We start from the raw sequence: 57,181 nt of genomic DNA on the forward strand, positions 1-57,181 counted from the left end.
CAACGGCCGCGAGGTCGAGCACGAGCACTACGCATACAAGCTGCGCTGGCTGGAGGCCCTGCGGAAGGCCGTGGCGGCGGACGCGGCGGGGAGCCTGCCGTTCGCGGTCCTGGGCGACTTCAACGTGGCCCCGACCGACGAGGACGTCTGGGACCCGGCGCTCTTCGCGGGCGCCACGCATGTGACGCCCGCCGAGCGCGCCGCCCTCGCGGCCCTGGAGGCGGAGGGCCTGAGTGAGGTCCACCCCCGCCCCCTCAAGTACGACCGCGCCTACACCTTCTGGGACTACCGCGAGCTGCGGTTCCCCAAGAACAAGGGCATGCGGATCGACCTCACCTTCGGCAATGCCCCGTTCACCGCCGCCGTCAAGGACAGCTACGTCGACCGCGAGGAGCGCAAGGGCAAGGGCGCGTCCGACCACGCCCCGGTGGTCGTCGACCTCGATCTCTGAGCCGGGACCCGGGAGGGAGGGGCCGCGCCGGCCTGACAACCCAAGGTTGACACTCGATGGGTGTCAACTTAGGGTTGACGCATGACGCAGCCACTTCCTGTCACCCCTTCCGTGCGCCTCGACGACCTGATCGAGGCCATCAAGAAGTCCAACGCCGACGCCCTGGAGCAGCTCTCCGGCGCGGTCGTCGCCGCCGACCATCTCGGTGATGTGGCCGACCATCTGATCGGCCACTTCGTGGACCAGGCCCGGCGCTCCGGCGCCTCCTGGACGGACATCGGCCGGAGCATGGGGGTCACCCGCCAGGCGGCCCAGAAGCGCTTCGTCACCAAGAAGGCCGAGGGGACGTCCGACCTGGACCCGAGCCAGGGCTTCGGCCGCTTCACCCAGCGCGCCCGCAATGTCGTCGCGGCCGCCCACAACGAGGCCAAGGCCGCCGGGCACGCCGAGATCCTCCCGGCCCACCTGGTGCTCGGCCTCCTCGCCGAGCCCGACGGCATCGCCGCCCGGGTCGTCACCGGCCAGGGGGCGACGCCGGACGCCGTCCGCGCAGCGGCGACCGCCGCACTGCCCGCCGCCGCCGACGAGCTGCCCGAGCTGATCCCGTACGACCCGGACTCCCGCAAGGTCCTGGAGCTGACGTTCCGCGAGGCCCTGCGGCTCGGCCACAACTACGTCGGCACCGAGCACGTCCTGCTGGCCCTGCTGGAGTTCGAGGACGGCTCCGGCGTACTGACCGGCCTGGGCATCGACAAGGACGCCGCCTCGGCCGCCGTGGACACCGCCGTGACCGAAGCGGCGGCCGCCCTCTGGCAGCAGAACTCCTGACCGGACGGCCCCGGGCGTGGACGGCGAGGCCTCCGTACGGGGCCACGCCCCAGGGGGTGTCCGGTAGGGATCAGGGCCGGACACCCCCTAATGCACCGAGAATCCGCCGTCCACGAACACCGACTGCCCGGTGACGTACGCCGATGAGCGCCCCGCGAGGAACACCGCGGCCCCCGCGAAGTCCTCCGCGAGACCGTTGCGGCCGACCAGGGTCCGCGCGGCGAGCGACGCCACCTTCTCCGGGTCCGAGGCGAGGCGCTCGTTCAGCGGCGTCAGCACGAACCCGGGCACCAGGGTGTTCACTGTGACGCCGTACGGCGACCACGCCTCGGCCTGGGAGCGGGCCAGGGACTCCAGGCCGCCCTTGGACACCCCGTACGCACCGCTGTTCACGAAGGCCCGGTGCGCCTGCTGCGAGGTGACGTGGATGATCCGCCCGTAACCCCGCTCGGCCATGCCGGGCCCGAAGCGCTGCCCCAGCAGGAACGGCGCCTTCAGGTTCACCGCCATCGTGGTGTCCCACACGTCCTCGCCGAGCTCGGTCATCGGCGGACGCAGATTGATCCCGGCGCAGTTCACCAGGATGTCCGGCTCGCCGAACGCCGCCACGGCCCCCTCCGCCCCCGCGCGGACCCCCTCCGGGGTGCTCAGGTCCGCGCTCGCCCAGGCCGCCCGGCAGCCCTCGGCGGTCAGCTCGTCCACGGTGGCCCTCAGCTCCGTCTCCCGGCGGGCCACGACCACGACGCCCGCGCCGGCCCGGGCCAGCGCGCCGGTGATCGCCCGGCCGATGCCGGAGCTGCCGCCGGTGACCACCGCCACCCGGCCTTCCAGCGAGAACAGTTCCGAGACATACGCCTGTGCGCTCATGTGCGTACCTTAGATATCCGCCCGGTTGCCGGGGTGGGTCGGGTGGGGGAACGGTGAACGCCGCGCGCCCTGTGGTGCGGAACCTGGCCGGGATGGGACCCTAGTGGTATGAACATCCCTTTCTTGGACAACTGGCGTAAGCGTCAGGGTGGTACGCATGCGGGCGCACTCGCCGCCGCCGTCGAGACGGACCCCGACGGTGTGGCCGAGCTGCTCGCCGAATGCGAACTGCTGCGCGTCCGGGCGGGGCAGCAAGGACTCGAACTCGACGACACACCCGCCTCGTTGGCCGCGCTCGACCAGCTGCCGCCCCGCTGGCGCGACGACCCCGAGGAACTTCCCTGGCTCGGCAACGACGCCGGTCTCTATCTCGGCACGGTCATTGTGCGGACCGTCCCGGGCGCCGCGTGGGACATCTGGCCGAGCGGTCAGCCCGTGGTGCGGCTGGAGTCCGGGCGGGAGATCGACGTCGTCGCGGCCGGTCTCGACTGGGCGATGTCGGGCAGCCCGGAGCTCTCCCAGGTGTACGCGGAGTCCGCGGAGAACTGAGCCGGGAGCCGGCCGGGGCCCCCTCTCCTCACCTAATCCAGTTAAAAAGCCTTTTGCGCCATTTACGCGTGTCGGGTGCGAAGTCCCTTTTTGCGATGGATAGTTTGCGCTGACCTCGATACAGCGACAAGTGGGTAGGGCAGCGCATGGCCGTCGATCCGTTGATCGAACTGAGGGACGTCAACAAACACTTCGGAGAGTTGCACGTACTTCAGGACATCAATCTCACCGTCGGCCGCGGGGAGGTGGTGGTGGTCATCGGCCCCTCCGGCTCAGGGAAATCCACCCTGTGCCGGGCGATCAACCGGCTGGAGACGATCGAGTCCGGCAGCATCACGATCGACGGCAGACCCCTTCCCGCGGAGGGCAAGGGCCTGGCCCAGCTCCGTGCCGAAGTCGGCATGGTCTTCCAGTCGTTCAACCTCTTCGCCCACAAGACCGTGCTGGACAACGTCTCCCTGGCGCAGCTCAAGGTCCGCAGGCGCAAGAAGGACGAGGCCCACGCGCGCTCCCGTGAGCTGCTGGAGCGGGTCGGCCTGGCCGCCCACGCCGACAAGTTCCCCGCCCAGCTCTCCGGCGGCCAGCAGCAGCGCGTGGCCATCGCCCGCGCCCTGGCCATGGACCCCAAGGCGCTCCTCTTCGACGAGCCCACCTCGGCGCTCGACCCGGAGATGATCAACGAGGTGCTCGAAGTCATGCAGCAGCTCGCCCGGGACGGCATGACCATGGTCGTCGTCACCCACGAGATGGGCTTCGCCCGCTCCGCGGCCAACCGCGTCGTGTTCATGTCCGAAGGCTGCGTCGTCGAGGACCGCACCCCGGAGGACTTCTTCACGAACCCTTCGAGCGACCGCGCCAAGGACTTCCTGTCCAAGATCCTCAAGCACTGAGGGAGGCTTCCATGTTGCGTACGAGGAACACGCGTACGGGCAGGGCCGCCGCCCTCGTGGCCGGTCTCCTGCTCGCCGCACTCGCCGCGGGCTGCGGCAAGGACGGCAGCCCGCCGGTCAAGGGGCCCAAGGCCGAGGCCCTGCCGGAGTACCGGGTCGACACCGGCTTCGAACTGCCCGACTCCCGCACCTGGACCAAGGCGAAGAAGCGCGGCTACCTGGTGGTCGGCGCCAAGGAGGACCAGCCGTACCTGGGGGAGAAGGACCCGGCGACCGGGATCTACTCCGGATTCGACATCGAGATCGCCCGGATGGTGGCGGCCTCCCTCGGCTTCGAACCGCGGACGATCCGCTTCCGCACGATCGCCTCCGCCAACCGCGAAACGGCCCTGCAGAACGGCCAGATCGACTACTACGTCGGCACCTACACCATCAACGACATGCGCAAGAAGCTCGTCGGCTTCGCCGGCCCGTACTACATGGCGGGTCAGGGGCTGCTGGTGCGCACCGACGAGGACGACATCAACGGACCGCAGGACCTGGCGGGCAAGACCGTCTGTTCGGCGGCCGGCTCCACGCCCTACCAGCGCATCGCCGCCGACTACCCCAAGGCGACGCTCGTCGCGTACGACACGTACTCGATCTGCGTCGACAACCTCCTCACCTTCCAGGTCGACGCCGTCACCACCGACGACGCGATCCTGCTCGGCTTCGCGGCCAAGGCGCCCGACGAGATGAAGGTCGTCGGCAAGCCCTTCTCCGAGGAGCCCTACGGCATCGGCGTACCGCGCAGCGACAACGAACTGCGCAACGCCATCAACGACGCGCTGGAGGCCAACGAGAAGAACGGCAACTGGAAGAAGGCGTACGAAGCGACGCTGGGGCTCTCCGGATCTCCCGCGCCGACCCCGCCGCCCATCGACCGCTACCCGGCGACCTGAGGGGACGGCCCCACCCATGGATGTACTGACAGAGAACTTCTCCCTCTACGGCAAGGGCTTCCTCGGCACCGTCGAGCTGACCGTCTACGCCTCAGCGCTGGCGCTCGTCCTCGGCTTCCTGATGGCGTCCTTCCGGGTCGCGCCCGTCGGCTCCTTCCGGGTGCTGGGCACGGTCTGGGTCACCGTGCTCCGCAACACCCCGCTGACCCTGCTGTTCTTCGCGGTCCTGCTGGGCCTGCCCCGCTTCGGGCTCGTCCTGCCGTTCCAGGTCTTCGCGGTGCTGGCGCTCGGCTGTTACACCTCCGCGTTCATCTGCGAGGTGCTGCGCTCCGGCATCAACACGGTGCCCAAGGGCCAGGGCGAGGCCGCCCGCAGCCTCGGGATGAACTTCGGCCAGACCCTGAGCACCGTGGTGCTGCCGCAGGCGTTCCGGTCGGTGATCCCGCCGGTCGGCTCGACCCTGATCGCGCTGGCGAAGAACTCCGCGATCGCCGGGGCGTTCAGCGTCACCGAGCTCCTCGGCACCTACAAGACGCTCAACGAACTGGGCTACAGCATCATCTGGTCCTTCATCTGGATCGCCGTCGGCTACCTGATCATCACCCTGACCATCAGCGCGGTGTTCAACGTGATGGAGAAGCGCTGGGGAGTGGCACGATGACCAAGACCCTCACCCGCAGGCCGTCACGGCCCGAGGCCACCGCGCTCTACGACATCCCCGGACCGCTGACCCGCAAGCGGCACCTGATGTACGGGATCGCCTCGACGATCGTGATCCTGGCGCTGTTCGGCTGGATCGTCTATCTGCTCTTCGACACCGACCAGTTCACCGCCGAGAAGTGGACGCCCTTCGAGTACAAGGGCATCCAGGAACTGCTGCTGCGCGGGCTCGGCAACACCCTCAAGGCGTTCGCGTACGCCGCGGTCCTCTCCCTCGCACTGGGCGCGGTCCTCGCGGTCGGCCGGCTCTCCGAACACCGCGTGCTGCGCTGGATCTCCACGCTGCTGGTCGAGTTCTTCCGGGCCATGCCGGTGCTGGTGATGATCTTCTTCATCTTCGTGGCGCTGAAGGTCCAGCCGCTGCCCGCCCTGGTCGCCGGACTGACGCTCTACAACGGCTCCGTCCTCGCGGAGGTGTTCCGCACCGGGATCAACTCCGTGGACCGGGGCCAGCGCGAGGCCGCGTACGCGCTCGGCATGCGCAAGACACAGGTCACCACGTTCGTCCTGGCTCCCCAGGCCGTACGCGCGATGCTGCCGACCATCATCAGTCAACTGGTGGTCGCGCTCAAGGACACCTCACTGGGCTATCTGATCACCTACGAGGAATTCCTCCACGCCGGAAAGCTGATCGCGTCGAATCTCGACTACGATCTTCCCTTCATCCCCGTCGTGATGGTGATCTCTCCGATCTACATCGGGATGTGCATGCTGCTCTCGTGGTTCGCCACCTGGGTGGCCCGTCGTCAGCGGCGCAATCCGAAGACGAAGGCGGTGGGGGTGGCCCCGGCCGAACCGGGGAGGCTGCTGCCGGGAGGGCAGTAGCAGGGCCCTGCCCGCCCGGCAGCAGTCGGTGATCACTTCTCGCGCAGCGGGACCGAGAGATGACTCGGGTCCGTGCCGGGCGAGGAGAAGGTCAGCTGCGCGCCGGTCGGGTTGTGCTCGATGTACAGCGGATCGACGGTGTCGATCACCAGGGCGAGCCGGTGACCGGCCGGGACGTCGTAGGCCGTGGAGAACAGCTCCAGGTCGACGGGGAACGGCCGGCCCGGCGTCTGCCCGTGGAAGGTGTACGGAGCATTGCTGACCAGCTTGCCGACGCCGAGCGGCCCCACGTCGTAGAGATACGCGACGAGGGTGCCGCTCGGCTTCGTGCTGGTGACCGTGGTGTGCAGCTCGGACGTGCCCCTGATGTGCTGCTCGGTGGCGTACCGCTCCGACTGCCACACGCTCGCGAAGGTGCGCGGCAGCAGGGGTACGGAGACCATCGGCGGCAGCTTCAGGAACTGGTCCAGCGCGTTGGACAGGATCGCGATGCCGCCGTTGGCGCCCGAATCGACGTTGGCCCACACCTTCTTGGTGCCGTCCAGCGGGATCCGGTTCTTCACCGCGCCGACCGACTTCCAGTCCGGGTAGCCCTCGTAGCCCTTGTCCGTACGGGACTTGAGCTGGACGGGCTGCTCGGTGTCGATGCCGTTGCGCTCGTCCTTGAGATAGCGGTCGAACCAGCGGCGGGTGCTCGTCCAGGTGTCGTTGGGCAGTCCGAGCAGACCGGTGGCCTCGGCGGTGGCGTGGTCGCCGGGGCGGAACTCCAGCCGCTTGGGGCCGGTGAGCTTGTCGTAGAACGAGGCGTACTGGTTGGGCGGGAAGAGCGTGTCGCCCCAGGCGTTGCCCATCATGATCGCCGCGCCGTTGGCGTTGATCCGGTCCAGATACGTCACGGGGGAGCGCTTCTTCCCCCAGGCGATCATCTCCGGTTCCTTCTCCAGGTTGGAGCCGAGGAAGTCCTTCAGCGTCTGCGTCAGTTCGTCGCCGGGGCGGCCGGTGATCCGGCCCAGGCCGCCGAGCAGGGCGGCGGCCTGGAGGTGCTGGGTGCGCCCGCTGTAGATCGAGTCGATGAGATCGGCCCAGCCGCTGAGCGCGGCGACCGCCTTGATGCGCGGGTCGTGCCCGGCCGCGAGCAGGCTGATGCCCGCGCCGTAGGAGACGCCGCCCATGCCGATGCGGTCCGGGTCGGCGGAGGTGTGCTCCAGCGCCCAGTCGATGACGGCGGAGGCGTCCGCGATGTCCGGCGCTCCCGCCACCTCGATCTTCCCGCCGGAGAGCCAGAAGCCGCGCGAGGTGTAACTCACCACGACATAACCGGAGTCGGCGAGCTTCTGCGCCTGCGCCAGATACTCGATCTGCGGCATGGCCCAGCTCGTCGGGAAGACGATCAGCGGATGCTTCGCCCCGGCCGCCGCCCCGGCGGGCGTGAAGACGTTGCCCTTGAGCGTGATGCCGCCCGAGCCGGGGATGTCGTGGAACGTCAGGCCCTGGGCCGTCGTGCCCGAGGGCGCGGCGACGGGGGCGGGGGCGGCGGTCGCCGCCGGGGCGGCGACCAGCGCGCCCCCGGCCAGCAGGGCGACGGCGGTGGTGATCGAAGCGGTGGTGCGCAGTGCCGGTTTCGGACGTGCCACAGGGTCACTCCTCACGCGTGTCAGTGCAAAGTGACCCGACGGTAACCCCGGTTGTTTACCGCTGGTAACTACTCGTCGTGTTGCGTGAGGGTAACGATTGTTGGACGTGGCGTCAGTAGGGGTCCGAGGCCGGAACGGGAGCTATCGGGTCACTTCAGGGCGCTCTTGGCCTGCCAGTCGGCCCACGAGAGGTTCCACGCGCCGTACCCGTTGCCCTCGGCGACCGTGCCCTTGGCCTGTGCGCCGGTCATCTCGAACGGGTCGCCCACCCGCACCTGTCCGTACAGAGCGGCGGCGTCGGCGTCGCTCATCCCGACGCAGCCCGAACTCCGGTTGGCCTGGCCGAAATAGCCCGCGTTCCACGGGGCCGCGTGCACATACATCCCCGACCAGGTCAGCCGCATCGAGTAGTCGACCATCTTGTCGTAGGCGTCGCCGAGGCCCACCGTCTCGGAGCGCATGTTGATCGTGCCCTCCTTCGACATCAGGACCGCCGTGCCCCGCCAGGAGGCCTTCTCGCCACCCGGGGTGCCCGCCGACATCGGGATGTCCAGGACCTGCTTCCCGTCCCGGTTCAGGGAGAGACGGGACCGGTCGAGGTCGACCTCGACCACCTGGGCGGCACCGATCGTGAACGTCGTCGAGTAGTCGCGGACGAACCAGCCGCCGTCCGCCCCCGTGTCGACGCCGTTCAGCTGCGCGTCCAGGGTGACCTTCGTGCCGGGCTTCCAGTACTCCTCGGGCCGCCAGTCGACGCGGTCCTTGCCCGAGTAGTCCTGGAGCCAGCCCCAGGAGCCCTCGGTGCCGTTGGACGTCGAGACCTTCAGCGCCTTCTCGACGGCCGCCTTGTCCTTCACGGGGTGGTCGAAGACGACGGACAGCGGCTGCGCGATGCCCACGGTCGTGTTCTTCCCCGGAGCGAGCGAGAGCTTGTTGACCTTCTCGGCCTCGGCGGTGGCGAACGTGGCCCTGCCGCTGCCGCCGTCCGCGTCCTTCGCCTCGACCGTGTACGCGGTGCCCGGCGCGGCGACCCGCTCGGATATCCAGGCCCGGCCGTCGGCGGATATCTTCCCGGCCAGTGCGCCGCCCTCGCCGGCCGTCACCGTGACCGCCTTCAGCTTCCCCCGCGCCAGCGTCACCTTCACCGGCTCGCCGGGCGTCGCCGCCTTGCCCGTGAGGTTCACCGAGATGCTGGTGCCGGGCGCCTTGCCGTCCCCGCCCACCTCCGCGGAGCCCGAAGCGCCGCCCGAGCACGCGGTGAGCGCGGCGGCGAGCAGGGCCGCGGGCCCGGTCAGGGCGAGCCGGGTCCTCCGGCCGGCCGGGGCGGAGCGACGGATACGCGGACGTGCGGAATACAACGGAAAAACCTCCAGGGCAGGGGCACTCAGCAAGGGAGAGGCATTTCCCTCATGTCGGGTTCCGTCCCGTCCCGGAAAACCCTGACGCCGAGGCGCTCGCCCGGTCCGGAGTACGCTCCACCGTCGGCCAGAACCTCGGAACACGGGAGACCACCAGTGAGCGCGACCGTCGACAGCACCACCGAGCCCCCGGCCAAGCCCGCCTCGGTGCTGCGCAGCGGGGCCGTGATGGCGGCCGGCTCCGTCGTCTCACGCGCCACCGGCTTCGTCCGCTCGGCCGTCGTCGTCGCCGCACTCGGCACCGGACTGACCGCCGACGGCTACGCGGTTGCCAACACCGTGCCCAACATCCTGTACATCCTCCTCATCGGCGGCGCGCTCAACGCGGTCTTCGTCCCCGAACTGGTCCGGGCCGCCAAGGAGCACGCCGACGGGGGAGCTGCGTACACCGACCGGCTGCTCACCCTGTGCACCGTCGGCCTCCTCGCGCTCACCGCGCTCGCCGTGGCGGCGGCGCCCCTCATCGTCGGCGTCTACACCGACTACGACGGCCGCCAGGCCGAACTGACCGTCGCACTGGCCCGCTACTGCCTGCCGCAGATCCTCTTCTACGGGCTGTTCACCCTGCTCGGCCAGGTCCTCAACGCCCGCGGCCGGTTCGGCGCGATGATGTGGACCCCGGTCCTCAACAACGTCGTGATCATCGGGGTGTTCGGGCTGTACATGGCCGTCGCCGCCAACTCCGACGGCACCCTCTCCGACGCGCACGCCCACCTCCTCGGCTGGGGCACCACCGCCGGGATAGCCGTGCAGACCCTCGCCCTGATCCCCGCGCTGCGCGCCGCGAAGTTCCGCTGGCGGCCCCGGTTCGACTGGCGCGGCAGCGGACTGACCCGGCCCATGCGCGCGGCCGGCTGGCTGGTGCTCCTGGTCCTCACCAACCAGCTCGCGTACTGGGTCGTCACCCGGCTCTCCACCGCCACCGGGCAGCTCGCGGAGGAGCAGGGCGTGGCGGGCGGCGCGGGCTACACCGCGTACAGCTACGCCTATCAGCTCTGGGTCGTCCCGCAGGGCATCATCACGGTCTCGCTGGTCACCGCGCTGATGCCCCGGATGAGCCGGGCCGCGGCCGACGGCGACCTCGCGGGGCTGCGGCGCGACGTCGCGTACGCCCTGCGCACCAGCGCCGCCGTCGTGGTGCCCGCCGCCACCGCCCTGCTGGTGCTCGCGCCGTGGGTGATCGGCTCCGTCTTCGGTTACGGGCGCGCCACCGACGCCGACGTCCTGGTGATGGCCGGGATGATGGCGGCGTTCGCCCCCGGGCTGATCGCCTTCTCCGGGCAGTACGTCCTCTCCCGCGGCTTCTACGCGATGAGCGACACCCGCACCCCCTTTCTCCTCAACCTGGTGATCGCCGCCGTCCAGGCGGGCCTCTCGGTCGCCGCGTACCTGCTGCTGCCGGCGCGCTGGGCGGTGACCGGGATGGCCGGGGCGAGCACCGTGGCCTTCTTCGCCGGGTTCGCCGTCACCGGGTACGTCCTGTCCCGCCGGCTCTCGGGGCCCGGCGCCGGGCCCCTGCTGCGCTCGCCGACCCTCGGCGCGCACGCCCGTCTGATCGCCGCCTGCGTGCCCGCCGGTGCGCTGGCGTACGGTGCGGCCCGTGCGGCGGAGGGCGCCGGGGACGTGGCGGCCGCCGGCGCCGGGACCCTCGCGCTGCTGCTCGGAGTGGTGCTGCTGGCCCGGCCGTTCGGGATCGGCGAGATCACATCGATGATGGCGGCCGGCCGGGCAAGGCTGCGCCGTTGAGGGCAGGTCCGGTCAGCTGCCCGCCCGGTGCGATGGGGGTGTGCTGGGCACGGGAGTCTGGGCCTCGCGCGTCACATCGCCGACGAGCTCGACGACATCGGGGCCGTACGCCTGGGAGTTGACGACCTTCAGCAGCAGGCAGAACGACTTGTTGCCGTGCTTGCGGCGCAGCTTCTCGTGATTGCGGGCGACATAACGGGTGGCCGCCTGGTTGGTGATGGCCCGCTGTCCGCAGAACAGGAAGACCGGGCGGGCGTCCTGACCACCTGTCAGGCGCGCCAGCAGGACGTACTCCGAGGTCCCCGGCTCCAGCCGGTAGCGCTCCGAGCCGACCTGGAACGCCACCCGGTCCGGCCCCGGGTCCTGCTCGACGTTGATCCGTACGCCGGGCAGCAGCGTCCGCAGATGCGCGGCCATCCGCTGATTCGACGTCGGACCGCCGACGCAGAACTCCGTACGCTCCCCGAACCCCTGCTGGGCCGTGTCGTGCGTGACGATCTGCGCGTGTGCCGCGCAGTCCTTGATGAGCGCGGAGAGTTCGAGCAGGGCGAAGGCGTCATGGCGGTGCACCGACCCTTCGGCGCCCGCGTAGCGGTTCACGACCAGCAGGCATTCGGAGTTCGCCGGCAGCCCGAAGAAGGCCTGTTTGCGGCGGAGTCCCCGCCGCCAGAGATAGGTCCGGGCCAGCCAGCCCAGCGAGGCACTGACCCCGGCGGCTATCACGCCCAGCACGATGTTGCGCACGTCATCCGTCATGGGCGCGCATGGTATCGGTCATTCGGGTAACCGTTCGAGGCGGTCCTGACGATCAGGGTTCCCCGGGACTACCCTGCGGGCGAGATCCGTTGACTGGAGGTACGTATGCGCCGTTCCGTCGGCCGGAACACGTCGCTGTTGGCCGTGCTCGCCGTGGTCGCCTCGGTGGGAGCCGCCGCCCCGGCGACCTCGGCACCGTCCACCGCCCCGCACCCCGCGCCACCCAAGTCCCCGGTGGCGGTGGGCCACGGGGGAGCGGTGGCGAGCGTCGACCCGGACGCGTCGGCCGCCGGGATCGAAGTGCTGCGCAAGGGCGGCAACGCGGTGGACGCGGCCGTGGCCACCGCGGCGGCGCTCGGCGTGACGGAGCCGTATTCGGCGGGCATCGGCGGCGGTGGCTACTTCGTCCACTACGACGCCAAGAAGCGCACCGTGCGGACCATCGACGGCCGCGAGACCGCGCCCCGCAGCGCGGACGCCTCCCTGTTCCTGGAGAACGGCACGCCGATCCCCTTCGAGGAAGGGGTGACCAGCGGCCTCGGCGTCGGCACGCCCGGCACCCCGGCCACCTGGCAGCGGGCACTGGACGCATGGGGCTCCACGTCCCTGCGTACGCTGCTGAAACCGGCCGAACGCCTGGCGCGGGACGGCTTCGTCGTGGACGACACCTTCCGCTCGCAGACGGCCGCCAACCAGGCCCGGTTCGCCGACTTCCCGGCCTCCGCGAAGCTGTTCCTGCCGGGCGGCGAACTGCCCGTCGTCGGCTCGGTGTTCAAGAACCCCGACCTGGCCCGTACGTACGAGAAGCTCGGCCGCAAGGGCGTCGGCGAGTTGTACCGGGGCGAGTTGGCCGACGACATCGTGCGCACCGTACGCAAGCCGCCCGTCGACCCGGACGCCACCCGGGTGGTGCGCCCCGGCGACCTGACCCGCAAGGATCTCGCCGCCTACCGCACGCTCACGCAGAAGCCGACGAAGGCCGGCTACCGGGGCCTGGACGTGTACGGCATGGCGCCCTCCTCGTCCGGCGGTACGACCGTGGCCCAGGCCCTCAACATGCTGGAGTCCACCGACCTCTCGCGGGCGAGCGAGACCCGCTACCTCCACCGGCTGATCGAGGCCAGCCGCATCGCCTTCGCCGACCGGGGGCGCTGGGTCGGCGACCCGGCCTTCGAGGACGTCCCGACCAAGGAGCTGCTGAGCCAGCGGTTCGCGGACGCGCGCGGATGCCTGATCAAGGACGATGCGGTGCTGACCAGTCCGGTGGCGCCCGGTGACCCGCGCAACCCCGAGCGGTGCGGCAGCGGTGGCACCGCCGCGCCCACCACGTTCGAGGGCGAGAACACCACCCACCTCACCACGGCCGACAAGTGGGGCAACGTCGTCTCCTACACCCTGACGATCGAGTCCACCGGCGGCAGCGGCATCACGGTCCCCGGCCGCGGTTTCCTCCTCAACAACGAGCTGACCGACTTCTCCTTCGCCCCGGCGAACCCGGCCGTGCACGACCCGAATCTGCCGGGCCCGGCCAAGCGGCCCCGGTCGTCGATGTCTCCGACCATCGTGCTCGAACACGGCAAGCCGGTCCTCGCCCTCGGCTCACCTGGCGGCGCCACGATCATCACCACCGTGCTCCAGTCGCTGACCGGCCACCTCGACCGCGGGCTGCCCCTCGTCGACGCGATCGCCGCGCCGCGCGCCAGCCAGCGCAACGCGCCGACGACGGAGATCGAGCCGGACCTGTGGAACAGCCCGGTCCGCGCCGAACTGGAGAAGCTCGGCCACGCCTTCCAGCAGAACCCGGAGATCGGAGCCACCACCGGGGTGCAGCGGCTGCCCGACGGCCGCTGGCTGGCGGCGGCGGAAAAGGTGCGCCGGGGCGGCGGCTCGGCCATGGTGGTGCATCCGGGCGGCGGTCACTGAGCCGGCCGGACGAAGCAGGGGCGGCGGGGCCGGTATCGCGCGACACAGCGCGCGGTACCGGCCCCGCGGCCTTGCGGCGCCACCAAGGGGACCCGTACGGGGTCCCCCGGTCTACGGAAAGGGTCCTTCCGCACCATGCGCACCCGCATGCTCGCCCTGACATCCGCCGCCTGCGGCGCCGCGCTCCTCGGAGCGGCGGCCCTGCCCGCGTCCGCCACCACCGAAGGGGACGCGACCGGGGCGACCGCCGCCGAACTGCTCGCCGAGGTGCGCGCCTGCGCCCGGATCTCGAAGGGCACGTACCGCACGGACAGCGGCAGCGCGAAGCCCACGGTCCCCGTCTGCGGCACCACGGATGCCGTCTTCTGGAAGGCGGACATGGACATCGACTGCGACGGCCGGAAGACGAAGGCCTGCAACCGGAAGACCGACCCGTACTTCCTGCCGGAGACCGCGTTCCAGAGCTCCCGCGGCGAACCCCTGGACTCGGCCGCGCTCCCCTATGTGGTCGTACCCGGCCCGAGCAAGGTGTGGGACTACCGGAAGTCGGGGCTCACCGGCGGCAGCGTCGTGGCGGTCGTGTATCGGGACCGGGTGCGGTACGGCGTGATCGGCGACACCGGCCCCACGGGCATCATCGGGGAGGCGTCGTACGCCATGGCGAAGGCCCTGGGCATCGATCCCGACCCCTCGACCGGGGGCGTCGCGTCCGGCGTCACGTACATCGCGTTCAAGAACTCCCGCGTCTCCCCGATCGAGAGCCGCGCACGGGCAAGGAGCGAGGGAGCGGCACTGGCCAGGGAGTTCATCGGGCGCTCATAGCCGGCTCGCCCGTACGCCGGTCACCGAACCGGTCACAGCGCGGTCAGGATCCGTGGGCCGTCGTTCGTGATCGCCACCGTGTGCTCGGCGTGCGAGGCCTGGCTGCCGTCGGTCGTCCGCAGCGTCCAGCCGTCCGCGTCGTGGCGGAACTCGTCGCCGCCGCCGGCGATGAGCATGGGTTCGATCGCGAGGACCATGCCGTGCCGCAGCGGCATACCGCGCCCGGGGCGTCCCTCGTTCGGCACGGACGGATCCTCGTGCATGGTCCGGCCGATGCCGTGCCCGCCGTAACCCTCCATGATTCCGTAGCCCGCCTCACGGCAGACCGCGCCGATCGCGTGGGCGATGTCCCCGATCCGGTTGCCCACCACAGCCGCGCCGATGCCGGCCTCCAGGGCCCGGTTCGCGGTGGCGACGAGCCGGGTGTCGGCGGGGCGGGCCTCGCCCACGGTGAAGCTGATCGCCGAGTCACCGGCCCAGCCGTCGAGGAGCGCGCCCGCGTCCACGCTGACCAGGTCCCCGTCGCGCAGGGGCTCGGCCGAGGGGATGCCGTGCACGATCGCGTCGTTGACCGAGACGCAGATGACGGCCGGGAACGGGGTCGGCGCGAAGTGCGGCTTGTAGTTCAGGAAGGGCGAGGAGGCTCCGGCCTTGCTCAGCACCTCGCGGGCCGCCTCGTCCAGTTGGCGGGGGGTCACGCCGACCGCCGCCGCCTCCCGCGCACGGGTCAGGATCTGCGCGACGACCCGTCCGGCCTCGCGCATCGCTTCGAGCTGTGTGTCTGTCTTGATGTGCACCATGCCCATTACTATACCGGTCGAAGCGGTATAGTAATGACGGTATAGAAATGGCATCCCGTGTAGGATGGCCCCATGGTCCGCACCCCCCTGACACCCGAAGAGCGCCTGCGCGGCGAACGGCTCGGCGCGCTGCTCCGCCAGGCGCGCGGGGAGCGCAGCATGGCCGCCGTCGCCGCGAGCGCCGGAATCTCCGCGGAGACCCTCCGCAAGATCGAGACCGGCCGCGCCCCCACCCCGGCCTTCTTCACCGTGGCCGCCCTCGCCGGCGCGCTGGGCCTCTCCATGGACGAGATCCTCGGCCGCTGCGCACCGGAACCGGCCGCGACGCCGCTGATCGCGTAACCGGTCGCGCCCCGGGGCGCGTAGGGTCGCGCCGTGACTCTCCAGGACTTCGCACGCAGCGAATACGTCAGCCTGACCACGTACCGGAAGAACGGCACGCCCGTCGCCACGCCCGTCTGGGCCGCCGTCGAGGGCGATGCGCTGTACATCTGGACCCGCTCCGACTCGTGGAAGGTCAAGCGGCTCCGCAACAACGGCAAGGTCGTCGTCACCGTCTGCGACGTACGCGGCAGGATCGCCGACGGCGCCCCCAGCGCGGAGGGCACGGCGACCCTCCTCGACGAGGACGGCACCCGCGCGGCGCGCAAACGGCTGGCCCGCAAGTACACCTGGAAGTTCTGGATCGTCGACTGGCCGGCGACGATCGCCCGCCTCGGCAAGCGCCCGCACACCGGGATCGCCGTCACCTTCTGAGGCGGTCGCCGTCGCCGGAGCGCGCGGGGGCGCACGGCCGGACGGCACGCTCCCGCCGCAGCGTGCCCGAAAGCCGCGCGTAGCCGTCCCGTAACACGGCTGCGGTCGAATGCCTCCGGACTGGAAGGCTCCAGTCGACGGTCGGCGAGGGCGACGATGACGGTGCATCAGCAGGCTTACGAAGTAGGTGCGTTCGCGCAATACTTTCGGGATCTGGTGGCTCGGCTGGACCCCGGACGCGGATGGTACGGGGTCTTCGCCCGGCGCGACCCGGCGGGCATGCGGTCCTGCCTGGACGGGGTGGAGATCCCGCCCTGGGACGTGGTGGAGTCGCTGCTCGCGGACCTCGCGGCGCTGCACGGACCCCGGTTCGCCGAGCAGGTCTCGGTCCGGGCCGCCGCGCTCTACTCCGCGTCGGCCGCCACCCATGACCGGCGGCCGGGCGGACGCCAGGAGCTCGTCCACCGGCTGGAGTTGATGGTCCGCGAGCAGCACCGGGCGGCGGAACGCCTGCGCGGCACCGGCCCCGGCAGCCCGGACCCGGCCGAACCGGAGGCGCTGGCCTGGGCCCACGACGACCACGAACGGGCCTCCGCCCGGTGCGCGGAGCTGCGCAAACGGCTGGCGGCTGTGACGGTGCCCGAGGGGTGGTTCCGGGAGGAGGGGACCGGCGGGGCGCCCGCTGGGGGCGGTGGGGTTGCGGCGTCTGGTGGGGCTGGCGGATCCGCTGGGGCTGGCGGGGTTGCCGGATCTGCTGGGACCACCGGGGTCAGCGGGATCACCGGGGCCACCAGGGCAGACGGGATTGCTGCGCCCTCCTGGACCGCTGCGCCCGCCGGGACCGCCGGGTCCGTAGCGGCCTCCGGGACCTCCGGGGCCTCCGGGACCTCCGGCTCGCCCAGCGTCCCGCAGCCGCGTGCCGAGGTGCGGGGCGCGGAGGCCGGAGGCCCGCAGTCCGGGCAGCCCGCAGGCGACAACGGTCCCGGAGCCGACGCCCCCGAGGCCCTGCCACCCGCCCCCGCCTCCCGGCGGAAGAAGCCGCGGGGTGCCCGGTTCGCCGGTCTGGAGGTCGACGAGGAGGAGGCCGGCTACGCCCCCTCGCCGCTGCCCGGGCCGCCCGAGCCCGCGCGCTCGGGTGCGCCCGCCCCGCGTGGCGCCCGCTTCGGCGGCGCGGGGGAGGCGGACCGCGAGGGCGGCGAGGGCCGCGGAGGCCGGGACCGGGCCGGGCGGGGCCGTACGCCGGACGCGCTGCCGGATCCGGCCGCCGGGCAGGCCGCCGCCGGGGCCGTCGCGCAACTGGTCCGGCTGCGCGCCGAGGGCCGCAGCGGCGAGGCGCACGTGGTGCTCTGCGAGGTCGCGGCCTGGCCCGCGCCCCGGCTGCCGGTGCTCGCGGTCGCCCTGTACCGCGCCGGGCTCGCCGCCGACTGGACGACCCTGCTCTGGGAGGTGTCCTCGCTGCCGCCCGCCGGGTTCGCCGCCGCGGCGGGCGCGCTGGCCGCCGCCGGGCGCGAGGCGGACTGCGGGCTGCTGCTGCGCCAGGGCGTCGCCCGGCCCGCCGCCGAGGTCGCCGAGGCGGTGCTCGCCCTGGACGGCGCGGGCCGGGAGCGGGAGGCGCGGGACCTGCTCGGCGCCTTCGTCCGCGTACGTACGCCGCAGGAGGCCGCCGAGCTCGCCGGAACCGGGGGGACCCGGCTGCTCCCACTCCTCCTGGCGGCGGCCCGCGAAGTGTCGGTCGAGCAGGAGTGGGACCTGGTGCACGCGCTGCGGGTGGCGGGCGTGCCGGGGGTCTGAGTTTCCGCGGGCGGCGCAGCCGGACCGGTACCGTGTCGGTTGTGGACCGCTCGGGTGCGAAACATGATCGACTCCGCCGGTTCACGGCGATGGTCTTGCCCCGCCGGACGGAGGGGCTTACGTTCTCCATCCATGCACCGATCTACGTGCGTAGAGAACGCGTAGAGGCTCTCTGACGCCGCGTCGAAGGAGCAGCTCATGTCCCACGTCGTACGCGCCGCACTTGTCCAGGCGACCTGGACCGGCGACACCGAATCCATGATCGCCAAGCACGAGGAACACGCGCGCGAGGCCGCCCGGCAGGGGGCGAAGATCATCGGATTCCAGGAGGTGTTCAACGCCCCCTACTTCTGCCAGGTCCAGGAGCCCGAGCACTACCGCTGGGCCGAGCCGGTCCCCGACGGGCCGACCGTCCAGCGCATGCAGGACCTGGCCCGCGAGACCGGCATGGTCGTCGTCGTCCCGGTCTTCGAGATCGAGCAGAGCGGGTTCTACTACAACACCGCGGCCGTGATCGACGCGGACGGCTCCTACCTCGGCAAGTACCGCAAGCACCACATCCCGCAGGTCAAGGGGTTCTGGGAGAAGTACTACTTCAAGCCGGGCAACGCCGGCTGGCCGGTCTTCGACACCGCCGTCGGCAAGGTCGGCGTATACATCTGCTACGACCGGCACTTCCCCGAGGGCTGGCGGCAACTCGGGCTGGGCGGGGCCCAGTTGGTGTACAACCCCTCGGCCACCTCCCGTGGACTCTCCAGCCACCTCTGGCAGTTGGAACAGCCGGCCTCCGCCGTCGCCAACGAGTACTTCGTCGCCGCGATCAACCGGGTCGGCCAGGAGGAGTACGGCGACAACGACTTCTATGGCACCAGCTACTTCGTCGACCCGCGCGGCCAGTTCGTCGGAGACGTCGCCAGCGACAAGGAGGAGGAACTCCTCGTCCGTGACCTGGACTTCGACCTGATCGAGGAGGTCCGGCAGCAATGGGCGTTCTACCGGGACCGACGGCCCGACGCCTACGACGGGCTGGTGGAGCCGTGACCGGACTGCACGAGCGGCACCTGGCCGTCAGCCCGGAGTGGCTGGCCCTCTACTACCGCCACCCGCTGGAACTCACCCACGGTGAGGGCCGCCACGTCTGGGACGCGGACGGCAACCGCTACCTGGACTTCTTCGGCGGCATCCTCACCACGATGACCGCCCACGCCCTGCCCGAGGTCACCAAGGCGGTCACCGAACAGGCCGGGCGGATCATCCACTCCTCCACCCTCTACCTCAACCGCCCCATGGTGGAGATGGCCGAGCGGATCGCCACCCTCTCCGGCATCCCCGACGCCCGGGTCTTCTTCACCACCTCCGGCACCGAGGCCAACGACACCGCGCTGCTGCTCGCCACCGCGTACCGCAGGTCCAACCAGATCCTCGCGATGCGCAACAGCTACCACGGCCGGTCGTTCTCCACCGTCTCGATCACCGGCAACCAGGCCTGGTCGCCCACGAGTCTGTCCCCGCTCCAGACCCTGTACGTCCACGGCGGCGTCCGCACCCGGGGCCCGTACGCCGAGCTGAGCGACGAGGCGTTCATCCGGGCATGCGTCGCCGACCTGGAGGACCTCCTCGGACACACGCGCAACCCCGCGGCCCTGATCGCCGAACCCATCCAGGGCGTCGGCGGCTTCACCTCCCCGCCCGACGGGCTGTTCGCCGCGTTCCGGGAGGTCCTGGACCGGCACGGGGTGCTGTGGATCTCGGACGAGGTGCAGACCGGCTGGGGGCGTACCGGCGAGCATTTCTGGGGCTGGCAGGCACATGCGGAGAACGGGCCGCCGGACATCCTCACCTTCGCCAAGGGCATCGGCAACGGCATGTCGGTGGGGGGAGTGGTGGCCCGCGCCGAGGTGATGAACTGCCTCGACGCCAACTCCATCTCCACGTTCGGCGGTTCGCCGATCACCATGGCCGCCTCGCTCGCCAACCTCTCCTACGTCCTGGAGCACGACCTCCAGGGCAACGCCCGGCGCGTCGGCGGGCTCCTCATCGAGCGGCTGCGGGGCATCGTCGCCGGTTCCCCCGCCGTACGCGAGGTGCGCGGCCGGGGCCTGATGATCGGCATCGAGCTGGTGAAGCCCGGCACCGACGAGGCCGACCCGGACGCCGCGGCGGCCGTCCTCGAAGCGGCCCGCGCGGGCGGGCTGCTCATCGGCAAGGGCGGCGGCCACAGCACCAGCGTGCTGCGCATCGCCCCGCCGCTGACCCTGACCGTGGCCGAGGCCGAGGAAGGCGCGGCGATCCTCGCGGACGCCCTGCACGCGGCGGGCTGATCCCCGCCCCCTCGCCGGCCCGTACGCATACGAACCGCGCGGGGCCGCCCCGGCGTCGCGCCCACCGGGCCGGCGGGGGCCGCCCCGAGTTGAGGAGATATCCATGAGCCGCACCGTCATCCATGGTGGCCTGGTCATCACCGCGTCCGACGAGATCCACGCCGACGTGCTCATCGAGGGCGGCCGGATCGTCGCCCTCGCCGCCCACGGAACCGACGCCGCCGAGAGCTGGAACGCCGACCGGAGGATCGACGCGACGGGCAAGTACGTCATCCCGGGCGGCGTCGACGGGCACACCCACATGGAGATGCCGTTCGGCGGGACGTACGCCGCAGACACCTTCGAGACCGGCACCCGGGCGGCCGCCTGGGGCGGCACCACCACCATCGTCGACTTCGCCATCCAGAGCGTGGGCAAGTCCCTGCGCGAAGGGCTCGACACCTGGTTCGCCAAGGCCGACGGCAACTGCGCCATCGACTACGCCTTCCACATGATCCTCGCGGATGTGAACCCGTCCTCGCTCAAGGAGATGGACCGCCTCGTCTCCGAAGGCGTCACCTCCTTCAAACTGTTCATGGCGTATCCGGGGGTCTTCTACTCCGACGACGGCCAGATCCTGCGCGCCATGCAACAGGCCTCCGGCAACGGCGGGTTGATCATGATGCATGCCGAGAACGGCATCGCCATCGACGTCCTGGTCGAGCAGGCGCTCGCCGCAGGGCACACCGACCCCCGCTACCACGGCGACGTCCGCAAGGTCGCCCTGGAGGCCGAGGCCACCCACCGCGCCGTCCAGCTCGCCCGGGTCGCCGGATCCCCCCTCTACGTCGTCCACGTCTCCGCCGACGAGGCCGTGGAGGAGATCGCCGCCGCCCGCCACAAGGGCCTGCCGGTCTTCGGCGAGACCTGTCCCCAGTACCTCTTCCTGTCCACCGACAACCTCGCCGAGCCCGACTTCGAGGGCGCCAAGTACGTCTGCTCCACCCCGCTGCGTCCCGAGGAACACCAGGAAGCCCTGTGGCGGGGCCTGCGGAACAACGAACTCCAGGTCGTCTCCACCGACCACTGCCCCTTCTGCTTCTCGGGCCAGAAGGAGATGGGCCGCGGCGACTTCTCCAAGATCCCCAACGGCATGCCGGGCGTCGAGCACCGCATGGACCTGCTGCACCAGGCCGTCGTGGACGGCCACATCACCCGCCGCCGCTGGATCGAGATCGCCTGCGCCTCCCCGGCCCGGATGTTCGGCCTCTACCCGAAGAAGGGCACCATCGCCCCGGGCGCCGACGCCGACATCGTCATCTACGACCCGAACGCCGAACAGATCCTCTCCGCCGACACCCACCACATGAACGTCGATTACTCGGCGTACGAGGGCAAACGCATCACCGGCCAGGTCGAGACCGTGCTCTCGCGCGGTGAACTCGTCATCGACGGACGGACGTTCACCGGACGCGCCGGACACGGCATGTACACCCCCCGCGCCACCTGTCAGTACCTGGACTAGGAGATCCCGTCATGGACTTCGGACTCGTCCTCCAGACCGACCCGCCCGCTTCCGCCGTCGTGGGCCTGATGCGCCGCGCCGAGCGCAACGGCTTCCGCTACGGCTGGACCTTCGACTCGGCGGTGCTCTGGCAGGAGCCGTTCGTCATCTACAGCCGCATCCTGGAGCACACGGAGAAGATGACCGTGGGCCCGATGGTCACCAACCCCGGAACCCGCACCTGGGAGGTGACCGCCTCCACCTTCGCCACCCTCAACGACATGTACGGCAACCGCACCGTCTGCGGCATCGGGCGCGGCGACTCCGCGATGCGCGTCGCGGGCCGCCGGCCCAACACCCTGGCCCGCCTCGGCGAGGCCATCGACGTCATCCGGGACCTCGCCGAGGGCCGGGAGGCGACGGTCGACGGGCAGCCGGTGCGGATCCCCTGGGTGAAGGACGGGCGGCTGCCGGTCTGGATGGCGGCGTACGGGCCCAAGGCCCTCGCCCTGGCCGGGCAGAAGGCCGACGGCTTCATCCTCCAGCTCGCCGACCCGTTCCTCACCGAGTGGATGATCAAGGCGGTACGGGACGCGGCGGCCGACGCCGGACGGGACCCGGACTCCGTCACCATCTGCGTCGCCGCCCCCGCCTACGTCGGCGACGACCTCGACCACGCCCGGGAGCAGTGCCGCTGGTTCGGCGGGATGGTCGGCAACCATGTCGCGGACCTGGTCGCCCGCTACGGCGAGCACTCCGGTCTGGTCCCCGAGGCGCTCACCGCGTACATCGCCGGACGCTCCGGTTACGACTACAGCCACCACGGCCGCACCGGCAACCCGGACACCGCGTTCGTCCCCGACGAGATCGTCGACCGCTTCTGTCTGCTCGGGCCCGCCGAGGCGCACATCGAGAAGCTGCGCCATCTCAAGAGCCTGGGCGTCGACCAGTTCGCGCTGTACAACATGCACGACGCCCGCGAGGCGACCATCGACGCGTACGGGGCCGGGATCATCCAGGCCCTGACCGACTGACCCCTCCCCGGCCGGCACACGCTCCCGCCCGCACGGCACGGCATCGCCCCGCACCGCACCGCCCCGCACGGCACCGCTCCCGAGCGAAGGGCCCGACCGCCATGACCGCCACCGTCCCACCCACACCACCCACCCCACCGGCCTCCTCGCCCTCCCCGGGCGACGCGATACCCGGCCCGGCCGCCTCCGGCCGGGTCGAACTCCCCCAGGGATACGTCCCCGACGACCCCCGCTTCGCCAACGACGACCTGCTGCCCGTCCCGGTGGAGCGGCGCACCTGGACGACGTACAACTTCGCGGCCCTGTGGATCGGCATGGCCCACAACATCCCCTCCTGGCTGCTAGCCTCCGGTCTGGTGGCGCTCGGCATGGACTGGAAACAGGCCGTGTTCACGATCGCGCTCGCCAATGTGATCGTGCTGGCCCCGATGCTGCTCACCGGGCACGCCGGGCCCAAGTACGGCATCCCCTTCCCGGTCCTGGCCCGCGCCTCCTTCGGGCTGTGCGGCGCCAATCTGCCCGCCCTGATCCGGGCCGCCGTCGCCTGCGCGTGGTTCGGCATCCAGACCTGGATCGGCGGCGTCGGCATCTTCATGCTGCTCGGCAAGATCTTCGGCGGCTGGGCCGGCGCCGCGGAGATCGGCGGGCAGCCCTGGACGCTGTGGCTCTGCTTCGCCCTCTTCTGGGCTCTCGAACTGGCCATCATCTACCGGGGGATGGACACCCTGCGCCGCTTCGAGAACTGGGCGGCTCCCTTCGTCCTCGTCGGGGCGGTCGTCCTGCTCGTCTGGGTCGCGGTCAAGGCGGGCGGCTTCGGCCCGCTGCTGGACCAGCCGTCCGCGCTCGGCTGGGGCGCCGACTTCTGGCCGGTCTTCTTCCCGTCCCTGATGGGCATGATCGCCTTCTGGGCGACGCTCTCCCTCAACATCCCCGACTTCACCCGCTTCGGCGCGGGCCAACGCGCCCAGATCTGGGGGCAGTCGCTCGGCCTGCCGACCACGATGACCTTCTTCGCCCTGCTCTCGGTCTTCGTCACCTCCGGCTCGCAGGCGGTGTACGGGGTGGCCATCTGGGACCCGGTCCAGCTCGTGGCCCGTACCGACAACGTCTTCGGGCTGGTCTTCGGGCTGGTCACCGTGCTGATCGCGACGATCTCGGTGAACATCGCGGCGAACGTGGTCTCACCGGCGTACGACCTGGCGAACCTCGCGCCGAAGTTCATCAGCTTCCGGACCGGGGCGCTGATCACGGGCGTGATCGGGGTCGTGATCATGCCGTGGAAGCTCACCGAGACACCCGAGCTGTACATCTTCACCTGGCTGGGCCTGGTCGGCGGGCTGCTCGGCACCGTCGCGGGCATCCTGATCGCCGACTACTGGATCGTCCGCCGCACGGTGCTCGACCTGGCCGACCTCTACCGGCCCGGCGGCCGCTACTGGTACCGGAGCGGCTGGAACTGGCGGGCGGTGGCGGCCTTCGCGGTCGGCGGCGTCCTCGCGGTGGGCGGTTCGCACTCGGCCCCCGGCAAGGGGCCCTTCCCCGCCGACGGTCTGATCCCGTTCCTGAGGCCGCTCGCCGACTACGGCTGGGCGGTCGGGCTCGCCTCCTCGCTGCTGCTGTACGTGGCGTTGACCCGCCGGGAGAGGGTGGCGGCGGCCGGCTGAGCGGACGTCGAACCGGTGCCGAGCCACGTAAGCCCGTCCAGGAGGAAGGTGTTCTGGGTGGCGGAGTCGAAGGTCGACGACAGTGGGGTATTGGTGTCGTAGTTCATCGCGTTGTGGCCAAAGTTGGCATACAGCATGCGGTAGTTGTGGTTGGTCCACACGATCGGGTAGTCGCCGCTGTACCAGCTCTGGCCGGGGTCGGTGCCCAGCGGGAAGCTCACCGGGTCGACCGAGGCCAGGACGTCGATGTCCGGGTTGGTCCGCAGATCGCGGCTCCAGCTGTACCACTCGCTCACCGACGAGGTGAACGTGCCCGGCAGGCGCTGGGTCGACGGATGGGTGCGGTGGTCCGTGTGCAGGGTCGCGGTGGTGGGGCCCCAGGTGTTGGTGGCGAAGTTCCCGCTGCCCAGGAACTGGTCGTGGTACCAGGGCCAGTTCTGGGCGCTGGTGGTGAACGCGGCGACATGGAAGCCCATCCAGGCCCCGCCACCACGCATGTACGCCTCGAAGCCCGCGCGTTGGGCTGCCGACTGCGGTGCGTCGTCGAGGAAGAGGACCACTTCGTACTGCTTCAGCGCCGCACTGTCGGCGAGTAGGTTCCAGTTGTTCGTCGAGGTGTACGTGAAGCCGTGCTCCGCGCCCTGCTCGGGGAACCACTCGTTGGCTTCCTCGACGAAGCTGATGTGGGCCGCGTCCCAGGTGCCGTTGTAGAACGCGACGACCTTGAACGGCGCCGCGGGGGAGGGGGATCGAGGAGCCGCGCCGGCCGGTGACACGAGAAGTCCCAGCAGCAGGGCGAGGAGCGCGAGGAGGGACAGGCCGGCGCGCGAGCGGCCGTGGGGGGCCTGGGGCATGGCGGGGTCCTTTGTTCGTCCATGTGGGGACCGTTCCACCATGTGATTAAGAAGTGAACGGGGCGAGGTGTCAAGACTTTGGTCCGGACCAGTGCGGAAGGGGTGGTGCATCGCCGACAGGTCGCTCGGTGGCGGGAGTTGATGCCAGTCATCGCGGACGCGGCCGGACCTCTAGTAGGCCGCCATCCGTGCCCGCGGGAGACACATATGAGAATGCTGCCCCCTCCCGTGGCCCGGTGACGGGCTATACGGGTTTGATGCTGCGGCCCAGCAGAGCCGTGATGTCCACCGTCTCGTCCGCCGAGGGAGTGGCCGTGGGCACCGGCCGGTCGAAGCCGGAGAAGTCCACGGTCCCTTCCTCGTCGGCGTTCCGCACGGTGATCCGCACCGGGTACGGCGTGCCCTCGGCGGCCACGTAGGCCGTCAGGCGCTCGCCGTCCTCGGTCCGGGTCAACGGAACGGCGGGGGCGCCGTTCACCTCGGTCTTCTCGCCCTTCGTCAGCGTGCCGCCGGCCGCGGTGCCGGCGTTGTCCGTGATCAGCTCGCGGAAGGTGTCGAGATCGCAGACCTCGGTGACACTGCGCAGTCGGGGGTTGTCGGCCGAGGCCTTCATGTAGCGGCCGTCGAGGATCGAGTCGAAGGTGGAGCCGCCGATCGGCACATGGTTCTTCCAGAAGGCGGCGTCCGGCTTCAGCCAGACGTCGTCACCGCGCTTCACGATCTCCACCGAACCGTCGTCACCCATGTCGACCCCGCCCGCGCAGTTCCCCTCACGGTCCAGGGTGAGGTCCAGGCTCATGTCCGAGCCGCTCCCGTCGAGGCTGCCGCGCGCGCTCAGATGCAGGGATCTCACATCGAGCAGGGCGTCGCGCGAGCGGTCGGCGATCTCCTCGGCGCCGAGCGAGTCGATGTCGTCGTCAGCCTGCGCGACCGCACCACCCGTCACGGTGAGAGCGACGGCCGCCGCGCCCGCGGCCGCTCGCGCGGCCCATCGGTGTCCGCTCACATCGCCTCCTCGGAAAGGCCCCGGTCAGGGCGTGCGAACCATGGTGACCGGCACATTCGAGCGTACGCCGGGAGCGGGGGCGCCGCCCGGCGCGCACACGGAGCGTCAGGAGTGAAGGTGTTTCTCGTTACGGAGGGTGGGCAGTGCTGCGGTGATCCCGCTCGGGATCACGGTAGGCACGCACCACGTAAGGAGAACCATGAAGCTGTTCACGGGGAAGAGGCCGTACGCGGGGAGCAAGCGGTTCCGGTCGGCCCGGCGGACCGTCGCCGCCGCCTCCATGGCGGCCGCGCTGGCCGTCCCGGTCACCGCCGTGACCGCGACCGCCGCCCCGGCCGCGATTCCGCCCGGCCTCTCCTGCGACACCGGCAAGCACGCCATCGACGACTACACGGGCTTCGCGCTCTGCCGCAACAACGGGAGCCAGACACAGACCTTCTGGGTCCATCTCGTCTGCGGCTGGTCCCCGGACGTCGACGGCAACCACGTCACCCTCAGGCCCGGCGAGTCCGGCCAGTCCACCGCCCACTGTGCCGGTCTCGGCACCGGAATCGGCGAGATCCACGTCCGGCCGTGATGGCAGGGCGGTAGACCCGGGCGCCACCGGAAGCCGGAGCGGCCGGAACGGTTGAGCGTGCCGCCTCCTCTCGTTACCCTCCAGTAAGTAGCTGTGGGCGCAGCCGGGACGACCGGCCGGCCCCGCGACACGAGGGAGGCGGCACGCCCATGTCCTCAGCGGAGCCCACCGAGCAGACCGGCCCGGCCGTACGGGAGCCCGGTCGCACCCCCCGCCCGGCCGCCCCCGCACCCGTGCCGCCCCCGGCGCCGGGACTCGCGGAGAGCGTCCGTCGGCTCGCCGACGCCACCACCACCTCCACCGCACTCGTGGCCGACGCCCTCGCCCGTATCGAGGCCACGCAGCCCACCCTCAACGCCTTCCGCCACCTGCGCGCCGACGCGGCCCTCGCCGAGGCGGCGGAGGCCGACCGCAGGCTCGCGGCGGGGGAGCGGCTGCCGCTCCTCGGGGTGCCGGTCGCCGTCAAGGACGACACCGATGTGGCGGGCCTGCCCACCCACTTCGGCTGCGACGGCGAGCTGCCCCCGGCCGTGTCCGACAGCGAGGCGGTCCGCCGGCTGCGCGCCGCCGGGGCGATCGTCGTCGGCAAGACCAACTCCTGCGAACTGGGCCAGTGGCCCTTCACCGAAGGCCCCGCCTTCGGTGCCACCCGCAACCCGTGGAACACCGCGCACACCCCGGGCGGCTCCTCCGGCGGATCCGCGGCGGCCGTCGCCGCCGGACTCGTCCCCGCCGCCCTCGGCTCGGACGGCGCCGGATCCGTACGCATCCCCGCCGCGTGGACGCACCTCGTCGGCATCAAACCGCAGCGCGGCCGGATCTCGGTCCACCCGCACAGCGACGCCTTCCAGGGGCTCACCGTGAACGGCCCCCTCGCCCGGACGGTCGCCGACGCCGCGCTGCTGCTGGACGCCGTCGCCGGAGCCCACCCCGAGGACTTCCACCGCCCGCCCGCCGTGCGCGCCGCCGACGCCGCCCGCCGCGACCCGGGCCGCCTGCGCATCGCGCTGGCCTGGCGTCCCCCGCTCACCCTCACCGGCGCCGCACCGGACCCCGAGGTGCGCCGGGCCGTCACCGCGCTCGCCGAGACCCTCGCCCGGCTCGGCCACCACGTCGAGGAGGCCCGCCCCCGGTACGGGCTGATCGGCCTCGCCTTCGTGCCCCGCGCCACGGCGGGCATCGCCGAGTTCGCCGCCCGCCACCCCGAACCGGCCCTGCTCGACCCGCGCACCCGCAGCGCCCTGCGGACCGGGACGCGGCTGGGCGGGCGGGTGGTGCGGGCCGCCCGCGCCCGCGAAGTGCGCCAGCACCGCAGGATCGGCGCCCTCTTCGACGCCTCCGGGTTCGATGTGCTCCTCACCCCGACCACGGCCGCGCCACCGCCCCGGATCGGCTCGTTCGACCGGCTCAGCGCCTGGCGCACCGACGCCACGATGGCGGCGGCCTGCCCGTACGCCTGGCCGTGGAACGTCCTCGGCTGGCCCGGTGTGAACGTCCCGGCCGGCTTCACCCGTACCGGCCTCCCCGTCGGCGCCCAGCTCCTTGGGCCCTCCCGCAGCGAGGAGCGACTCATCGCCCTGGCAGCCCAGTTGGAGGACGACCTCCGCTGGTACGAGCACCGGCCGCCGGTCTGACGGGCCACGCTCACACCCGGGCGGCCCCCAGCAGCCCTGCCTCCACCCGTTCCACGGCCAGCATCGCGCCGAACGCGACCAGGTGGACCAGGCAGTGATCGGTGAACGGCTCCACCCGCCAGGCCTGCACGTCCTCGGCGGTGATCCGGTACGGGGCCCGCGCCGCGAGCAGCGCCAGCCGGGCCCCCGGACGCTCCGCCCGGTCCGGCAGCCCGTCACCGGTCAGCGGCAGCGGCGTGAACCCGTCCCAGGCCGCCACCGATTCCCGTACGAACGTGGCGTCCTCCTCCGCCAGCAGCCCGGCCCCCGCGTGGGCCGCCGACCGCAGGGCGCCGAAGGCCGCGCCCACCGGGGTGCCCGCCGCCCAGGCGGGCTGCGGTCCCTCGGTCCCCAGCAGCGGAAGGCTCAGCCCCGGCTCCGGCCGGCCGCGCACCGCCCGGACCAGAGCCTGTCCCGCCGTGCTGTCCAGCAGCTCTACCGGGTCCGCGCCGCCCGACACCGCCTCCTCGTCGATCAGGGCCGAGACGATCCGGTTGATGAAGTGGAACGCCAGGGCGGAGCCCACGAACTCCGGCGCTTCGTCGGCGGCGAACGGGACCGGGCCCCGCATGTCCTGTCCCCAGGCCAGCAGCCGCTCGTGCTCCGGGCTGTCCGGGCGCTCGCCCCGGGCCAGCGCCCCGGCCAGCTCCCGGTCGCCGCCCGCGTACAGCAGCAGGGTGTGCGCGCCCACGCAGAACGGGCAGCGGTTGGCCAGCGACACCCCGTAGGTCACCAACTCCTTCTCCGTACGGGAGGCGTGGCCCGACAGCAGGGACTCCCGCATCAGGGCCCAGGCTCCCGCCATCAGATCGGGGGCGGCGGACAACGCGACGAAGGGCAGCGCGCCCTCGATGCCGAAGTCCCGGGTGATCTGCGCGTGCACGGCGGCGGTGCTGCCCTTCGTCTCGACTGCGGGTTCGGGTGAGGTGAAGCGGAAAGGTGAGGTCATGCCCCGGATCCTGGCGGGCGCGGGCGCCCCGGGTCGTCGTACGGGGGAAGGCAGTTGAGTCTGTTCCGCAGCGACCACCCGGACGCCCCGCTACTCCCCGGGGAGTAGTGCCGGAGCCGTCAGCGAGGAGGACGCGCCCGCCGGCGCCCCGGCGTTAGGCTGCCGCACATGCAGGGGGACAGCGCACGACAGGCGTATCTGCTGGACGGGGCGCTCGCCGCCGCCATCACCGCGGCGGTCGCCGCGGCGGCCTGGGCGGCCTCCTCGCCGGACCTCCTCGACCTGCTGCTCATCGCGACCGGTTCGCTCGCCCTGGCAGGACACCGCCGCGCCCCACGGTCGGTCCTCACCGTGACCGCGCTGTGCCTCTTCGCGTACGTCGTCCATGCCGAGCCCGGCAGTTGGGCGGCGTTCCCGGTCGTCGTCGCCGTCCACGCGGCGGCCCGCAGCGGACACCGGGCGTACGGCATCGCCGCCGGGGCCGCCTTCCTCGCCGGATACCTCGGTGTCCTGCTCGCCTCCGGGCCCGGCGCGGGGGAGACCGTCGAGCGGGCGCTCCTGCTGCTCGGCTGGTTCCTCTGCGCCGGAGTCACCGGACTGATCGACAAGAACTGGCAGGCCTATCTGCACCAGACCGAGCAGCGTGCGCTGGACGCCGAGCGCACCAGGGAGGAGACGGCCCTGCGCCGGGCGGGAGAGGAACGGCTGCGCATCGCCCGCGAGTTGCACGACTCGCTCACCCACTCCATCTCCATCGTGAAGCTCCAGGCGGGCGTCGCCGTCCATCTCGCCCACAAGCGCGGGGCTGTTGTGGACCCCGCCCTGCTCGCGATCCAGGAAGCGGGCGGCGAGGCCATGCGCGAACTGCGCGCCACCCTGGAGGTCCTGCGCGAGGACGATCCGGAAGAGCCCCCGCCCCCGGTGACGGGCCTGGCGCGGATCGGCGAGCTGACCGAGCGGGCCCGGGCGGCGGGGATCACGCTGTCCGTCCACGTCGACGGCGACGAACGCACCCTGCCCGAGGACGTCGACCGCACCGCGTACCGCATCGTCCAGGAAGCCCTGACCAACGTCGCCCGGCACGCCGCCCGCGCGACAACCGCCGTGCGGATCGGCTACACGGAGCGCAACCTCACCGTCGCGGTCCTCGACGAGGGCCCCTGCGCCCCCGGCTCCACCATCACCCCGGGCACCGGGCTCACCGGCATGCGCGAACGCGTCGCGGCGCTCGGCGGCACCCTCGTCGCGGCCCCCCGCCCGGACGGCGGCTTCGCCGTCCACGCGGAACTGCCGTCCGCCATTCCGTCGCCCCGGGCCGTGAGCCCCCGATGAGCGCGCCGAGACCCCTGCGCGTCGCGATCATCGACGACCAGGCACTGATGCGCGCCGGATTCCGGGCGCTGCTGGACGCCGAGGAGGACATCGAGATCGTCGGAGAGGCCGCGGACGGCCGCGCCGGGCTCGACCTCGTCCGCGAGCACATTCCCGACGTGGCGCTCCTGGACATCACCATGCCCGTGATGACCGGCATCGAGGCCACCCGGGAGATCGCCGCCGACCCCCTCCTGGCCCCGGTGCGCGTCGTCATCCTCACCAACTACGGACTGGACTCCTACGTCTTCGAGGCGCTGCGCGCGGGGGCCGCGGGCTTCCTCCTGAAGGACACCGAGCCCGCCGAGCTGCTCCGGGCGATCCGGGTCGCCGCCGACGGCGACGCGCTCCTCTCGCCCGCGATCACCCGCCGGCTGATCGGCGAGTTCGTCGCCCGCCCTCCGGACCGCTCCACCGCCCCCGGCCTGGAGGCCCTCACCCGCCGTGAGCGGGAGGTCACCGCGCTGGCGGCGCGCGGTCTCAGCAACGAGGAGATCGCCGTCCACATGGTGGTCAGCCCCTTCACCGCCAAGACCCATGTGAGCCGCGCGATGATCAAGCTCGGCGCCCGCGACCGGGCCCAGCTGGTGGTCTTCGCCTACGAGTCCGGGCTGGTCGAGCCCCGGTCGCGGGGCGGCGAGGGCCCGGCCCCGGGGCGGCGAGGCCCCCACGGTGCGTAAAGCCGTGCGGGGGCCTTGTGGAGCCCGGCACGGTGAAGAGATATCTTGATGTCAAGCAATGTTGCAGACGTGGAGCGGAGCACCCGGTGACTGACTCGACCATCATCTATACGCACACCGACGAGGCCCCTGCCCTGGCGACCTATTCGTTCCTGCCCGTCGTCGAGGCCTACGCCTCGACCGCAGGCGTCACGGTGGAGCGCCGTGACATCTCCCTCGCGGGGCGGATCATCGCCAGTTTCCCGGAGCACCTCAAGGCCGAGCAGCGTATCGATGACGCACTCGCCGAGCTCGGCGAGCTGGCCAGGACGCCCGGCGCGAACATCATCAAGCTGCCGAACATCTCGGCGTCGATCCCGCAGCTCAAGGCGGCCGTCGCCGAGCTCCAGGCGCAGGGCTACGCGCTTCCGGACTACCCGGACGACCCGCGGACCGACGCCGACAAGGACGTCCGCGCCCGGTACGACAAGGTCAAGGGCAGCGCCGTGAACCCGGTCCTGCGCGAGGGCAACTCCGACCGCCGCGCCCCCGCCTCCGTCAAGAACTACGCCAAGGCCCACCCGCACCGCATGGGCGCCTGGTCGGCCGACTCGAAGACGAACGTCGCGACCATGGGCGTCGACGACTTCCGCTCCACCGAGAAGTCCGCGGTCATCGCCGAGGACGGCTCGCTCCGCATCGAGCTGCACGGTGACGACGGCACCACCACCGTGCTCCGCGAGTCCGTACCCGTCCTCAAGGGCGAGGTCGTGGACGCGGCCGTCCTGCGCGTCGCCGCGCTGCGCGAGTTCTTCACCGCGCAGGTCGCCCGCGCCAAGGCCGAGGGCGTGCTGTTCTCCGTGCACCTCAAGGCCACCATGATGAAGGTCTCCGACCCGATCATCTTCGGCCACGCGGTCCGCGCCTTCTTCCCGAACACCTTCGCCAAGTACGGCGAGCAGCTCGCCGCCGCCGGCCTCACCCCGAACGACGGCCTGGGTGGCATTCTCAAGGGCCTGGACTCCCTGCCGGGCGTCGGCGCCGAGATCCAGGCGTCCTTCGAGGCCGAGCTCGCCGAGGGCCCGGCCCTCGCGATGGTCGACTCCGACAAGGGCATCACCAACCTGCACGTCCCCAGCGACGTCATCGTCGACGCCTCGATGCCCGCCATGATCCGCACCTCGGGTCACATGTGGGGCCCCGACGGTGACGAGGCCGACACCATCGCCGTCCTCCCGGACAGCAGCTACGCCGGTGTCTACCAGGTCGTCATCGACGACTGCCGCGCCAACGGCGCCTTCGACCCGTCGACCATGGGCTCCGTGCCCAACGTCGGTCTGATGGCGCAGAAGGCCGAGGAGTACGGCAGCCACGACAAGACCTTCGAGATCCCCGCCACCGGCACCGTGCGCGTCGTCGACACCAACGGCACCGTCGTGCTGGAGCAGGCCGTCGGCGCCGGCGACATCTTCCGGATGTGCCAGACCAAGGACCTGCCCATCCAGGACTGGGTCAAGCTCGCTGTCACCCGCGCCCGCGCCACCGGCAACCCGGCCGTGTTCTGGCTGGACGAGGGCCGCGCGCACGACGCCAACCTGATCGCCAAGGTCACCACGTACCTCGCCGACCACGACACCGACGGCCTGGACATCTCGATCAAGACCCCGGAGGAGGCCACCGCCTTCTCCCTGGAGCGCATCCGCCGCGGCGAGGACACCATCTCCGTCACGGGCAACGTGCTCCGTGACTACCTCACCGACCTCTTCCCGATCCTGGAGCTCGGCACCAGCGCGAAGATGCTCTCCGTCGTCCCGCTGATGAACGGCGGCGGTCTGTTCGAGACGGGCGCGGGCGGCTCGGCCCCCAAGCACGTCCAGCAGCTCGTCAAGGAGAACTACCTGCGCTGGGACAGCCTGGGCGAGTTCCTGGCCCTCGCGGTCAGCTTCGAGCACCTGGCCACCACCACGGACAACGCGCGGGCCCAGGTCCTCGCCGACACCCTGGACCGGGCGACGGGCACCTTCCTCAACGAGGACAAGTCCCCGAGCCGTCGCCTCGGCGGCATCGACAACCGCGGCAGCCACTTCTACCTGGCCCTCTACTGGGCCCAGGAGCTGGCGCAGCAGACCGACGACGCCAAGCTCGCCGAGGCGTTCGCGCCGCTCGCCAAGACGTTGGCCGAGCAGGAGGAGACCATCGTCGCCGAGCTCATCGCGGTGCAGGGCTCCCCGGCCGAGATCGGCGGCTACTTCCAGCCCGACCCGGCCAAGGCCGAGGCGATCATGCGCCCGTCCGCCACGTTCAACCAGGCCATCGCGACCCTCGCCTGACCTGATGTGAGGCGGACCCGTCCGCCTCACCGTTCCGCCCCGGCAGGCCTTCGTGCCCGCCGGGGCGGTTCGCGTTCGGAGCCCGTACGGGTGAAGGACCAATCCGCCGGGGCCGGGGCTCCGAATGACGACCGTGAGGATCACCCGGACAGCCCTGACCCGCGGCACGCTCGCCGCCCTGAGCGGACTGCTCGCGGGATTCGCCTCGCTGGCCTTCGCCGAGCTCGTCTCGGCGGCCGTCCGGCCCGAGGCGAGTCCCGTGACAGCGGTCGGCGGAGCGGCCATCGACCGGACGCCCGCCGGTGTGAAGGACTGGGCGATCCGGAACTTCGGCGAGGACGACAAGCTCGTCCTGCAACTCGGCATCGTCGCCACGCTCGCCCTCTTCGCCCTGGCCGTCGGCCTGTTGGCGCTGCGCCACCGGCGTACCGGCGCCGCAGCCGTCCTGCTCTTCGGCGTGGTCGGCACGGCGGCCGCCGTCAGCAGGCCGGACTCCACGGGGCTCGTGGACGGACTGCCGTCCCTGCTGGGGGCGGTCGTCGGGGCCGTCCTGCTGTACGTCCTCATCGGCAGGCTCACCGCGCCGCACCGGATCACGGGAGATCAGGAGCAGGAGGGCGGCTGGGACCGCCGCGGATTCCTGATCGCCGCCACGGCCGCGGCCGCCGCCTCCACAGCGGCGGGAGCCGCCGGCCGGTTCCTCAACGGGCGGAGCGCCCAGGACGCCGTCGCCTCGCGCGATGCCGTACGGCTGCCGGGACCGGCCTCGCCCGCGAAGCCGGTCCCGGCGGGCGCACAGCTCAGGGTCCGGGGCATCAGCCCCTTCACCACCCCGAACGACACGTTCTACCGGGTGGACACGGCCCTGGTGATCCCCAAGGTGGACGCGAACTCCTGGCGGCTGCGGATCCACGGCAAGGGCGTGCGGCGGGACCTGGAGTTCACGTACCAGGACCTGCTCCGACGCCCGTTGATCGAGCGGGAGATCACCCTCACCTGCGTCTCCAACGAGGTCGGCGGCCCCTACGTCGGCCACGCCCGCTGGATCGGCGTCCGGCTCTCCGACCTGCTCAAGGAGGCCGGGGTGAAGCCGCCGTCCCGGGGCGGCCCGGCCGACCAGATCGTCGCCCGCTCCGTGGACGGGATGGCACTCGGCACCCCCGTCGAGGACGTCATGGACGGCCGGGACGCGATGCTCGCGGTCGGGATGAACGGCGAACCGCTGCCCTTCGTCCACGGATTCCCCGTGCGCATGGTCGTCCCCGGACTGTACGGATACGTCTCGGCCTGCAAGTGGCTCGAGGACATCGAGCTCACGACGTTCGACGCCTACGACCCGTACTGGGTGAAGCGCAAGTGGGCCCGCAAGGCCCCGATCAAGACCCAGTCCCGGATCGACACCCCCAAGCCCTTCGGCCGCCCGGAGGCCGGCACGGTCATGGTGGCCGGGGTGGCCTGGGCCCAGCACCGCGGCATCGAGAAGGTCGAGATCCGGGTGGACGAGGGCCCCTGGCGACCGGCACAGCTCGCCGAACAGGACACCGTCGACACCTGGCGCCAGTGGTCCTACCCGTGGAAGGCGACCCCCGGCGGCCACACCCTGACCGTCCGGGCCACCGACCGTACCGGTGAGGTCCAGACCGAGGAGCGCACCAAGACCGTCCCCGACGGTGCGAGCGGATGGCACTCCGTGGTGGTGACCGTCGACTGACCCGACGGGCTGCCCTCCTCCCCGTACGATCGGTCCGCCCGGACGCCCTACGGCACCCGGGCAGTCCACTCCGGCGTACCGAACTTGGTGCGTACGAGCTCCTCGGCGCGTGCCAGCTCGGCTTGTGTCACGCTGCCCGCGGTGAGGCCGTGGCGCTTGCGGAAGGAGTCGATCATCCGCTCGATGACGACCTGGCGGGGCAGCCCCGTCTGCCGCCGCAGCGGGTCGACACGCTTCTTCGCGGACCGGGTGCCCTTGTCGGACATCTTCTCCTTCCCGATCCGCAGCACCTCCAGCATCTTGTCGGCGTCGATGTCGTACGCCATCGTCACGTGGTGCAGCACGGCGCCCGGCCCGCCGTCCGGTCCGACCATCCGCTTCTGCGCGGCCCCGGCGATCTTGCCGACCTCGGTGGCGATGTCGTTGAGCGGCTGGTACCAGGCCTTGATGCCCATGTCGGCCAGGGCTTCGAGGACCCAGTCGTCCAGATAGGCGTAACTGTCGGCGAAGGAGAGACCCGAGACGAGTGACTGCGGAACGGCCAGCGAGTAGGTGATGGTGGAGCTCGGCTCGGCGAACATCGCGCCGCCGCCGGAGATCCGGCGCACGACGTTCACCCCGTGCCGCTCGACGCCTGCAGGGTCGACCTCGTTGCGCAGCGACTGGAAGCTGCCGATGATCACGGCGGGGGAGTCCCACTCCCAGACCCGCAGCGTCGGCGGCCGCAGCCCCGCCGCGACCTCGGCGGTGATCACCTCGTCCAGCGCCATGTGCAGCGCGGGCGACTGCGGGGCCTCGTGGATCAGCTGCCAGTCGTAGTCGCTCCACTCCGTGGCCTGCGCGAGCGCCCGGCGTACGGCGATGGCGACCCCCTCCGCGCTCAGCCCGAGCATCACCGCGGAGTCGGGCAGCGCCGCCTCGATCCGGGCCGCGAGCCCGGCCGTGTCGGTGTTGGCCGGAGCGCCTTCCAGCGCCGCGTCGATCGCCAGGATGGCCTCGTCCGGTTCGAGGAAGAAGTCCCCGGCGACGCGGACGTTCCGCAGCGCCCCGCCCGCCACCTCCAGATCCACCACGACCAGCTTGCCGCCGGGAACCTTGTACTCACCGTGCACAGCGCCGCCTCCAACTCCTGATGTCCATCGCGAAGGCCCGGCTCGACGGACGAGCCGGACACATCCGGATGTAACGCGTGCGGGGGCGTCGATCATCCCCCGTTCATGCGACGGTGTGCGCCGGGACCGTGCGCTGCCCGGGGCCGTTGTAGACGCCGAGCGGCCGGATCAGCGCGTTGTGCTCGAGCTGCTCGCTGATGTGGGCGGTCCACCCGGTGATCCGGCTCATCACGAAGATCGGGGTGAAGGCCGCGACGTCGAACCCCATCAGGTGGTACGCGAGCCCGGCGGGGTAGTCCAGGTTGGGGTGGATGCCCTTGCGGCTGATCATCGCCCGGCGGAGAGCGGCGTGCAGGGTCGCCAGCCGGGTCACGTCCGGGTCGCCCGCCCGCGCCACCAGCCGGTCGGTGGCCTCCTGCATGATCGGCACCCGGGAGTCGCCGTGCCGGTAGACCCGGTGGCCGAAGCCCATGATCTTCCGCTTGGCGGCCAGCGCCTCGTCCAGCCACTCCTCCGCCCGGTCCGGATCGCCGATCTCGTGGAGCATGTGCATCACGGCCTCGTTGGCCCCGCCGTGCAGCGGCCCCTTGAGCGCCCCGATCGCCGCCGTCACCGCGCTGTACAGGTCGGAGAGCGTGGAAGTGACGACCCGGGCGGTGAACGTCGAGGCGTTGAAGCTGTGCTCGGCGTAGAGGATCAACGAGACCTCGAAGCAGCGCACCACCTCCGGGTCCGGCACGCTCCCGAAGCACATGTGGAAGAAGTTCTCCGCGTACCCGAGCGACGGATCCGGCGCCACGGGGGCGAGCCCGCGCCGCCGCCGGTGGTCGGTGGCCACCACCACCGGCAGCCGGGCCAGCAGGGCGAGGGACTTGGCGTGATGGGCGGCGGTGCTGTCGTCCTCCTCGGTCGGGTCCTCGGAGCCGAAGAAGCTCACCGCCGTCCGGAGCACATCCATCGGATGGCAGGTCTCCGGCAGCCGGGCCAGCAGCTCGGCGGTGGTCCGGTCCAGCGGCCGCAGCGCGCGTTCGCGGGCCTCGAAGGACGTCAGCTCGGCCGCGTCGGGCAGCTCGCCGTACCGGAGCAGATACGCGACCTCCTCGAAGGAACAGCGGGCGGCCAGGTCCTGGACCGGATAGCCGCGGTAGGTCAGGGAGTTGGTCTCCTGGATGACGGTGGAGATGGCGGTGGTGTCGACGGCGACCCCGGCGAGACCGCGGTGGATCTCGGGGGTGGCGGATACGGGTGCGGGCATGGTGAACCTCCGGGCGTACGTGGATGAGGGGCTTGGTGGTCAGGCGTCCGGCGGCAGCGTGAAGTCGAAGACCGCCGAGTCGAACGCGCCGTACTCCTCGTAGCCGAGCACCTCGTACAGCCGCGAACGCGTCTGCATCCGGGGGAGCAGGGCCTGTTGGGTGCCGTCGGCGGCCAGGGTCCGCAGCCCGTCCTCCACCGCGCCCATCGCGAGGCGGAAGAGGGTGACGGGGTAGAGCGCGATGTTGTAGCCGAGGTTCTCCAGCGTGGCCGCGTCCAGCAGCGGGCCCTTGCCGAACTCCGTCATGTTGGCCAGCAGCGGTACGTCCACGGCGGCCCGGAACGCCTCGAACTCGCCCTCGTCCGCGAGCGCTTCGGGGAAGACGGCGTCGGCGCCCGCGTCCACGTACGCCTTCGCGCGGTCGATCGCCGCCGTCAGCCCCTCGGGGCCGCGGGCGTCCGTGCGGGCCATCAGCAGGAAGTCCGGATCGCGGCGGGCATCCACGGCGGCCCGTACCTTACGGGCCATCTCGGCGCGCCCCACGAGCGTCTTGCCGTCCAGATGGCCACACCGCTTGGGGTTGACCTGGTCCTCCAGATGCAGCCCCGCCAGCCCGGCATCCTCCATCAACTGCACCGTGCGCGCGGCGTTCATGGGTTCGCCGAACCCGGTGTCCGCGTCGATCAGGGCGGGCAGGTCCGTGACCCGGGCGATCTGCTGGGCCCGCGCCGCGATCTCGGTCGAGGAGGTCAACCCGAGGTCGGGGAGCGCCAGTTCGGCGGCGAGAACCGCCCCCGACAGATACACCGCCTCGAACCCGGTCTCCTGGATCAGCCGCGCCGAGTACGGGTTGACCGCGCCCGGCATGCGCAACAGCCGCCCGGAGGCGAGCTGTTCGCGGAACGTGCGGCGGCGCTCGGTGGGTGTGGTGCGGGTGTGCAGCATCAGAACAGCCCCTTCGGGAGCCCCGCGTCGAAGGCCGCGACCGCCTCCGTGTCCACGACCGGGAACAGCGCGTCGAGACCGTCTGCCGGCAGCTCCGCGAGCCCCTCGGCCGCCGTCAGGAAGCGGTCCTGGTCCCCGGCGGCCACGATGCCCTCCGCGAGCGTACGGAACTTCGCCACGTACCCCGTACGGTCGAACGGGCGGGCTCCCGCCGGGTGCGCGTCGGCCACCGCCAGCTCGTCCTCGATCACCGTGCCGTCCACCAGCGTCACCACCGCCCGGCCGCCGAAGGCCCGCCGCTCCGGGTCCGGGTCGTGGTAGCGGCGGGTCCACTCCGGGTCCTCCACCGTGGAGATCCGCTGCCACAGCTCCACCGTCCCGGGCCGCCGCGCTCGCTCGGGGGCGTACGACCGCTCGTGGTGCCAGGCCCCGTCCTCCAGGGCGACCGCGAAGATGTACGGGACCGAGTGGTCCAGCGTCTCGCGGCTCGCCGTCGGGTCGTACTTCTGCGGGTCGCCCGAACCGGAACCGATCACCTGGTGCGTGTGGTGGCTGGTGTGCAGCACGATCGAGCGGATCTTCTCCGTCGGGCCCGTCCGCTCCCGCAGCCGCCGCGCCAGGTCGATGACCGCCTGCGCCTGGTACTCCGCGGAGTGCTCCTTCGTATACGTGTCCAGGATCGCGCGCCGCGCCTCGCCCGGCTCCGGCAGCGCCACCGTGTACGCCGCGTCCGGCCCGTCCAGCATCCGGGCGAGGAACCCGTCCTCACCCTCGTAGACCGGCGACGGCGAACCCTCGCCGCGCATCGCCCGGTCCACCGCCTCGATCGCCGCCTTGCCCGCGAACGCCGGGGCGAACGCCTTCCAGCTGGAGATCTCACCCTTGCGCGACTGCCGGGTCGCCGTCGTCGTGTGCACCGCCTGCTGGACCGCCTGGTACGTGGTCCCCGTGTCCAGCCCGAGCAGCGCGCCGAGCCCGCACGCGGTGGCGGCGCTCAGGTGGGCCACATGGTCGACGCGGTGTTCGTGCAGGCAGATGGACCGCACCAGGGCCACATGGATCTCGTACGCGGCGACGATCGCGCGCAGCAGCTCCGCGCCGGTGCGCCCGGTGTGCTGGGCCACGGCGAGCAGCGGCGGGATGTTGTCCCCGGGGTGCGCGTAGTCCGCGGCCAGGAACGTGTCGTGGAAGTCCAGCTCCCGAACGGCCGTGCCGTTGGCCCAGGCCGCCCACTCGGGAGAGACCCGGACACCGGGGGCCGCGCCGAACACGGCCGCTCCCGGGGTGGCGCGATGGGCCAGCGCCTGGCCGCGGGCGACCGCGACCGGCCGGCGGAGCAGGGACGCCACGGCGACGGAGGCGTTGTCGACGACCCGGTTGACGGCCATCGTGGCCGCCTGCGGATCGAGGGCGGAGGCGTACTGGGTGCCGGTGGCGACGGCCGCCAGCTTCCAGGCGAGCTGCTCCTCGCGGGGCAGCCGGGCGGCGCTGGGGTGGACGCGGACGTGGTGGTCGATCACGGGGCTCCTCGCGACGTCGGTGGTGCCGTACGGAAGGAGCTTTCCCCGCTCCGGCCCCCGATGCGACCGCTCCACTGTGCACAATCCGTACAGCGCTGAGCTGCGAATCTGCGAATCCTGCGAAAGATGCGGATGCTACTTTCGCAGAAAGCCCCGGAGTCGAGGCAGCAGCGCGGAAAGGGGTGCCGAGCCGATGGGACGGCCTGCCGGACGGAAGATCTACGCCCACGCCAAGCTGCGGCGGCTGCGCCGGGAGCGAGGGATGAACCAGGTCGAGCTGGCCCGCGCACTCGGCCTCTCCACCAGCTACCTCAACCAGATCGAGCACAGCCGCCGCCCGCTGACCGCGCCCGTGCTGCTGCGGATCGCGGAGGTCTTCGGCGTCGACCCCGAGTTCTTCTCCGAGGCCGACGAGGAGCGCCTCGCCACCGACCTCCGCGCCGCTCTCGGCGACGAGGCCTGCGGGACCCAGGTCCCGCTGGAGGAGGCCGCCGACGTGGCCCGCGACCACCCGGAGGTGGCCCGCGCTCTGGTCGCCCTGCACCACCGCTACCGGGACGCCGCCGAGCGGGTCGTCGCCCTCGCCCCGCCGCAGGACGGTGCATCGCTCCTCACCGCCGAACCCCATGACGAGGTACGGGACTTCTTCTACGCCCACCACAACCACTTCGGCGCCCTGGACGTGGTGGCCGAACGCACCGCGACCGACCTCGGCACGGGTTCGGCGGGCCGCACCGCCGACGCACTGAAGAGCCGTCTCGCCACCCGCCACGGCATCACCGTCGTCACCACCGACCCCGAACGGGCCGCCGAAGCCCGCCGCTTCGACCCCGACAGCGGCCTCCTGCTGCTCTCGCCCTGGCTCAGCGAGGCCCAGCGCGCCTTCCAGCTCGCCACCCAACTCGCCCTGCTGGAACACGGATCGCTACTCGACACCCTGGTCGCCGGCGGCGAACTCGCCTCCGCACAGGCGGCGGGGCTGGCCCGTATCGGCCTCGCCAACTACTTCGCCGGCGCCCTGCTCATGCCGTACACCGCCTTCCACCGGGCCGCCGAGGAGCTGCGCTACGACATCGAGCTGCTCCAGGCCCGCTTCGGCGTCGGCTTCGAGACCGTCTGCCACCGGCTCTCCACCCTCCAGCGCACCGGTGGCCGGGGGGTGCCGTTCTCGTTCCTCCGCGTCGACCGGGCGGGGAACATCTCCAAGCGGCAGTCCGCCAGCGACTTCCACTTCTCCCGGCTCGGCGGCACCTGCCCGCTCTGGACGGTGTACGAGGCGTTCTCCGCGCCCGGCCGCATCCTCACCCAGGTGGCCGAAATGCCGGACGGCAAGCGGTACTTCTGGGTGGCCCGGACCGTGACGCGTGGCGGTTTCGGCCACCGCGCGCCCCGGGCCGACTTCGCCGTCGCGCTCGGCTGCGAGCTACGCCACGCCCACCGGCTGGTGTACGCCGAAGGGCTGGCCCTGGACGACCCCCGGTCGGCCACCCCCATCGGGCTCGGCTGCCGGATCTGCGAACGGCAGGACTGCGCCCAGCGGGCCCGGCCCCCGGCCGGGGGCCGGCTGGCCGTCGACCCCGACCGTCGTACGCATGTGCCGTACCCGGTGGAGGCCGACGGCCCGGGGGCTGACCTCAGCGGTGGGTGAACTCCGCCGGCCGCTTCTCGGTGAACGCCTTCATGCCCTCCTTCTGGTCGGCCGTGGCGAACACCGCGTGGAACAGGCGGCGTTCGAAACGGACGCCCTCGGCGAGCGTCGTCTCGAAGGCGCGGTTCACCGCCTCCTTCGCCATCATCGCGACGGGCGCCGACATGCCGGAGACCGTGTCCGCGATGGCGAGCGCCTCCTCCAGCAGATCCGCGTCCGGGACGATCCTGGAGGCGAGTCCGGCCCGCTCCGCCTCCTCGGCGCCCATGTTCCGGCCGGTCAGGCACAGGTCCATCGCCTTGGCCTTGCCGACCGCCCGGGTCAGCCGCTGGGAGCCGCCGATGCCCGGGATCACCCCGAGCCGGATCTCCGGCTGCCCGAAGACCGCCGATTCCGCGGCGATGACCAGGTCGCACATCATGGCCAACTCGCAGCCCCCGCCCAGGGCGTAGCCCCGTACGGCGGCGATCGTGGGCGTGCGGAGCTGCCCGAGGCGGTCCCAGGCGGTGAACCAGTCGCTGAGATACATGTCCGTGTAGCTCTGCGGCTGCATCTCCTTGATGTCCGCCCCCGCCGCGAACGCCTTCTCGCCGCTGCCGGTGATGACGACGCAGCCGACGTCCGGGTCCCGGTCCAGGGCCTCGGTCGCCTCGACCGTCTCCCGCATGACCTCCAGGCTCAGCGCGTTGAGCGCCTTGGGCCGGTTCAGGGTGAGCAGGGCGGTACGGCCCCGGCGCTCGACCAGGATGGTCCCGTACGGGCCCGGGGTGGACGTGCTCTCGCTGTTCTCGCTCACGCGGTGGTGCCTTCCTGTGCATCGGTGGTGTTCGACGAAGCGGCCCGGATGGCCCGGACGATCCCGGAGAAGTCCTGGTCCGCCCCCGCGCCCTCGGCGAACCTGGCGTACAACTCGGCTGCGCGGAGCCCCAGTTCGGCGTCCACGCCGCCGGCGTGGACCGCGTTGGCGGCCAGCCCGAGGTCCTTCGCCATCAGGGGCGCGGCGAATCCGGGGCGGTAGTCCCGGTTGGCCGGGCTCGTCGGGACCGGGCCGGGGACCGGGCAGTTGACGGTGAGCGCCCAGCACTGGCCGGAGGCCGCCGACGCCACGTCGTACAGCGCCTGGTCGGACAGGCCCAGGCTCTCGGCGAGGACGAACGCCTCGCTGACGGCGATCATCGAGACGCCGAGGATCATGTTGTTGCAGATCTTCGCCGCCTGCCCGGCGCCCGCCGCACCGCAGTGCACCGCCTTCCTGCCCATCACGGACAACAGCGGCTCGGCCGCCGCGAACGCGGCCTCCTCGCCCCCGGCCATGAACGTGAGCGTGCCCGCCTCGGCCCCCACGACCCCGCCGGAGACCGGGGCGTCCAGCGAGCGGTGACCCGCAGCCGAGGCCGCCGCGTGGGCGGCCCGGGAGTCGGCCACGTCGATGGTCGAGCAGTCGACGAACAGGGTGCCGGGGCGGGCGGCGGCGAGCAGGCCCTCCGGCCCGTACAGGGAGAGGACATGGCGTCCGGCGGGCAGCATGGTGATCACCACGTCCGCGACGGCCGCCGCCTCGGCGGCGGACCGGGCCGCCTCGACCCCGCCCTCCACGGCGGCCGCCAGGCAGGACTCGACGAGGTCGTGGCCGAGCACCCGGTGCCCGGCCCGGACCAGGTTGGCAGCCATCGGGCCGCCCATGTGGCCGAGGCCGATGAATGCGACGGTCGTGGCGGTCACCAGGGCACCTCCTGCGGTGAGTCGGATGCGGCGAGGGACAGTTCCTCGCCGCCGGTCGGTGCGAAGTACCGGGCCACGTCCGCGTCCGTGACCTCCACGAGCGTGCCGGGCGACCAGCGCGGTGTCCGGTCCTTGTCGATCACCTGGGCCCGAATGCCCTCCACCAGGTCGGGGGAGGTCAGGGCCGCGTACGAGACCCGGTACTCCTGCTCCAGCACCCGTTCCAGCGGCCCGAGTTCGCGGGCCCGGCGCAGCGCGGCCAGCGTGACCTTCAGCGCGGTGGGCGAGCGGTCGAGGATCGTGGCGGCCGCCTCTCCGGCCGCCGGGGCGTCGGAGGCGAGCAGCCGTTCCACGATCTCCTCGACCGTGTCGGCGGCGTAACAGTGGTCGATCCAGGCGCGGTTGGCGTCCAGCGCGCCGAGGGGGGCGTCCCGGACGTGGCGGTGAAGTACCGGGGCCGGAGCCTCGGTCCGCAGGTCGGCGAGGAACGCGGGCAGGTTCGCCTGCGGCACGAAGTGGTCCGCGAGCCCGCACAGCAGGGCGTCCCCGGCCCCCACCACCGCGCCGGTCAGGGCGAGATGGGTGCCCAGCTCGCCGGGGGCCAGCGCCAGCAGATAGGTGCCGCCGACATCCGGCACGAAGCCGATCCCGGTCTCCGGCATGGCCACCTTGGACCGCTCGGTGACGATCCGGACGCTGCCGTGCGCCGACACCCCGACCCCGCCGCCCATCACGATGCCGTCCATGACCGCGACGTACGGCTTCGGGTAGCGGGCGATGCGGGCGTTGAGCCGGTACTCGTCGCGCCAGAACGCGGCCGAGGCCGTGCCGCCCGCGCGGGCGTCCTCGTAGATGGACCGGATGTCGCCGCCGGCGCACAGGCCGCGTTCCCCGGCCCCGGTGATGACGACGGCGCCCACCTCGGGGTCGTGCTCCCACCGGTCCAGGGCCGCCGCGATCGTCTCCACCATCGTGTGGGTGAGGGCGTTGAGCGCCTTGGGGCGGTTCAGGGTCAGCACCCCCGTACGCCCTTCGATGTGTACCCGTACGAGCTCCTCGGTCATCGCAGGGCTCCCGTCAGACTCCGGGCCACCATGACGCGCATGATCTCGTTGGTCCCTTCCAGGATCTGGTGGACCCGCAGGTCCCGGACGATCTTCTCGATGCCGTACTCGGCCAGATAGCCGTAGCCGCCGTGCAGTTGGAGCGCCCGGTCGGCCACCGAGTAGCCGGTGTCGGTCGCGAAGTGCTTGGCCATCGCGCACAGTTGCGGTGCGCCCGCGACGTTCCGGTCGAGCGCTTCGGCGGCCTGCCGCACCAGGGCGCGGGCCGCGGCCAGTTCGGTCGCCATGTCGGCCAGCCGGAACTGCAGCGCCTGCGCGTCCAGCAGCCGGCCGCCGAACGCCTCCCGGTCCGCGAGATGGGCCAGGCTGCGGTCCAGCGCGCTCTGTGCACCGCCCAACGAGCAGGCGGCGATGCCCAGTCGGCCACCGTTCAGGCCGTTCATCGCGATCCGGAAGCCGCCGCCCTCCTCGCCGAGCAGCCGGTCGGCCGGGATCCGCACCTCGTCCAGCAGGACCTGCCGGGTGGGCTGGGCGTTCCACCCCATCTTCTTCTCGTTGGGCCCGAACGACAGCCCCGCATCGTCCCGTTCGACGAGGAACGCGGAGATCCCCCGGGGCCCGTCGTCGCCGGTGCGGGCCAGCACGATGTAGAGGTGCGAGGCGCCCGCCCCGGAGATGAACTGTTTCGTCCCCGTCAGCACGTAGTGGTCGCCGTCGCGGACCGCGCGGGTGCGCAGCGCGGCGGCGTCGGAGCCGGCGCCCGGTTCGGTCAGGCAGTAGCTGCCGAGCTGCTCCATGGTGCAGAGCTCCGGCAGATAGCGGCCCCGCTGGTCCGCGGTGCCGTACCGGTCGACCATCCAGCCGACCATGTTGTGGATGGAGAGATAGCCCGCGATGGACGGGCAGCCGGTGGCCAGGGCTTCGAAGACGAGGACCCCGTCGGAGCGGGAGAGCCCGGAGCCGCCGATGTCATCGCGTACGTAGACGCCGCCGAGGCCGAGCCCCGCCGCCTTGCGTAGGACGTCGACCGGGAAGTGCTTGTCCTGGTCCCAGGCCACGGCGTGCGGGGCCAGGTGTTCCTGGGCGAAGTCCAGGGTCGTCTCGACGACCGCGAGCTGGTCGTCGGTGAGGAGCGTGGTCACGGCACTCATCCCATGGTCGGAATCGTGAAGCTCGCGCCGTCCCGGATACCCGAGGCGGGCCAGCGCGAAGTGACGGTCTTCGTACGGGTGTAGAAGCGGATGGCGTCCGGCCCGTGCTGGTTCAGGTCGCCGAAGCCGGACCGCTTCCAGCCGCCGAACGTGTGGTACGCCACCGGCACCGGGATCGGCACGTTGACGCCGACCATGCCGGTGTCGACGCGGCGGGTGAAGTCGCGTGCGGTGTCGCCGTCGCGGGTGAAGAGCGCGACGCCGTTGCCGTACGGGTGCTCCGAGGGCAGTCGCAGCGCTTCTTCGTAGTCGGCCGCGCGGACCACGCACACCACCGGGCCGAAGATCTCCTCCTGGTAGATCCGCATGTCCGGGGTGACCCGGTCGAAGAGCGAGGCACCGGCGAAGAAGCCGTCCTCGTGCCCCTCCAGGGTGAAGTCGCGTCCGTCGACGACCAGTTCGGCGCCCTCCTCGACGCCGAGGTCGACATAGCCGCGGACCCGGTCCACCGCGTCGCGGCCCACCAGCGGCCCGAAGTCGGCGTCCGGGTCGTCCGAGCGGCCGATCCGCAGCTCGGCGATCCGCTCGGTGAGCCGGGCGACCAGCGCGTCGGCGGTGGCCTCGCCCACGGGCACCGCCACCGAGATCGCCATGCACCGCTCGCCCGCCGAGCCGTAACCGGCGCCGATCAGCGCGTCCACCGCCTGGTCCAGGTCCGCGTCCGGCATCACGATCATGTGGTTCTTCGCCCCGCCGAAGCACTGCGCGCGCTTGCCGTGGGCGGCGGCCGTGGCGTAGATGTGCGCGGCGATCGGCGTGGAGCCGACGAAGCCGAGCGCCTTGACGCGCGGGTCCTCCAGCAGGGTGTCCACCGTCTCCTTGCCGCCGTTGACGACATTGAGCACCCCGGGCGGCAGACCCGCCTCCAGGAACAGTTCGGCCAGCCGCAGCGGCACCGACGGGTCCCGCTCGGAGGGCTTCAGGATGAAGGCGTTCCCGCAGGCCAGAGCGGGTGCGGCCTTCCACAGCGGAATCATCGCCGGGAAGTTGAACGGGGTGATGCCCGCGACGACGCCGAGCGGCCGGCGCAACGAGTGGACATCGATCCCGGACCCCGCGTTGTCGCTGAACTCGCCCTTCAGCAGATGCGGGACACCGGCGGCGAACTCCACCACGTCCAGTCCGCGCGCGAGGTCGCCGTGCGCGTCGGCCACGGTCTTGCCGTGCTCGGAGGAGAGCAGCCGGGCCAGCGCGTCCTTCTCCTTCTCGACGAGCTGGAGGAAGCGCAGCAGCACCCGGGCGCGGCGCTGCGGATTCCACTCGCCCCACTCGCGCTGCGCCTCGGCGGCATCCGCGATGGCGGCCTCGGTCTCGGAGCGGTCGGCGAGCGGCACGCGCGCCTGGACCCGGCCGGTGTTGGGGTCGTACACATCGCCGTACGTGCCCGAGGTGCCGGGCGTGTGCTTGCCGCCGATGAAATGGGTGAGTTCGCGGACCATGGAAGCCTGCTCTCGTCGGTGAGATCGTCAGGTGAGATCCGGGGATGGCGCGCGGCGGCCACCGGCGCACGGCACACCGGTTCGGTTCGGTGCGCGCGGACGTGGAGGGGCCTGCCGTCGCGGGACGCGAAGGGCGGTGGGGCCAGTCAGGGGGCGGGGGGAACCGCTCGCCGGGAGAGGCCCACGGGGCCGTGCATGCGGACCGGTGCCATGCGTGTCTGCTCCATCCTCGTGGAAACACGGAACATCCCGCGGCCGGTATCCTGACTCCCGGATCGACGCCCGTCCTCATGCCTTCCCAACGGCTGCTTCACCGTCAGTGGCGTGTCCTGCGAGGACGAACTCCCCGGTCACAGTGGCGGGACCGCGCCGGAATCGCACCGGCTTCCCTGACACCACGGGCCTTGAGGGCAACCGCATCTGCACCGGTCACCCCGCTGCTCACGAACATATAGTTGGACGTCCTAGTAAGTCCACCCCGCCTCGCTCCTGGCATGATCGGCCGACATGAGCGACGCACCCCGCCACATCCTCGTCATCGGCATGGGCGCCGGCGACCCCGACCACCTGACCCTCGCCGCGGTGAAGGCCATGCGCAGGGCCGACGTCTTCTTCGTGCTCGGCAAGGGCAGGGAGAAGGAGTCCCTGACCCGGCTGCGGCGGGAGATCCTCGACGAACACCTCACCGGCCCCTACCGCGTCGTCGAGGCCGAGGACCCGTGGCGGGACCGCACCCAGCAGGACGGCGGGCGCTACGCCTCGGCCGTGCACGACTGGCGCCACCGCCGCGCCGACATCTGCGAACGCCTGATCATCGAGGAGCTCGCGCCGGGACAGTGCGGCGCCTTCCTGGTCTGGGGCGACCCGTCGCTTTACGACAGCACCCTCGCGATCCTCGACGACATCCGGGGCCGTGGCACGGTGGAATTCGGCCATGAGGTGATCCCCGGCATCAGCAGCGTCTCCGCCCTCGCCGCCCGCCACCGCGTCACCCTGAACGGGGTCGGCCGCCCCATCCACATCACCCCCGGCAGGCGTCTGGCCCAGGGCTTTCCCGGGAACGACGTCGACATCGTCGTGATGCTCGACGGCCACGAGAGCTTCACCCATCTGACGGGCAGGGGCCTGTGGATCCACTGGGGCGCGTACATCGGCACCCCCGACGAGATCCTGGTCTCCGGCCCGCTCGACGAGGTCGCCGGCCGGATCAGCCGGCTGCGCGCGGAGGCCCGCGAACGGCACGGCTGGATCATGGACACCTATCTGCTGCGCCCGGCACCGGAGAGCATGGACGGCGACGGCGCGGAGGGCTGACGGGCCCACGTCGAGGCGCGGGCGGCGGCGGCCTCCGCACCTCGTCGTCGGACCGGCGGGGTGTCAGCGCCGGGTCTCGTGCGCCCGGATCGCGCCGAGCCCGTGCCCCAGGCTCGGGCACTCGGCGGACAGGTCGTCGCCCCGCACCAGGTAGTCGTGCACCCGGCCGTCCGCCGGCCGTTCGATCGCGCGATACAGCGTGCCGTTCACGGTGATCGTCCAGTCGTCGCCGTCCTGGGCCCACCCGACTGTCTTCTTCATAGGGCGTTTTCCTTTCCTCGGTCGGCATCGCCGGGACCGGCGGCCGTGTAGTGGGAAGAAGAACGGCTTGTGACGCTCCGTGGTTCCGTGTTCTCTACGCCATTCGGTTACATCTGGGTCACCGCCTCCGCACAGTCGAGGCGAGAGACCTGACCGGGGATCAGGGATTGTGTGACGACCGGTCGAACGGGCGCGGAACGGCCGGAGCTCCTGCCGCCCCACGAGTAGACAGTGTCTACGCGATGATGCTAGAAGTTCCTCATGGAAGACGAAACCCCGCTGCGGGAACGACTGGTGGACGTCGGCGTCGAGATGGTGGCGACCGAGGGCATCGCGGCGTTGGGGCTGCGGGAGATCGCCCGTCGCGCCGGTGTCTCGCACGGCGCCCCGCGACGCTACTTCCCGACCCACCGCTCGCTGCTCTCCGCCATCGCGGGGCGCGGATTCGACGCCTTGAAGGACCGGCTCGACACCTCCCTCCGGCCGGACGGCGACCCGCGCGTCCAGCTGCGCCACCTCGCCGACGTCTACGTCGGATTCGCTGTCGAACACCGCCCGATGTTCGAGCTGATGTTCCGTCACGACCTGCTGGACGGCGGCGACGAGACCGACGGGCGGCCCAGGCTGCGGGACAGGACCCTCCCGCTGTTCGCGTCGCTCGTCGCCCTGGTCGCACGTCACCGGCGGGACACCGCCCAGGAACCGCCCCTCGGGCCCGAGCCTGCCCCGGAGGTCGTGGCCGCCGCACTCTGGGCGAACGTCCACGGCATCGCCCAACTGTGGAGCTGGGGAAGCCTTTCTCTCACCCTCGGCGCCCCCTCGCCGGGCGACGCGCGCGCCCACGAGAGCCTCGCGGCGCTGATCGCCCGGACCGTCGACGCCCACCTCGGACGGGCGAACCCGTGACCGTACCCACCACCGCCCCTGTCCGGCCCCGCCTCGCCCTCGCGGGCAGTATCGCCGGGGCGATGATCGTCGCGCTCGACGGCTCCGTCCTCCTCGTGGCCCAGCCCAGCCTGCAGCGTGATCTCTCCGCGCCCCTCGCCCAGGTGCAGTGGACGAGTACGGCGTACCTCCTCGCGGTGGCGAGTCTGCTCGTCCTCGCCGGACGCCTGGGGGACCGGTACGGCCACACCCGGCTGCTCCTGATCGGGTCCCTCGGCTTCGGGGCCGCGTCCGCGGGCATCGCCGTGGCGCCCTCGGTCGGCTGGGTCATCGGGCTGCGCGCCGTACAAGGAGTGTTCGGAGCCCTGCTGCAGCCCGCGACGCTGGCGCTGCTGCGCCAGGTCTACCCGCCGGACCGGCTCGGCCTGCCCATCGCCCTGCGGACCAGCGCCATCGGGGTGGCCGCCGCCGCCGGTCCGCTGCTCGGCGGCTTCCTGGTGGCGCAGCTCGGCTGGCGGTCCGTCTTCGTCGTCAACGTGCCCATCGCGCTCCTGATCGGCCTGTTCTGCCTGGCGGCCCGCGTCCCGGAAGACGCCGGCCGGAACACGTCCCGCCGCCTGGAGGCGGGAGGGGCCCTCCTGCTCGCGGCCGCGCTCGCCCTCCTGGTCAACGCGCTCGCCGGGGTGGAACCGCACGGCTGGGCCGACCACCGCACGGTGGGGGGACTGCTCTGCTCGGCCGCCGTGGCGGCCGTCCTCGTCCGCCACGAACGCCGCAGCCGCCATCCGCTGGTACCGGCGGCGGTCGCGCGGTCGGTGCCGGTCACCGCCTCGATGGTGATGCTGCTGTTCACCGCGAGCGGCATGTTCGGCGCGCTGTTCGCCGGCACGTACTTCCTGCAGTACGCGCTGGGCCTCGACCCGCTCGACAGCGCTCTGCGAGCCCTGCCCATGACGGCGCTGATGATCGTCGGCGCGCCGCTCGCCGGGCGGGTGCTGCGCGTCCTGGGCGCGCGGTCCACCGCGCTCGGCGGCACGCTGCTGGTCGTCCTCGGCATCGTCGGGCTGGCCGGGACCGACCGGGGCACCGGGCCGGTGGCGATGGGGGCCGCCTTCGCGCTGCTGGGCGCCGGATACGCCACGGTGATGGTCACGGCCACCGGGACCGTGGTGGGCGACGCGCCGCCCGGATACGCCGGAGTGGTGGGCGGCCTCAAGCAGACCGCCGTGAACATCGGCCCCGTCCTCGGCATCGCCGTCGCCGCCGGTCTGCTGCCCGCGGCCGGCGACGGGCGGGTGGAGCAGTGGGAAGGAGCCATGGGGACGGCGCTCCTGGTGCTCGCCGCGACGGCCGCGCTCGCACTGGTCCCCGCGGCGCTGCTGCCGGGCGCTCGCCGGCGCGCCGGACCACCGGCGGGCGCGGGCCGCCGAAGGCCGGACGCGTCGGCCTCGTGTCTCACATCACCGTCCGAAGTGTGAACAACGGTGTGCGCCCGGCGGTCACCCCCTTAGGCTGACCGGTGCAGCTGGTTCGCCCTGTCAGCCGGACAGGGTGTCGTAAGAGGGAACCCGGTGGGAATCCGGGACTGCCCCGCAGCGGTGAGTGGGAACGACCGCCGTCATACGCACTGGGCCCGGCCGGGTCTGGGAAGCGACGGCCAGTAGGTGTCTGCCCCGGCAGACGTGCCCGCGAGTCCGAAGACCTGCCCGCTGTCCGCACGCGACCGTTCGCGTGCGGAGATCCCGGTGACCTCGTGGGCGGGTCGGCGTAACCGTCAGGTGGACGGACACGGTTCTCCGTGTCCCGTTGTCCGCCCGACGCGCCATCCCTTCGCGTCCGCGTCCCGTCCCGGGGTCTGCGACAGCAGACACGCTCGCGAAGGAGAGTCACGTGACAGCGAAGCCCGCAGCCGCGGCAGCACGGGCCACCGTGTACGGCTACCCCCGCCAGGGTCAGAACCGTGAACTGAAGAAGGCCATCGAGGGCTACTGGAAGGGCCGCGTCGACGCGGACACCCTCCGGCAGACCGCCGCCGAACTGCGCCGGGGAACCTGGCAGCAGCTCGCCGAGGCCGGCGTCCACTCCGTGCCGACCGGTGATTTCTCGTACTACGACCATGTCCTGGACACCAGCGTCATGGTCGGCGCTGTCCCCGAGCGGCACCGCGAAGCGGTCCGCGTCGACGCCCTCGACGGCTACTTCGCCATGGCCCGCGGCACGCAGGACGTCGCGCCGCTGGAGATGACGAAGTGGTTCGACACCAACTACCACTACCTGGTGCCCGAGTTGGGACCCGACACCGTGTTCGCCGCCGACTCCGCCAAGCAGGTCGCGGAGTTCAAGGAGGCCCTCGCGCTCGGCCACACCCCGCGCCCGGTGCTCGTCGGCCCCGTCACCTACCTCCTGCTCGCCAAGGCCGCCCCCGGTGTGGCCGCGGACTTCGAGCCGCTGACCCTGCTGGACCGGCTGCTCCCCGTGTACGCCGAGGTCCTCTCCGACCTGCGTGCGGCGGGCGCGGAATGGGTGCAGCTCGACGAGCCCGCCCTCGTCCAGGACCGCACCCCGGCCGAGCTGAACGCCGCCGCCCGCGCCTACCGCGAGCTCGGCGGACTCACCGACCGGCCGAAGCTCCTGGTCGCCTCCTACTTCGGGCGGCTCGGCGAGGCGCTGCCGGTCCTGGCCAAGGCCCCCGTCGACGGTCTCGCGCTCGACTTCACCGAGTCCGGCGCCGGGAACCTCGACGACCTCGCGGCGGCCGGCGGACTGCCCGGCAAACTCCTGGTCGCCGGTGTCGTCAACGGCCGCAACATCTGGATCAACGACTACGAGAAGTCCCTCGCCACCCTCGGGACCCTCCTCGGCCTCGCGGACCACGTCGACGTCTCCGCCTCCAGCTCCCTCCTCCATGTCCCGCTGGACGCGGACGCCGAGCGCGACATCGACCCGCAGATCGCCCGCTGGCTCGCCTTCGCCAAGCAGAAGACCCAGGAGATCGTCGTCCTGGCTCGCGGCCTGTCCGGCGGCACCGGGGCCATCGCCGCCGAACTCGCCGCCAACCGGGCCGACCTGGCCTCCCGCACCGACGCCGTCATCACCCGCGACCCGGCCGTCCGGGCCCGTACGGCGGCGATCACCGACGCGGACGGCCGCCGCTCCCAGCCGTACGCCGAGCGGACCGTCGCCCAGCGCGCCCACCTCGGGCTGCCGCTGCTGCCGACCACCACCATCGGCTCGTTCCCGCAGACCACCGAACTGCGCACCGCACGGGCCGACCTGCGTGCCGGGCGGATCGACGAGGCGGGCTACGAGGAGCGGATCAAGGACGAGATCCGCGAGGTCCTCTCCTTCCAGGAGAAGGCCGGGATCGACGTCCTGGTGCACGGCGAGCCCGAACGCAACGACATGGTCCAGTACTTCGCCGAGCAGCTCACCGGCTACCTCGCCACCCAGCACGGCTGGGTCCAGTCCTACGGCACCCGCTACGTCCGCCCGCCGGTCCTCGCGGGCGACATCTCGCGCCCCGAGCCGATGACGGTGCGCTGGACGACGTACGCGCAGTCGCTGACCGAGCGTCCCGTCAAGGGCATGCTCACCGGGCCGGTCACCATGCTCGCCTGGTCCTTCGTCCGTGACGACCAGCCGCTCGGCGACACCGCCCGCCAGGTGGCCCTCGCCCTGCGCGACGAGGTCAACGACCTGGAGGCGAACGGCACTTCGGTCATCCAGGTCGACGAGCCCGCACTGCGCGAGACGCTCCCGCTGCGGGCCGCCGAGCACGCCGCGTACCTGGACTGGGCGACCGAGTCCTTCCGACTCGCCACCGCCGGGGTGCGGCCGGACACCCAGATCCATACCCATATGTGCTACGCGGAGTTCGGCGACATCGTCCAGGCCATCGACGACCTCGACGCCGACGTCATCAGCCTGGAGGCGGCCCGCTCCCACATGCAGGTCGCCCGCGAACTGGCCGCCCACGGCTACCCCCGTGAGGCCGGACCCGGCGTCTACGACATCCACTCCCCGCGCATCCCCAGCACGGAAGAGGCAGCGGCCCTTCTACGCAAGGGACTTGAGGCCATCCCGGCCGGGCGCCTGTGGGTGAACCCCGACTGCGGCCTGAAGACCCGCGGCTGGCCCGAGACCCGGGCCTCCCTGGAGAACCTGGTCGCCGCCGCGCGGGAGATCCGCGCGGAGCTGCCCACCGAAGCGGCGTGATCCGGGCCCGGGGCGGGGGGGGGCGCCCCCCCCCCCCCCCCCCCCCCCCGGGCCGCACCCGCACGGCCCCGGGGATGTCCGAGCCCGCTGATAGCGTGCCGCTTCCGGATCGAAGATCACGAAAGGGCGGGGTGCGTGCGGGAAGTGACGTGTCATGAGGTGGACGCCCGGCGCTTGGACGAAGCGTCGGAGGGCATCGTCGGGCGCACCGTGGGGCGGTGGCATCTGATGCGTTACGACGACCCGGCGCCCCGCCGCCTGGCCGAAGCGGCCGACGAACTGCTCGACCACGTCGCCGCCCGTGCCGCGAAGGGGGGCGCGCTCGACGATGTGGCGCGCTCCGCGCTGCGCACGGCGGCCGAGTGCCGCATGGGGGAGTTGAGCGTCGGCTGCTTCCCCGAAGGCGACCAGGAGATCCCCTTCCCGCTGATCGGCGAGAAGCTCAGCACCGAGGACATATCCTTCGGCGCTGCCCTCGGCCACGCGGGAGCACAGGCCCCCTCGGCCCGGACCTGGCTCGACGCCTTCACGATCTCCCTGGTCAGCGGACTCGTGGGGGACTGGCAGCGGGTGATCGGGCTGCTGCTGCGCGACGACTACGCGCCCGCGATCCACGAGGGCGTGCCCTACTCCTGGCTCGACTCGGTGTCGGACCCGGCGGACCTCGCCGCGATGGACGCCCTGTGCCTCTACCTGACCGAGGCGGAGGGCCACCGGCCCAGCGACTGGCCCACCGTGACGCTGCGCAAGCCCGACGCCGACGAACGGGCACAGGCGGCCGCCGCACTGGACGCCGCAGGCGCCCCGACCCCCGATCAGCGGCTGTTGCGCGTGCTCCTCGACGACGAACAGCAGGCATTCGAGGAGGCGTTGGCGGTCCGGCTCGACACCTACCGGGAGAGCGTGGGACCCGCTCCCGAGCCCCGCACCCTGCTGCCGCTCGACGCCCTCGCCCTGGCCGCCCTCGCCGTCCAGGTCCACGGATGGGAACTCGGCGTCCGCTCCGGCTACTTGCCGTCCGACCTGCTGGGCTCCACGGACGCGCTGCGCCGGGCAGCCGAGGCGGGACCCAACAACTTGGGCCCCTGGTACGCGAAGTAGCCTCCATGACCCGGCGGGCCGCCGGTCGTTCGCACCCTCCCGGTTAGGTTAGCCTAACCAGCAAATGTCCGGTGGTGGATCTTCCACCCCGGTGTCGCCCTGCGCGCGGACCCCGCTTCCGCACGACCCGCCGCGCACTCCGACCGAAGGGCTTCGCCATGCCGCGTGCTCCGCTCCCACTCCCCGGTGAACCTTCCGCGGAGGGCGGGGCGTGAGCGCCGGTACGCCGACGGCGCCCGACGCGGAGAACGTACGGGGAGGCCTCGTCGCGGGCGGTGCGCACGGGCCGGGACGCCTGCGGGACCTCACCGCGATCGTTCTGGACGCGCTGGAGAACGGCGCCCGCGCCCGGGGCGGTCCGCTGCCCGCCGGAGGGCCCGAGGCCGTGGCCCTGAGCACCCGCGCCCTCTGCGCCCCGGTCCTGCCGGAGGAAGGCGTCGGCCCCGAGGCCGCACTCGCGGACGCGGTCCGCGCGGTCGCGGAAGGGGCCGCCGATCCGGCCGACCCCGCCTGCGTCGCCCATCTGCACTGCCCGCCGCTCGCCGTGGCCGTCGCGGCAGAGCTGGCGGGAGCGGCCCTCAACCCCTCCATGGACTCCTGGGACCAGGCGCCCGCCGCCGGGGTGATCGAGGAGCTGACCACCGCCGCACTGGCCCGGCTCGTCCACCCGACGGCTCCCGCCCCCGACGCGCTCATCACCAGCGGCGGCACCGAGTCCAATCTGGTCGCCCTGCTCCTCGCCCGGGAACGAGCGGCGCCCGGCCCCCTGCGCGTGGTGACCGGAGCCAACGCCCACCACAGCGTCCACCGCGCCGCCTGGACGCTCGGGCTGCCCGCCCCCACGGTCGTCGCCTGCCACGACGGCCGGATCGACCCGGCCGCCCTCGACCGAGCCCTGGCCGCCCTCGCCGGAGCACCGGTCCTGGTCGTCGCCACCGCCGGAACCACCGACGAGGGGCGCATCGACCCGCTCCCGGAGATCGCCCGGATCGCCGAACGGCACACGGCTCAACTCCACGTCGATGCCGCGTACGGGGGGCCGCTGCTGTTCAGCGAGCGCCTGGCCCCTCTGCTCGCGGGGCTGGAGCACGCCGCCTCCGTAACGTTCGACCTGCACAAGCTCGGCTGGCAGCCGGTCGCCGCCGGGGTGCTGGCCGTCGCGGACGCCGGGATGCTCGCGCCGCTGTCCCTGCGCGCCGACTACCTGAATGCCGACGACGACACCGAGGCCGGGCTCCCGGACCTGCTGGGCCGCTCGATCCGCACCACCCGGCGCCCCGACGCCCTGAAGATGGCGGTCACCTTCCGGGCGCTCGGCCGCCGGGGACTCGGCGAACTGGTGGAGCACTGCGTGCGTACGGCCCACGAGTTCGGCGACGCCGTGGACGCGCGACCCGCACTGCGCCGCCGGCCCGGCGGGATCGGGATCAGCACCGTGCTGTTCCGGCCGACGGTGGCCGACGCGCTGCCCGACGAAGCGGGCGACGCCGTGGTCGCCGCTGTCCGTCGCACCCTGCTCGCCGAGGGACGCGCCGTGCTCGGCCGGGCGGTGGCGGAGGACGGCGACGGCCGGCGCCGCCTGTGGCTGAAAGCCACTCTGCTGCACCCGAGCGCCGCGACGGCCGACCTGCTTCCGCTGCTCGACCTCGTCACGGCCGCGGCGGACCGTGCCGTGAGCGAAGCCTCGGCGGCCGAAGGTACCGATGCCCCCGCGGCGGAAAGGCTGTCGCCATGACGTCGACGACGCGCACGACTCGCCCGGGACGCCCCCCTGCCGCCCCAGCGACCCCCGCCGGAGGAACCCGATGACGCCCGGACCGCGCACGCCGCCCCTCGATCTGCTGGGGGTGGGGGCAGGGCCCTTCAACCTCTCGCTCGCCGCGCTCGCCGACGGCGTACCCGGGCTGCGCACCGTCTTCCACGAACAGCGTCCCGGCTTCCGCTGGCACCCCGGGTTGCTCATCGAGGGCGCGACCCTGCAAGTGCCCTTCCTGGCCGACCTGGTGAGTCTCGTCGAGCCCACCAGCCCCTGGTCCTACCTCAATTACCTCAAGATCCGCCGCAGGCTCTTCCCGTTCTACTTCGCCGAGCAACTCCACATCCACCGCTCCGAGTTCGACAGCTATCTGCGCTGGGTGAG

General features: G+C 72.0%; 49 protein-coding genes, 1 pseudogene and 2 riboswitches (2 of these 52 cut by a window edge). Of the genes and pseudogenes, 32 read left to right on the forward strand and 18 right to left on the reverse strand.

What is annotated here, in order from left to right:
* Positions 1–451 carry the 3' portion of an exodeoxyribonuclease III gene (locus ACIQPT_RS18795; RefSeq protein WP_401156998.1) on the forward strand. 329 nt of this gene lie to the left of the window's left edge, so the window shows 451 of its 780 coding nt (coding positions 330–780); its start codon lies off the left edge, out of view; its stop codon occupies positions 449–451.
* A gap of 81 nt (positions 452–532) precedes the next feature.
* Positions 533–1,279, forward strand: coding sequence for a Clp protease N-terminal domain-containing protein (locus ACIQPT_RS18800; protein ID WP_401156999.1), 747 nt, complete (start codon positions 533–535; stop codon positions 1,277–1,279).
* Positions 1,280–1,366: 87 nt separating this feature from the next.
* Here ACIQPT_RS18800 and ACIQPT_RS18805 read toward each other — a convergent pair whose 3' ends face one another.
* Entirely contained in the window at positions 1,367–2,146 is a 780-nt protein-coding gene (locus ACIQPT_RS18805; protein WP_401157000.1) for an SDR family NAD(P)-dependent oxidoreductase, read from the reverse strand.
* A 108-nt stretch (positions 2,147–2,254) separates the two neighbouring features.
* On the opposite strand from ACIQPT_RS18805, the gene ACIQPT_RS18810 reads away from it, so the two are divergent.
* The 5 genes from ACIQPT_RS18810 to ACIQPT_RS18830 all read left to right on the forward strand — a co-directional run bounded on the left by ACIQPT_RS18810 (position 2,255) and on the right by ACIQPT_RS18830 (position 6,071).
* Positions 2,255–2,695: a DUF6278 family protein gene (locus ACIQPT_RS18810; protein WP_401157001.1), complete on the forward strand. Its 441-nt coding sequence runs from the start codon at positions 2,255–2,257 to the stop codon at positions 2,693–2,695.
* Positions 2,696–2,841: 146 nt separating this feature from the next.
* The gene (locus ACIQPT_RS18815) at positions 2,842–3,585 is read left to right on the forward strand and encodes an amino acid ABC transporter ATP-binding protein (RefSeq protein WP_401157002.1); all 744 of its coding nucleotides are present in this window, start codon (positions 2,842–2,844) and stop codon (positions 3,583–3,585) included.
* Between the two features lie 11 nt (positions 3,586–3,596).
* Positions 3,597–4,526 (forward strand): glutamate ABC transporter substrate-binding protein, encoded by a 930-nt coding sequence (locus tag ACIQPT_RS18820; protein WP_401157003.1) that lies wholly within the window; start codon positions 3,597–3,599, stop codon positions 4,524–4,526.
* 16 nt (positions 4,527–4,542) lie between these two features.
* Positions 4,543–5,187 carry an amino acid ABC transporter permease gene (locus ACIQPT_RS18825; RefSeq protein WP_007454866.1) on the forward strand — a complete coding sequence of 215 codons (645 nt, stop codon included), beginning with the start codon at positions 4,543–4,545 and terminating at the stop codon, positions 5,185–5,187.
* Positions 5,184–6,071, forward strand: a complete 888-nt coding sequence (locus tag ACIQPT_RS18830) for an amino acid ABC transporter permease (RefSeq protein ID WP_401157004.1) — start codon at positions 5,184–5,186, stop codon at positions 6,069–6,071. The genes ACIQPT_RS18825 and ACIQPT_RS18830 overlap by 4 nt, the downstream gene beginning before the upstream one ends.
* A gap of 32 nt (positions 6,072–6,103) precedes the next feature.
* Here ACIQPT_RS18830 and ACIQPT_RS18835 read toward each other — a convergent pair whose 3' ends face one another.
* Complete coding sequence (locus tag ACIQPT_RS18835) at positions 6,104–7,705, reverse strand: CocE/NonD family hydrolase (protein WP_401157005.1); 1,602 nt, start codon at positions 7,703–7,705, stop codon at positions 6,104–6,106.
* 149 nt (positions 7,706–7,854) lie between these two features.
* Positions 7,855–9,063 carry an Ig-like domain-containing protein gene (locus ACIQPT_RS18840; RefSeq protein WP_401157006.1) on the reverse strand — a complete coding sequence of 403 codons (1,209 nt, stop codon included), beginning with the start codon at positions 9,061–9,063 and terminating at the stop codon, positions 7,855–7,857.
* A 156-nt stretch (positions 9,064–9,219) separates the two neighbouring features.
* On the opposite strand from ACIQPT_RS18840, the gene murJ reads away from it, so the two are divergent.
* Positions 9,220–10,869, forward strand: coding sequence for a murein biosynthesis integral membrane protein MurJ (gene murJ / locus ACIQPT_RS18845; RefSeq protein ID WP_401157007.1), 1,650 nt, complete (start codon positions 9,220–9,222; stop codon positions 10,867–10,869).
* Positions 10,870–10,881: 12 nt separating this feature from the next.
* Here murJ and ACIQPT_RS18850 read toward each other — a convergent pair whose 3' ends face one another.
* Positions 10,882–11,625 carry a hypothetical protein gene (locus ACIQPT_RS18850; protein ID WP_401157008.1) on the reverse strand — a complete coding sequence of 248 codons (744 nt, stop codon included), beginning with the start codon at positions 11,623–11,625 and terminating at the stop codon, positions 10,882–10,884.
* A gap of 105 nt (positions 11,626–11,730) precedes the next feature.
* Here ACIQPT_RS18850 and ggt point away from each other — a divergent pair, with 105 nt between their 5' ends.
* On the forward strand, positions 11,731–13,548 hold the full coding sequence (gene ggt, locus ACIQPT_RS18855) for a gamma-glutamyltransferase (protein ID WP_401157009.1): 1,818 nt from the start codon (positions 11,731–11,733) through the stop codon (positions 13,546–13,548).
* A 135-nt stretch (positions 13,549–13,683) separates the two neighbouring features.
* A complete protein-coding gene (locus tag ACIQPT_RS18860; protein WP_401157010.1) occupies positions 13,684–14,370 on the forward strand; it encodes a glycoside hydrolase family 75 protein in 687 nt (228 codons plus the stop codon).
* 32 nt (positions 14,371–14,402) lie between these two features.
* Here ACIQPT_RS18860 and map read toward each other — a convergent pair whose 3' ends face one another.
* A complete protein-coding gene (map, locus tag ACIQPT_RS18865; RefSeq protein WP_401157011.1) occupies positions 14,403–15,170 on the reverse strand; it encodes a type I methionyl aminopeptidase in 768 nt (255 codons plus the stop codon).
* Positions 15,171–15,242: 72 nt separating this feature from the next.
* Here map and ACIQPT_RS18870 point away from each other — a divergent pair, with 72 nt between their 5' ends.
* The 8 genes from ACIQPT_RS18870 to ACIQPT_RS18905 all read left to right on the forward strand — a co-directional run bounded on the left by ACIQPT_RS18870 (position 15,243) and on the right by ACIQPT_RS18905 (position 24,219).
* The gene (locus ACIQPT_RS18870; RefSeq protein ID WP_030594227.1) at positions 15,243–15,512 is read left to right on the forward strand and encodes a helix-turn-helix domain-containing protein; all 270 of its coding nucleotides are present in this window, start codon (positions 15,243–15,245) and stop codon (positions 15,510–15,512) included.
* Between the two features lie 33 nt (positions 15,513–15,545).
* On the forward strand, positions 15,546–15,926 hold the full coding sequence (locus tag ACIQPT_RS18875) for a PPOX class F420-dependent oxidoreductase (RefSeq protein WP_401157012.1): 381 nt from the start codon (positions 15,546–15,548) through the stop codon (positions 15,924–15,926).
* Positions 15,927–16,082: 156 nt separating this feature from the next.
* Positions 16,083–17,717, forward strand: coding sequence for a hypothetical protein (locus ACIQPT_RS18880; RefSeq protein ID WP_401157013.1), 1,635 nt, complete (start codon positions 16,083–16,085; stop codon positions 17,715–17,717).
* Positions 17,718–17,915: 198 nt separating this feature from the next.
* Positions 17,916–18,758, forward strand: coding sequence for a nitrilase-related carbon-nitrogen hydrolase (locus ACIQPT_RS18885; RefSeq protein WP_401157014.1), 843 nt, complete (start codon positions 17,916–17,918; stop codon positions 18,756–18,758).
* Positions 18,755–20,038 carry an aspartate aminotransferase family protein gene (locus ACIQPT_RS18890; protein ID WP_401157015.1) on the forward strand — a complete coding sequence of 428 codons (1,284 nt, stop codon included), beginning with the start codon at positions 18,755–18,757 and terminating at the stop codon, positions 20,036–20,038. The genes ACIQPT_RS18885 and ACIQPT_RS18890 overlap by 4 nt, the downstream gene beginning before the upstream one ends.
* 103 nt (positions 20,039–20,141) lie before the next feature.
* On the forward strand, positions 20,142–21,542 hold the full coding sequence (gene hydA, locus ACIQPT_RS18895) for a dihydropyrimidinase (protein WP_401157016.1): 1,401 nt from the start codon (positions 20,142–20,144) through the stop codon (positions 21,540–21,542).
* 11 nt (positions 21,543–21,553) lie between these two features.
* The gene (locus ACIQPT_RS18900; protein WP_401157017.1) at positions 21,554–22,555 is read left to right on the forward strand and encodes a TIGR03842 family LLM class F420-dependent oxidoreductase; all 1,002 of its coding nucleotides are present in this window, start codon (positions 21,554–21,556) and stop codon (positions 22,553–22,555) included.
* 101 nt (positions 22,556–22,656) lie between these two features.
* The gene (locus tag ACIQPT_RS18905; RefSeq protein WP_401157018.1) at positions 22,657–24,219 is read left to right on the forward strand and encodes an NCS1 family nucleobase:cation symporter-1; all 1,563 of its coding nucleotides are present in this window, start codon (positions 22,657–22,659) and stop codon (positions 24,217–24,219) included.
* Here the strand turns inward: ACIQPT_RS18905 and ACIQPT_RS18910 are convergent.
* Positions 24,195–25,073: pseudogene (locus tag ACIQPT_RS18910) on the reverse strand (ThuA domain-containing protein); the annotation flags it as partial. The gene ACIQPT_RS18905 and the pseudogene ACIQPT_RS18910 overlap by 25 nt on opposite strands.
* A 244-nt stretch (positions 25,074–25,317) precedes the next feature.
* Positions 25,318–26,079, reverse strand: a complete 762-nt coding sequence (locus tag ACIQPT_RS18915; RefSeq protein WP_401157019.1) for a hypothetical protein — start codon at positions 26,077–26,079, stop codon at positions 25,318–25,320.
* Positions 26,080–26,278: 199 nt separating this feature from the next.
* Here ACIQPT_RS18915 and ACIQPT_RS18920 point away from each other — a divergent pair, with 199 nt between their 5' ends.
* Positions 26,279–26,656, forward strand: coding sequence for a hypothetical protein (locus tag ACIQPT_RS18920; protein ID WP_401157020.1), 378 nt, complete (start codon positions 26,279–26,281; stop codon positions 26,654–26,656).
* Between the two features lie 149 nt (positions 26,657–26,805).
* Positions 26,806–28,290 carry an amidase gene (locus tag ACIQPT_RS18925; protein WP_401157021.1) on the forward strand — a complete coding sequence of 495 codons (1,485 nt, stop codon included), beginning with the start codon at positions 26,806–26,808 and terminating at the stop codon, positions 28,288–28,290.
* Positions 28,291–28,300: 10 nt separating this feature from the next.
* On the opposite strand, the gene ACIQPT_RS18930 is transcribed toward ACIQPT_RS18925, so the two are convergent.
* A complete protein-coding gene (locus ACIQPT_RS18930) occupies positions 28,301–29,278 on the reverse strand; it encodes a carboxymuconolactone decarboxylase family protein (protein WP_401157022.1) in 978 nt (325 codons plus the stop codon).
* Positions 29,279–29,446: 168 nt separating this feature from the next.
* Between ACIQPT_RS18930 and ACIQPT_RS18935 the strand changes: the two genes are divergently transcribed.
* From ACIQPT_RS18935 to ACIQPT_RS18950, 4 genes are all read left to right on the forward strand, one after another.
* On the forward strand, positions 29,447–30,610 hold the full coding sequence (locus ACIQPT_RS18935; protein WP_401157023.1) for a sensor histidine kinase: 1,164 nt from the start codon (positions 29,447–29,449) through the stop codon (positions 30,608–30,610).
* Positions 30,607–31,329 (forward strand): response regulator, encoded by a 723-nt coding sequence (locus tag ACIQPT_RS18940; protein WP_401157024.1) that lies wholly within the window; start codon positions 30,607–30,609, stop codon positions 31,327–31,329. The genes ACIQPT_RS18935 and ACIQPT_RS18940 overlap by 4 nt, the downstream gene beginning before the upstream one ends.
* An 86-nt stretch (positions 31,330–31,415) precedes the next feature.
* Positions 31,416–33,638: an NADP-dependent isocitrate dehydrogenase gene (locus tag ACIQPT_RS18945; protein ID WP_401157025.1), complete on the forward strand. Its 2,223-nt coding sequence runs from the start codon at positions 31,416–31,418 to the stop codon at positions 33,636–33,638.
* 124 nt (positions 33,639–33,762) lie between these two features.
* Positions 33,763–35,349, forward strand: a complete 1,587-nt coding sequence (locus ACIQPT_RS18950; RefSeq protein WP_401157026.1) for a molybdopterin-dependent oxidoreductase — start codon at positions 33,763–33,765, stop codon at positions 35,347–35,349.
* Between the two features lie 47 nt (positions 35,350–35,396).
* On the opposite strand, the gene ACIQPT_RS18955 is transcribed toward ACIQPT_RS18950, so the two are convergent.
* The 4 genes from ACIQPT_RS18955 to ACIQPT_RS18970 form a co-directional block, all read right to left on the reverse strand.
* The gene (locus tag ACIQPT_RS18955; protein WP_401157027.1) at positions 35,397–36,461 is read right to left on the reverse strand and encodes a biotin/lipoate A/B protein ligase family protein; all 1,065 of its coding nucleotides are present in this window, start codon (positions 36,459–36,461) and stop codon (positions 35,397–35,399) included.
* A gap of 103 nt (positions 36,462–36,564) precedes the next feature.
* A complete protein-coding gene (locus tag ACIQPT_RS18960) occupies positions 36,565–37,716 on the reverse strand; it encodes a bifunctional 2-methylcitrate synthase/citrate synthase (RefSeq protein WP_401157028.1) in 1,152 nt (383 codons plus the stop codon).
* A gap of 39 nt (positions 37,717–37,755) precedes the next feature.
* The gene (gene prpB / locus ACIQPT_RS18965) at positions 37,756–38,661 is read right to left on the reverse strand and encodes a methylisocitrate lyase (protein ID WP_401157029.1); all 906 of its coding nucleotides are present in this window, start codon (positions 38,659–38,661) and stop codon (positions 37,756–37,758) included.
* The gene (locus ACIQPT_RS18970; protein ID WP_401157030.1) at positions 38,661–40,181 is read right to left on the reverse strand and encodes an MmgE/PrpD family protein; all 1,521 of its coding nucleotides are present in this window, start codon (positions 40,179–40,181) and stop codon (positions 38,661–38,663) included. Before ACIQPT_RS18970 ends, prpB begins: the two co-directional genes overlap by 1 nt.
* Positions 40,182–40,374: 193 nt before the next feature.
* Between ACIQPT_RS18970 and ACIQPT_RS18975 the strand changes: the two genes are divergently transcribed.
* A complete protein-coding gene (locus ACIQPT_RS18975) occupies positions 40,375–41,829 on the forward strand; it encodes a short-chain fatty acyl-CoA regulator family protein (protein WP_401157031.1) in 1,455 nt (484 codons plus the stop codon).
* Here the strand turns inward: ACIQPT_RS18975 and ACIQPT_RS18980 are convergent.
* Genes ACIQPT_RS18980 through ACIQPT_RS19000 form a run of 5 tightly spaced genes read right to left on the reverse strand, consistent with a single transcriptional unit; the run spans position 41,816 to position 47,265 of the window.
* Entirely contained in the window at positions 41,816–42,625 is an 810-nt protein-coding gene (locus tag ACIQPT_RS18980; RefSeq protein WP_401157032.1) for an enoyl-CoA hydratase, read from the reverse strand. The genes ACIQPT_RS18975 and ACIQPT_RS18980 overlap by 14 nt on opposite strands.
* Positions 42,622–43,554 (reverse strand): 3-hydroxyisobutyrate dehydrogenase, encoded by a 933-nt coding sequence (gene mmsB, locus ACIQPT_RS18985; RefSeq protein ID WP_401157153.1) that lies wholly within the window; start codon positions 43,552–43,554, stop codon positions 42,622–42,624. The genes ACIQPT_RS18980 and mmsB overlap by 4 nt, the downstream gene beginning before the upstream one ends.
* Positions 43,548–44,615 carry an enoyl-CoA hydratase/isomerase family protein gene (locus ACIQPT_RS18990; RefSeq protein WP_401157033.1) on the reverse strand — a complete coding sequence of 356 codons (1,068 nt, stop codon included), beginning with the start codon at positions 44,613–44,615 and terminating at the stop codon, positions 43,548–43,550. The genes mmsB and ACIQPT_RS18990 overlap by 7 nt, the downstream gene beginning before the upstream one ends.
* Complete coding sequence (locus ACIQPT_RS18995) at positions 44,612–45,766, reverse strand: acyl-CoA dehydrogenase family protein (RefSeq protein WP_401157034.1); 1,155 nt, start codon at positions 45,764–45,766, stop codon at positions 44,612–44,614. The genes ACIQPT_RS18990 and ACIQPT_RS18995 overlap by 4 nt, the downstream gene beginning before the upstream one ends.
* On the reverse strand, positions 45,763–47,265 hold the full coding sequence (locus ACIQPT_RS19000) for a CoA-acylating methylmalonate-semialdehyde dehydrogenase (RefSeq protein WP_401157035.1): 1,503 nt from the start codon (positions 47,263–47,265) through the stop codon (positions 45,763–45,765). Before ACIQPT_RS19000 ends, ACIQPT_RS18995 begins: the two co-directional genes overlap by 4 nt.
* A 235-nt stretch (positions 47,266–47,500) precedes the next feature.
* Positions 47,501–47,699: riboswitch (cobalamin riboswitch) on the reverse strand.
* Positions 47,700–47,772: 73 nt separating this feature from the next.
* Between ACIQPT_RS19000 and cobF the strand changes: the two genes are divergently transcribed.
* Positions 47,773–48,579, forward strand: coding sequence for a precorrin-6A synthase (deacetylating) (gene cobF, locus ACIQPT_RS19005; RefSeq protein ID WP_401157036.1), 807 nt, complete (start codon positions 47,773–47,775; stop codon positions 48,577–48,579).
* A 63-nt stretch (positions 48,580–48,642) separates the two neighbouring features.
* On the opposite strand, the gene ACIQPT_RS19010 is transcribed toward cobF, so the two are convergent.
* Positions 48,643–48,840, reverse strand: a complete 198-nt coding sequence (locus ACIQPT_RS19010; protein WP_401157037.1) for a hypothetical protein — start codon at positions 48,838–48,840, stop codon at positions 48,643–48,645.
* A 261-nt stretch (positions 48,841–49,101) separates the two neighbouring features.
* Between ACIQPT_RS19010 and ACIQPT_RS19015 the strand changes: the two genes are divergently transcribed.
* From ACIQPT_RS19015 to ACIQPT_RS19040, 6 genes are all read left to right on the forward strand, one after another.
* Positions 49,102–49,746, forward strand: coding sequence for a TetR/AcrR family transcriptional regulator (locus ACIQPT_RS19015; RefSeq protein WP_401157038.1), 645 nt, complete (start codon positions 49,102–49,104; stop codon positions 49,744–49,746).
* On the forward strand, positions 49,743–51,203 hold the full coding sequence (locus tag ACIQPT_RS19020; protein ID WP_401157039.1) for an MFS transporter: 1,461 nt from the start codon (positions 49,743–49,745) through the stop codon (positions 51,201–51,203). Before ACIQPT_RS19015 ends, ACIQPT_RS19020 begins: the two co-directional genes overlap by 4 nt.
* 31 nt (positions 51,204–51,234) lie before the next feature.
* Positions 51,235–51,450: riboswitch (cobalamin riboswitch) on the forward strand.
* Between the two features lie 165 nt (positions 51,451–51,615).
* A complete protein-coding gene (metE, locus tag ACIQPT_RS19025) occupies positions 51,616–53,940 on the forward strand; it encodes a 5-methyltetrahydropteroyltriglutamate--homocysteine S-methyltransferase (RefSeq protein WP_401157040.1) in 2,325 nt (774 codons plus the stop codon).
* A 135-nt stretch (positions 53,941–54,075) separates the two neighbouring features.
* Positions 54,076–55,041 carry an immunity 49 family protein gene (locus ACIQPT_RS19030; protein WP_401157041.1) on the forward strand — a complete coding sequence of 322 codons (966 nt, stop codon included), beginning with the start codon at positions 54,076–54,078 and terminating at the stop codon, positions 55,039–55,041.
* Between the two features lie 211 nt (positions 55,042–55,252).
* Positions 55,253–56,776, forward strand: a complete 1,524-nt coding sequence (locus ACIQPT_RS19035) for a pyridoxal phosphate-dependent decarboxylase family protein (protein WP_401157042.1) — start codon at positions 55,253–55,255, stop codon at positions 56,774–56,776.
* Positions 56,777–56,846: 70 nt separating this feature from the next.
* Positions 56,847–57,181 carry the 5' end (the start) of a lysine N(6)-hydroxylase/L-ornithine N(5)-oxygenase family protein gene (locus ACIQPT_RS19040; RefSeq protein WP_401157043.1) on the forward strand. The gene runs 1,051 nt beyond the window's last position, so 335 of the gene's 1,386 nt are visible here — the first part of the coding sequence; the start codon lies at positions 56,847–56,849; the stop codon falls past the right edge of the window.

It is taken from the genome of Streptomyces sp. NPDC091289 (genome assembly GCF_044757365.1).
Classification (GTDB): Bacteria; Actinomycetota; Actinomycetes; order Streptomycetales; family Streptomycetaceae; genus Streptomyces.

Bases quoted from the DNA above. Each gene is read 5' to 3' on its own strand.
- ACIQPT_RS18800 (WP_401156999.1), top strand. From the start codon at position 533: ATGACGCAGCCACTTCCTGTCACCCCTTCCGTGCGCCTCGACGACCTG.
- ACIQPT_RS18805 (WP_401157000.1), bottom strand. From the start codon at position 2,146: ATGAGCGCACAGGCGTATGTCTCGGAACTGTTCTCGCTGGAAGGCCGG.
- ACIQPT_RS18810 (WP_401157001.1), top strand. From the start codon at position 2,255: ATGAACATCCCTTTCTTGGACAACTGGCGTAAGCGTCAGGGTGGTACG.
- ACIQPT_RS18815 (WP_401157002.1), top strand. From the start codon at position 2,842: ATGGCCGTCGATCCGTTGATCGAACTGAGGGACGTCAACAAACACTTC.
- ACIQPT_RS18820 (WP_401157003.1), top strand. From the start codon at position 3,597: ATGTTGCGTACGAGGAACACGCGTACGGGCAGGGCCGCCGCCCTCGTG.
- ACIQPT_RS18825 (WP_007454866.1), top strand. From the start codon at position 4,543: ATGGATGTACTGACAGAGAACTTCTCCCTCTACGGCAAGGGCTTCCTC.
- ACIQPT_RS18830 (WP_401157004.1), top strand. From the start codon at position 5,184: ATGACCAAGACCCTCACCCGCAGGCCGTCACGGCCCGAGGCCACCGCG.
- ACIQPT_RS18850 (WP_401157008.1), bottom strand. From the start codon at position 11,625: ATGACGGATGACGTGCGCAACATCGTGCTGGGCGTGATAGCCGCCGGG.
- ggt (WP_401157009.1), top strand. From the start codon at position 11,731: ATGCGCCGTTCCGTCGGCCGGAACACGTCGCTGTTGGCCGTGCTCGCC.
- ACIQPT_RS18860 (WP_401157010.1), top strand. From the start codon at position 13,684: ATGCGCACCCGCATGCTCGCCCTGACATCCGCCGCCTGCGGCGCCGCG.
- map (WP_401157011.1), bottom strand. From the start codon at position 15,170: ATGGTGCACATCAAGACAGACACACAGCTCGAAGCGATGCGCGAGGCC.
- ACIQPT_RS18870 (WP_030594227.1), top strand. From the start codon at position 15,243: ATGGTCCGCACCCCCCTGACACCCGAAGAGCGCCTGCGCGGCGAACGG.
- ACIQPT_RS18880 (WP_401157013.1), top strand. From the start codon at position 16,083: ATGACGGTGCATCAGCAGGCTTACGAAGTAGGTGCGTTCGCGCAATAC.
- ACIQPT_RS18885 (WP_401157014.1), top strand. From the start codon at position 17,916: ATGTCCCACGTCGTACGCGCCGCACTTGTCCAGGCGACCTGGACCGGC.
- hydA (WP_401157016.1), top strand. From the start codon at position 20,142: ATGAGCCGCACCGTCATCCATGGTGGCCTGGTCATCACCGCGTCCGAC.
- ACIQPT_RS18900 (WP_401157017.1), top strand. From the start codon at position 21,554: ATGGACTTCGGACTCGTCCTCCAGACCGACCCGCCCGCTTCCGCCGTC.
- ACIQPT_RS18905 (WP_401157018.1), top strand. From the start codon at position 22,657: ATGACCGCCACCGTCCCACCCACACCACCCACCCCACCGGCCTCCTCG.
- ACIQPT_RS18920 (WP_401157020.1), top strand. From the start codon at position 26,279: ATGAAGCTGTTCACGGGGAAGAGGCCGTACGCGGGGAGCAAGCGGTTC.
- ACIQPT_RS18925 (WP_401157021.1), top strand. From the start codon at position 26,806: ATGTCCTCAGCGGAGCCCACCGAGCAGACCGGCCCGGCCGTACGGGAG.
- ACIQPT_RS18930 (WP_401157022.1), bottom strand. From the start codon at position 29,278: ATGACCTCACCTTTCCGCTTCACCTCACCCGAACCCGCAGTCGAGACG.
- ACIQPT_RS18935 (WP_401157023.1), top strand. From the start codon at position 29,447: ATGCAGGGGGACAGCGCACGACAGGCGTATCTGCTGGACGGGGCGCTC.
- ACIQPT_RS18940 (WP_401157024.1), top strand. From the start codon at position 30,607: ATGAGCGCGCCGAGACCCCTGCGCGTCGCGATCATCGACGACCAGGCA.
- ACIQPT_RS18950 (WP_401157026.1), top strand. From the start codon at position 33,763: ATGACGACCGTGAGGATCACCCGGACAGCCCTGACCCGCGGCACGCTC.
- ACIQPT_RS18960 (WP_401157028.1), bottom strand. From the start codon at position 37,716: ATGCCCGCACCCGTATCCGCCACCCCCGAGATCCACCGCGGTCTCGCC.
- prpB (WP_401157029.1), bottom strand. From the start codon at position 38,661: ATGCTGCACACCCGCACCACACCCACCGAGCGCCGCCGCACGTTCCGC.
- ACIQPT_RS18975 (WP_401157031.1), top strand. From the start codon at position 40,375: ATGGGACGGCCTGCCGGACGGAAGATCTACGCCCACGCCAAGCTGCGG.
- ACIQPT_RS18990 (WP_401157033.1), bottom strand. From the start codon at position 44,615: ATGACCGAGGAGCTCGTACGGGTACACATCGAAGGGCGTACGGGGGTG.
- ACIQPT_RS18995 (WP_401157034.1), bottom strand. From the start codon at position 45,766: ATGAGTGCCGTGACCACGCTCCTCACCGACGACCAGCTCGCGGTCGTC.
- ACIQPT_RS19000 (WP_401157035.1), bottom strand. From the start codon at position 47,265: ATGGTCCGCGAACTCACCCATTTCATCGGCGGCAAGCACACGCCCGGC.
- cobF (WP_401157036.1), top strand. From the start codon at position 47,773: ATGAGCGACGCACCCCGCCACATCCTCGTCATCGGCATGGGCGCCGGC.
- ACIQPT_RS19010 (WP_401157037.1), bottom strand. From the start codon at position 48,840: ATGAAGAAGACAGTCGGGTGGGCCCAGGACGGCGACGACTGGACGATC.
- ACIQPT_RS19015 (WP_401157038.1), top strand. From the start codon at position 49,102: ATGGAAGACGAAACCCCGCTGCGGGAACGACTGGTGGACGTCGGCGTC.